The following is a 57671-nucleotide window of genomic DNA, read 5'->3' on the forward strand; positions in this document are numbered from 1 at the left end:
GAGCCCTTCATTGCCGGGTATCCTTGTGCCGTCGCTCACGACTGGAAAGCAGTCCCACGCGTCGAACGGCCGATTGCAATCGACCACCAGGCGGCTGTAGCGCTGCAGAACAAGCGGTGCGTCGAGCAGGGCCGACAGCAGCCGAGATACCTCTTCGGCGCCGACGTCCAAAGCGATATGGCGCTCCATGTCGGCTGGCGGCACGCCCAGATCGCGGAGCTTCTCCGGAATGGCCCGGCCGGCGTGCTCGCAGGATAAAACAATGGCCGACCGGCCTTCGCCATTGACGACCTCGACAGGCAGAGGATCACGGGGCGACAACAATGCCGTCAGGATTTCATTCGATTGCAACATCTGCCTCGAACCTGCCGATCACAGCTGACCGGAATAGGGCTACTCAAAGTGAAAGAAATATTTTGATCACAGTCAATGCCATTTTTAGATTTGACTAATATTTTTCATGACTAATAATGCAATGCCGGTGAGTCCAAGTGAGAACGCAAAGCCTGATGACAGTGCGTGAGACGATCCGGCGTGAGACGGCGAAACTAACGGCCAGTGAGCGGAAGATCGCCAATGCGGTGCTGGCTGACTACCCGTTCAGCGGCATCCAGACGATTCAGGAGCTCGCCGAGCGGACCGGGGTGAGCGCTCCGTCGATCACCCGCTTCGTCAGCAAGATCGGCTTCGCGGGCTATCAGGAGTTTCAGCGACAGCTGATCGGCGAGCTCCGCGAGGGCCGTCGTTCGCCACTCGATCTGAAGGCCACGGAGAAACCCGCGGATGCAGATTTCCTCGCCGACTATGCCCGGCGCACCTCGATCCTGCTTGCTGAGATGGCTGCCGCCGTTCCGCAGGAGCAGTTCGATCGCATTCTGAAACTGCTGTCGGATCCCGCTCGCAGCATCTTCCTGCTTGGCGGCCGCATCAGCGACGCCATAGCAAGTCTCTTGTCCCTGCACCTGAGGCAGGTCCGGCCGCGGGTCCATCACCTGCCGCCCAATCCGGAGCATTGGCCCGATCAGATCCTAGGCATGCGCAGGCAGGACGTATTCATTCTATTCGACTTCCGCCGTTATCAACCGGATCTGGCCCGGCTCGCCGAGATCGTCATGGCCAAGCGCCGCCCGACAATCGTGCTGATCACCGACCAGTGGATGTCGCCTATCGCGCGCCACAGTGATCATGTTGTCGCGCTGCCGATCGAGAACAACACGGCGTGGGACACCGCCGTCTGCGCCGTGGCGTTCGTGGAGGCGTTGATCGTCAGGGTTTCGCAGGCCGACTGGCCGGCGACGAGAAAGCGGATTGAGGCCTGGGATGAATTGCGTCTCTCGCCGCCGATACTAAAGAACGGGGAACAGGATGACGCGTGAGGAAATGATCATCGCCTGCTGCACGGATTTGGCGGGCAAGGTCCGAGGCAAAGCCTTTCCGGCAGTCCAGTTCGACAAGCGCGGACAGCGCGGCGTCGGCTGGACGCCGACGAACGTACAGATCACCTGTTTCGACTCGATCGCCGAGAGCCCGTTCGGCTCGCTCGGAGATCTGGTGCTCATTCCGGACGAGACGGCTCGGATCCGTGTCGAGATCGGAGACGATGCCGTCGAGCACTTTGCTCTGGGCGACATTCGCCATACCGACGGCAGGCCTTGGGAGTTCTGCACGCGCTCGATCCTGAAGGCAGCCCTGGACCGGCTGGAGAGGGTGACCGGTCTCACTCTGTTCGGTGCCTTTGAGCACGAGTTTCAATTCCGCAATGCTTCGAGCGCCTTCAACCCTGCCTTCTCTACCGCTGGCTTCCGCGCCGAACGGCGGTTCGCTGAAACGTTGGTAGCGGCCATGCGCATTGCGGGTCTCGAGCCAGACACCTTCATGAAGGAGTACGGCACGAGCCAATACGAGGTCACCATGGGGCCAACACGCGGCGTGGCGATCGCTGATCACTCAACGATCCTGCGTGAACTGCTGTGCGCCATCGTCGCACAATCTGGTCGGGACGTGACCTTCACCCCGATCCGTGATCCGGCGGGAGTCGGCAATGGTGTGCACATTCATCTCAGCTTTCTCGAGAGGGACACGCCTGCGACGTGGGATCCTGCCGGCAGGCACGAGCTGACCAGGGTGGCGGGTCAGTTCATTGCAGGCATCCTGAAATACCTGGATTCAATCGTCGCCATCACTGCGCCCAGCGTGGTCTCCTATCTGAGGCTGACGCCGCATCGATGGAGTGCCGCCTTCAACAATCTCGGGTTCCGGGACCGTGAGGCATCCGTCCGGATCTGCCCGGTATCCGAGCTGAGCGACATCACCAAGGCAGCCCAATTCAACTTCGAGTTCCGAGCCGCAGATGCCACCGCCAGTCCCCATCTACAGCTTGCGGCGATCGTCCATGCCGGCGTGCAAGGGATCGAGGAAGGGCTGCCGACACCGGATGCGACTACCGAGGACCTTTCGCAGCTCGATCCGGATGAGCTGACAGCGCGTGGTTACGTCCGCCTGCCCCAGTCACTGCCGGAAGCGCTGGAACGCTTCGCCGCCAACAACACGGTGACGGGTTGGTTCCCCGAGGGCTTCGCCGACGTGTACCTCAAGCATAAACAGGGCGAGATTGCATTTCTGGATGGAAAAACCGAGAAGGAGATATGCGCCCTCTACGAGCAGACCTATTGACCCTTCCCGCGATGCAGCCCCGTGTCGCCTTTGTCCTCTTCCAAGCTGTTCCAGAAGGAGAGTCTGAGTTCTAGGGGCAGTCACGGAGCGTTTAGGGGCAATCCTCATTGACAGGCGGGTATTCGTCTTGAGATGGCGGTCTCCTCTGACCTGACTGGGTGGAACTGGATCAGGTTGATCGAGAGAATTGACGAGGAACCAAGGAGCCCACAATGCCGGAAAGCGATGAGGTGTAGGGGGTGCGATGAGACAATTACATCCCTCGCCTTTGCCTCGATCCCAATCACCCTCCGGCCAACTTGACGGCGCCTCAGCAAGGCGATGTCACGTTCACTGAAGCCGTATGAATTGGGCAGATTTCGCCGCGTGAGCCTCTCAGGCGGCACGGTTGGCCATCCTCTTCCATTTCACCCGGGCGGAGCGGCGGGAGTTGGGCGGCACGAAGAGATTGCTGACGGCCTAGAACACCCTGATGATCCGGTGAGGCCTCGCGGCGACCGGAAGCCCTGCATCGCCCGCTCTCGCCCTCGCGACGGAACATGCGAATTCTCGACCCTGTTGTCCAAGGCCCGGTGCGGCCAGCGAGCGACCTTTCGCATGACTTCCCGCTTGGCGGCCCCACGGCGGACCGTCACATTGGAGATGTGAACGCCCAGCTCCAACAGCCCTTCCTCGACCAGCGGCAAGCTCCGAGAATAGCGAAAATAGAACCGCACCGCATCGGCGATAATCTGAGGCGGGTAGAGGTGTCGGTTGAAGCTGATGACTTGGGCACGCCAGTGGATCATACGGCTTGTCCTCTAACGTAAGTTAAGGTGACACTGCCAAGGCGCGTGCAAAGAAGCAGAAACCCGACCATAAAAACGGCCATCGTTGTCGACTGCGAGTTTCTCTGCGTCCAGGGTTCACAAAGCAGGTTCTGGTGCGCGGCTCACGATCCCGACCCGGTGATCGCACAAATTGGTGCGGTCAAGCTCGGACTGGAGGGCGACTTCCCGCTCACGGATACGTTCAAAGCCTACGTTCAGTCGGTTGACCGATTTGGCAACAGCTATCCAATCGACCCTTCTTCACCAGACTGACCGGCATCACTGAGGATAACATCCTGACCGAGGGGTTGCCATTGCCGGAGGCCCTTTCGAGGGTAGACCGCTTCTCGGATGGGGCGCGGTTCTGGTCTTGGGGAAAGGACGAACTTAACATTGTGGCCATCAGTTGCTATGTCGCAGGCATTCCAGCGTCAATTCCAGCCTATCGGTTTGGCAACGCCGTCACGCTCATGATCGCGGCCGGGATGCCGATCGAGGATATCGGCAAGCCTCCAAGCAACAAGCTGGCGAGTTACTATGGCGTCGAGCACCTTCCCTTGCAGGGGCATGACGCGCTCGACGATGCCCTCTCCGTGGCGTACGCGCTGCAACATCTATCGAGGACCGAGAAGTTGCGGCCAGATGCCTTGGACCGCGCCTAATATGCATGACACCCAATATTCGTGCTCCTATCAGGCAAGAAAATTTTATAGAAAAGCCAAATTTCTCAAGCTTTCGCGGATTCTAGAGGGTCGGCCGGCGGCCCCTTCTGCCGAATGCCGCGAATACCGAACGTTCGTGAATGGCAGGGGATTTCCTTGCCTGCCCCAAACACGGCCTTCATCGGACAGAGCACGCACGACCAGAACTGTTTTCTGACTGGAGAGTTCGCGCTGGGATGTCAGTACCGCTTTGTGGTTCGCTCAGCATGAGCCGACGAACCAGGTCCCGTTCAGGACGGATGAGGGTTTCCTCTCGTGCCGGATCGGTCTGTGGTGAGCCGTCTCCCGGCGCGTACCGCAGAGCCCTCGAGTGCCGACGTTAGGAATCGTGGAATTTCCCATGGGCGGTTAATCTTCATTGCCGCATGTCGAAGGGTACAGACGGCGAGACAGCGTGTGCGCCAGCGCACGTTGATGTCGCTTCGGCAGAGCCTTTGGCCTTCTTTTGCGTACCGATCGATATAAAAAGTTCAGGTCGCCTCTTTTAAATTGTACCAACCGGTATTATACCGAGTGGTACGAATCTGGTGCTCTTCAGGTGCTGGATCAATCTCTGAGTGAGCGACTTCACCATGAAAGCTGTTTCCAGAACCCGGCTCCTGACCTCCCTCGGCACCGCGAGCGTGATCCTGAGCGGCGTCGCACTTTGGGCTCTGCTCGGCAGCACGGCCACCCGAAGCAGTGACACGGGGCCGATGCCATCCGCCACGCCCGCGACTGTCGCCGCAATCGACAGGCGCGACGTTTCGCTGTGGGAGGAGTTCTCGGGCCGTCTTGAGGCGATCGAGCGGGTCGACCTGCGTCCCCGGATTCCCGGTGCCATCGAGTCGATTCATTTTCGCGAGGGATCGCTGGTCAGGAAAGGCGACCTGCTCTTCACGATCGATCCTGCGCCGTACCTTGCAGAGGTCGAGAAAGCGGAGGCTCAGGTCCGCGCGGCCGAGGCCAATCTTGCCTTTGCGCGCAGTGAGCTGGAGCGCGGCTTGAGAATGACCGCCAACCAGACCATCGCCCAACGCGACCTCGACACACGATTGAACAACGTCCGTGAGGCTGAGGCCAACGTGAGTGCCGCCAATGCTGTCGCCAAGGCCGCGCGCCTCAACCTGTCCTACACCGAGGTGCGCGCGCCGATATCGGGACGGGTGGGGAAGATCGAGGTGACCGCAGGCAACCTCGTCGATGGCGGATCCGGCGCACCGGTTCTGACGACAATCGTCTCGACCAACCCGATCTACGTCAGCTTCGATGCGGATGAGCGCGCCGTGCAGCGGGCTCTTGAGACGCTACCGACCGGAGGCGACCGGCGCGATCATCTTGCCCGTATCCCTGTCGAGATGCGCTCAGGACCGGACGCCGAGGTTGTGCGCGGCAAGCTGCAGCTCATCGATCATACAGTCAACAGCGCCAGTGGCACGGTTCGGGTACGGGCGGTGCTCGACAATGGCGACGACCGCCTGATGCCAGGCCAGTTCGCTCGCGTCCGGCTGGGCCGGGCCAAGACGACGCCGGCGGTGGTCGTGCCTGAACGGGCCATCGGGGTCGACCAGGACAAGAAGTACGTTCTCGTTGTCGATCCGACCCACAAGGCGATTTACCGCGAGATCAAGCTCGGGGCTGCCGTGGATGGGGGACGCATCGTTACCAGCGGCCTTAACCCGGGGGAACGGATCGTCGTCGATGGCCTTCAGAAAGTCCGTCCGGGTGCCCTGATCGCACCCCAACCCGAAGCGCCAGAGAAATCCGCCGCACTTCATACACGGGGTTCTTCCGCTTCCACTGCGAATTGATCGCGTGCCACGGGCTTGAGGGCCAACGCCATGAATATCTCCCGCTTCTTCATCGACCGTCCGATCTTTGCCGGGGTCTTGTCCGTGCTCATCTTCGTGGTCGGCTTGCTTGCTCTACAGGTCTTGCCAGTCTCGGAATATCCCGAGGTGGTGCCGCCCCAGGTCGTCGTCCGCGCGCAGTATCCGGGTGCTAATCCGAGAGTTATCTCGGAGACCGTGGCAGCCCCGATCGAGGAAGCCGTCAATGGAGTCGAGGACATGCTCTATATGAGCAGCCAGGCGACCACAGACGGCGTGCTGACGCTTACCGTAACCTTCGCCCTCGGCACCGATCCCGACAAGGCGCAACAGCTTGTGCAGAACCGTGTCTCGCAGGCTGAGCCCCGGCTGCCAGAGGAAGTGAGACGCCTGGGCGTCACCACTGTCAAGAGCTCGCCCGACCTGATGATGGTGGTTCACCTGCTCTCGCCAGACAGCCGTTACGACGTCACCTACCTGCGCAACTATGCAGCGCTCAACGTCAAGGACCGGCTTGCTCGGATTCAGGGCGTAGGTCAGGTCCAGTTGTTCGGATCGGGCGATTACTCGATGCGCATTTGGCTGGACCCTCAGAAGATTGCTGAGCACGGTCTCTCTGCGAGCGACGTCGTCAACGAGATCCGCGCCCAGAATGTGCAGGCGGCCGCGGGCGTCGTCGGCGCCTCGCCCGGACTGCCGGGGGTCGATCATCAGCTGTCGATCAACGCCCAAGGGCGCCTCCAGGATGAGGAACAGTTCGGCGAGATCATCGTCAAGACGGGTCACAATGGAGAGATCACCCGCCTGCGCGACATCGCCCGCATCGAGCTGGGTGCGGCCGACTACGCCCTGAGGTCTCTCCTGAACAACAAGCCGGCGGTCGCTATTCCGGTCCTCCAGGCGCCAGGGTCGAACGCCATCGAGATCGCCGACAAGGTTCGCGCCGAGATGGCGGACATCAAGGCCAACATGCCGGAAGGCATCGACTTTCAGATCGTCTACGACACGACCCAGTTCGTGCGGGCCTCGATTGATGCGGTGGTTCATACACTCCTCGAGGCCGTGCTCCTGGTGGTGCTCGTGGTGATCCTGTTCCTGCAGACCTGGCGAGCATCCATCATTCCTCTGGCTGCCGTCCCAGTCTCGATCGTCGGCACGTTCGCGGTCCTGCAGGTCCTGGGCTTCTCCATCAATGCCCTGAGCTTATTCGGGCTTGTCCTGGCCATCGGTATCGTAGTCGACGATGCCATCGTGGTGGTCGAGAACGTGGAGCGGAACATCGAGAAAGGGCTGAGCCCTCGGCAGGCGACTTACCGGGCGATGCAGGAAGTCTCCGGGCCGATCGTCGCCATCGCATTGGTCTTGGTGGCAGTCTTCATCCCGCTGGCGTTCATCAGCGGTCTTACAGGGCAGTTCTACAAGCAGTTCGCCGTCACCATCGCCATCTCGACGGTAATCTCGGCGATCAATTCGCTGACCCTTTCGCCTGCTTTAGCGGCCCTTCTCCTTCGCGATCACCATGCACCGAAGGATCGACTCACCCGGATGATGGACATGCTGTTCGGTTGGCTGTTCCGCCGCTTCAATGTGGTCTTCCATCGGGGGGCCGATGTCTATGGCACTGGCGTGAGGCGGACGATCGCGACAAAGACCGTGATGCTGTTCGTGTACGTCGTTCTGCTTGGGGCGACAGGCATCCTGTTCAAGACTGTGCCCGGCGGCTTCGTTCCGGGGCAGGACAAGCAGTATCTGGTCGGCTTTGCCCAGCTGCCGGATGCCGCGACCCTCGACCGGACGGAGAGTGTTATCCGGCAGATGACCGACATCGCTCTGAAACAATCAGGTGTCGAGCACGCCGTCGCTTTTCCCGGCCTGTCGATCAATGGCTTCACCAACAGCTCGAACGCCGGCATCGTGTTCCTGACTCTTGCGCCGTTCGAGGACCGTCGGGATCCGAGCCTGAGTGCCGGTGCGATCGCAGGTCAGTTGAATCAGAAGTTCGCCGCCATCACAGAGGCAGTGACCGCCATCTTTCCTCCTCCCCCGGTGCAGGGGCTGGGTACGATCGGCGGCTTCAAGCTGCAGATCGAGGACCAGGCCGGTCTCGGCTATGAGGCGCTCGACCGGGCCACGAAGGACTTCCTGGCCAGAGCCGCGACGGCGCCCGAGCTTGCGGGACTGTTCTCAAGCTATTCCATCAACGTCCCTCAGCTCTATGCGGATATCGACCGGGCCAAGGCGCGCCAGCTCGGAGTTGCGATCTCTGATGTGTTCAGCACTCTCCAGATCTATCTCGGCTCGGTTTACGTGAACGACTTCAACAAGTTCGGGCGGACTTACTCTGTGCGGGTCCAGGCGGATGCACCGTACCGGGGCCGCGCGGAGGATATCGGCTTCCTGAAGGTGCGCTCGAATTCGGGTGAGATGGTTCCTCTAACGGCCCTGTTGAACATCCGATCAAGTGTCGGGCCGGAGCGCGCGATGCGGTACAACGGATTCCTCTCAGCTGACATTAACGGACAGGCGTCTCCAGGATACTCTTCAGGTCAGGCACAGACAGCAATCGAGCAGATCGTGGCCGAGACCCTGCCGAAAGGTTTCAGGGCCGAGTGGACCGAGCTGACCTATCAGGAGATCTTGGCCGGCAATTCAGGGATTCTGGTATTTCCGATTGCCATTCTGCTTGTCTTCCTGGTCCTTGCGGCGCAGTACGAGAGTCTGGCGCTTCCCGTGGCTATCATCCTAACCGTGCCGCTGGCACTCTTTGCGGCCTTGGCCGGCGTGTGGCTGACGACGGGCGACAACAACGTGTTCACGCGCATCGGGCTCATCGTCCTGGTCGGATTGTCGGCCAAGAATGCGATTCTGATCGTGGAGTTTGCCCGCGAGCTCGAATACGAGGGGCGCACTCCCATCGAAGCGGCGATCGAGGCCAGCCGCCTCCGCCTGCGGCCGATCCTTATGACCTCGCTCGCCTTCATCATGGGCGTCGTACCGTTGGTGGTTTCGACCGGAGCTGGGGCCGAGATGCGGGCTGCTATGGGTGTGGCCGTGTTCTCGGGCATGATCGGCGTGACGGCATTCGGCCTGTTCTTCACACCGGTCTTCTACGTCCTCGTCCGCCGACTGGCGGGGAACCGCCGTCTCCAGCATCAGCCTCAGCCGGAGAATTCGGGTTCGGACACAAATGTGCTCCCGGTGAAGGAACTGGTGAACTGAACGAGCGCGAGGACGCCGCCTCTGGCAGCGCCCTCGCCTCCTCCTGTTAGACGAGTTGGACATGTTCCATGGATCGGTCTTGGCGAAGCCTTCGATTTGTCGTTGTTTCCGCATTGTTTCTCGCCGCAGGCATCTTTTCGGAAGAAGTGTGGGCAGAGGAGGATTACCGGATCACGAACGAGGTTGTTTTGAGCGACGTGCGTGTCCCGCCAGCGAAGGCGGGAGGTTGGACGCGGATTACGTTCTTGCTGGAGAACCGAAGTGCGGAGCGGGTTTCGTTCGGAGGAATAGCGGTAGCCCATGCCGGGCAGTCACGGATTGTCGCCTCTCTCGGCAACGGGAGCACGACCATCTTGGGCTCGATCTCCGTCGCTCCGGGTGAAGTCCTGTCGGTGGATGGAGAGGTGCTCTGGATCGAGGTGGACGGGCTGACCGAAGATCTTCGGCCGGGTGAAGAAGTCGAGGCGAATGTAAGCTTTGGAACCGCCGCCATTCCGATCAGCCTGACGGTCGAAGAGAGAAACAGAGTGTCGAACTGAGGAACGGGGAGATCCAGGCCTCAGCGCAACACACTCGGCCAACTCCGCATGGCGACGTCGACCACACGGTGGAGTTCCTCCCGCGAGGCACCCGATGCAGCCCTGACCGCCATTCCGAGGCCGATCGACACGACGTACCGGGCCCAATCGGCGGGATCCTCATTGCCGGGGAAATCGCCGTCGGAGCGTGCATGCTCCAAGCGGTCGCGCAGATTGTTCTCGTTGACCATCCGGCGGGCGATGAGCTCCTCGCGGATGGGCTCGCTCGCCTCGCTGCAGGCCAAAGCTCCGTTCACACCGAGACAACCGGGAGGGTTCATAGGATCGGTCAGAACGTCGACGTAGCCGCGCAGGAGCCGCTCGACCGCTTCCCGCGCCGTCGGGGCTTGAAGGGCCTCGTGCGCGAAGCACAGGTGCCGGCGCTCATAGAGGTCAAGGGTCCGGCGGAAGAGATCCTCCTTGTTTCCGAAGGCAGCATAGAGGCTAGGGCGCGTGATGCCCATGGCTTCCGTCAGGTCGGAGATGGAGGTACCCTCGTAACCTTGACGTCGAAAGACCTGAAGTGCGATGCGCAATGCCTCGTCAGGATCGAATTCGCGGTGGCGGCCCATGGTTCTCCTATCCTGCGGCCGAAACGGCGAATAGATGACAGACGTTGCGGCCACGTAGCATACCAATCAGTACGATAAGTGTTTCTGCGGAGATTTCAAGACTTTATCAGGATTGGATTGGACGGCTCTTCAACGTGTGTGGCAACTTTCCGGTCAGCGGCTCGCTGCGCAGCCGAACGCCAGATTCGGGACTGCGAGCGTGCCCCGCGAAGCTGCTTTCTTAAAGGAGGACAAGCAACCTTCCTCCGCCCGGAGACCGAGCGTCTGACGACGCGTGAGCGTGAAATCGAGCAGCTTCTGGCTGAGGGCAAGAGCAACAAGCAGACTGCTCACCTCCTCGATCTCAGCGTCAAGACCGTGGGGACGCCTTGGACTGCTGCGATGCGGAAGCGGGAGCTCAAATCGCTGCCCGATTTGGTTCGCTACGCTGTCAGGATGCAGATCATGCGGCCCTAAGGGTTCGTGCCGAAAAGATTCGAGTGGCCGGAGTTGACGTCATTCCGTCGGGATGCTCAGCCTGAGGATCAGAAGCCGTCGGGTAAAGCCGCCGTCAGGCTGGCAGCCATGTGGCGATGAGGGCGATACCGTGCGGCACGGGAGGCGAACGGGCTGAGCCGATCTGTGCTCCGGCGGATTGCCCGTGATCTCTGACCGGGAGGCGGTTGCGGTGCCGTCGGGAGGCGGAACCTCACGGTGTATCCGGGATTGTCACGGACTGCCCTCATCCCGATGACCAAGGAGGACGACGATGGCGGAGCTCGTTGCTGTCGGCTTTGACAACACGCAGGAGGCGGACCGCGTGCTGACAGAACTGGCGCGGCTCCGGCGGGAGTACCTGATCGACCTGGAGGATGCGGTGGCGGCCATCCGCCAGCCGGACGGCAAGGTCAATCTGAAGCAAAGCATTAATCTGATCGGGGTCGAGGCAGCCTCCGGCGGCCTGTCCGGAGCCCTGTGGGACTCGCTCGTCGGCCTGCTGTTCCTCAACCCGCTCGCCGGCATGGCAGTGGGCGGCCTCGTCGGGGCAGGAAGCGGGCCATTGTCGGGCTCGCTGGTCGATCCGGCATCGATGACACCTTCATCCGTCAGATCACCGAGACGCTGCAACCGAACACCTCGGCTTTGTTCGTGCTGGTGCGCAAGGCGCAGCCGGAGAAAGTGCTGGGTGAGCTGTCGCGGTTTCACGGGCGGGTCCTGCGCTCTTCCCTCCCGCCGGAGCAGGAGGCCCGCCTCCAGGCCGCTCTTTCAGGAGCGGCCGCCCCAGACTCGGCTGTTGTCCGAGCCTTTCAGGGAGCAACCGCATGTTTGATTGGATCACGGGGTTTGTGGTGCGGAGCGGCTATAGCGGCATCTTCCTGCTCATGCTGGCCGAGAACGTCGTCCCGCCGATTCCGTCCGAGCTCATCATGCCGCTGGCAGGCTTCACGGCCGCGCGAGGCCAGCTCGGCCTCGCTATCGTGATCCTCGCCGGCACGGCCGGCTCCCTGACGGGCGCCGTCTTCTGGTACTACATTGGGAAATGGTTGGGCCTGAAGCGCCTGAAGCATCTGGCGGCGCGGCATGGCCGGTGGGTGACGCTGTCCCCGGCGGATGTCGAGCGTGCCGACGAATGGTTCACCCGCCATGGTGCGGGCGCCGTATTCTTCGGTCGCCTCATTCCGACCGTACGGACGCTGATCTCGGTCCCTGCCGGGATCGCCGGCATGCCGCTTCCGAGCTTCCTCGCCTGGTCTGCCCTCGGCACCGGGCTCTGGACCGCGCTACTCGCTGGCGCCGGATATCTGCTTCAGAGTCAGTACGAGCTCGTGTCCGATTACCTGAACCCGATCTCGACTGCCGTGGTGGTGCTGATCATCGGTTGGTATCTCTATCGTGTCGCAACCTTCCGGACGGGAGGCCGTCCGTCCACCCGGTGAACGGATGCCACCCGGCCCTGCAATCGGCAGCCGCTCGCCGCCCGAATGCATCACGAAGACCGGCTTCTCTCTCGTTCCTGCTCCGGATATGCGACTGAGCCGTCCGCGAGCCTCCTGATCTCAAAAATGGCGGCAACCACGAAAGCTGCGATGACGAGGATTGCCAGAAGGGTCATGAAGACGCCCTCCTGGACGCCAGGGTTCATCCCGACGACCAGGATCAGCACGAGTGCCGGAAATCCAAGCGTGATCGCCGCCAGGATGTAAATCGGGTCGGCCAACACCTCAAAGGCGTAGGTCGGCTGCACACGACGCGTTTCGGCCTCCCGGGTCTGGGCTTTCATACGGAGTGAGGCACTCCTGAGGCGATGGGGAACGGTTTGGACATATGCGACCCACTCTTCAATGGTCCCTCGGTTCATTCAGATGATCCTCATTGGAAATCGGCAAGATATTTTCCCGCCGATCCAAGTTGGTTAAGCATTGCGGTGGAATGGTGGCGACCGCCCTTTCCGTCGAGCGCGAATGAGGATCGGCCCACATAGGGGTGGCGCAACGGCCCTCCCGGGTCTTCCGCCGATGATGCGACGTCTCAGGATCGACTGATGAACCGAGAGTATCCTGCATGCATGGTATCCCGCAGGCTCAGGTGAAGCGGCGCCGGGTTTGATCAGACAACCTGCTCGGCACCGCCTTCGAGCTTGACGGGAATCATGAGGTAGCGCACGCCGTTGGCCTCGGCGGGCGGGAACTTGCCGGCGCAGATGTCGGTCCGGATCGAGGGCCGAAGCAGCCGCGGCGCCGCAAGCGTGGCGTCGCTCGCCTAGCCCATGGCCACGAACTCCTCCTCCGTAACCCCGTCCTTCAGATGCACGTTGGTCCGCTCATCGGCCACCGTGGCCTCTCAGGCGTAGGTGTCGCGTCCCGGCGCCTTGTAGTCATGGCACATGAACAGCGTGTCGCCCGCGAACACCGCGTTCTCAACCTTGCCGGAGATGTCCGCCGGCGTATGGGCGGGCGTGTGCATCACCTCCACGTCGAATTCGCCGATCTTGAAGCGCTCTCCGTCCTTGAACAGGTGGCCGGTGTCGCGGCCGCGGGCGTCGAGATCGGTGACGTTGAAGATCGGGCGGAAGATGCGCGGCACCTTGGTGATGTGCTCGCCGACGCCGATCTTCGCTTCCCTCTTGGACTTGGCGTAGGGCGCACCCGAGAGATGGGCGGCATGGGCAGGGTCTCCAGCGCCCATTGCGCAGTGCAGCCCGCCGCCTCGGCGGCTGCGAGCATGTCCTCGACCGAGCGGGTGTCGACCGTGACCGAGTTGTGGTCGCAGTCGAAAACGGGATCGATGATCGCCGCTGTCCTGGTTGCCGGATCGGAGAAAAGGTAGCTGACAGGCTAGGTGGGCCCGTCGAAGAACGCCCGGATGCCCGGTTCGCCTGACATGGTGGGGTGTCTCCGTGCAATTTGCCGGGTCGTTGCGGTTGACGTTATATTAGATATATCTAAATAAGCATAAGGGAAAATACAGGAACTCGGCAGTGGCCACCCCGACCTTCAACCCTGAGATCTTCGCGCGGAAGGCCGCCGAGGTGGCGGACATCCTTCAGGCCCTCGCCAACGAGCGGCGCCTGATGATCCTGTGCAAGCTCGTGGAGTGGGGCGAGTCCAACGTGACCTCGTTGGCCGACGCCGTGGCGCTGTCGCAGTCGGCCCTGTCGCAGCATCTCGCCCGGATGCGCGAGGAGGGCATCGTCGCCACCCGGCGCGAGAGCCAGACGATCTGGTACCGGATCACCGATCCGCGGATCGAGGACCTCTTTGCCACCTTGCACGGCCTCTTCTGCCGCAGCGCTTGAGACCCTGTCTCACCTGGAGAGAACCATGACGCTTCCCACTCTCACCCCCGCCGAGGCCAAGCGCCTGCTCGATCAGGGCGCCATTCTCCTCGACATCCGCGAGGCCGACGAACACGCCCGCGACAAGATCCCTGGCGCCCGCCTGATGCCCCTGTCCAGGCTGGACGAGGCCCATCTTGCCCTGCACGAGGGCAAGCCGGTGATCTTCCACCGCAAGAGCGGCGCCCGCACGCAGGGCAGTGCGGACCGCCTGTCTGCCAAAGTCGGCGGCGCCCGCGAGGCCTTCATCGTCCAGGGCGGCATCGCTGCCTGGAGGAAGGCAGGCCTGCCGGTCGCCGTCGACCGCCGCCAGCCGCTCGAACTTCAGCGCCAGGTGCAGACCGGAGCCGGAAGCACGGCCCTGTTCGGCACGCTGCTGGGCCTCTTGGTTTCGCCCTGGTTCTTTGCCGTCCCTGCCTTTGCCGGCGCGGGCCTGATGGTGGCCGGGATCACCGGCTTCTGCGGCATGGCGCGGATTCTGAGGAAGGCTCCCTGGAACCGGTCCGTCCATGGCCAGCTCAAGCATGCCTGAGGCCCGACCTCGCCGGACGCATTGAACGAACCGAACCGCCGCTAGACCAGGAGATTCCGATGGACCTGTCCCTCACCCGGAGCATCCTCGGATTGACCTCGGGCTCCCTTGTCGGCTTCTCGCTCGGCCTCGTGGGCGGGGGCGGCTCTATCTTGGCCGTGCCGCTGCTGGTCTATCTCGTCGGTGTGACCAATCCGCACGTGGCCATCGGCACGAGCGCGATCGCGGTGGCGGCCAACGTCGCTGCCAACCTCGCCAACCACGCTCACGTGAGGAACGTGAAGTGGCGCTGCGCACTTAGCTTCTCCATGGCGGGTGTGATCGGAGCCTTCGGCGGCTCGTCCCTTGGCAGGATGGTCGAGGACAGAAGCTGCTCGCGCTCGTCGCCGTGCTGATGCTGGTTGTCGGCGCCCTGATGCTGCGCAAGCTCTCGGGCGGCGGCGAGCCGGCCGTGAAGCTCAGCCGGGGAGCTTCCCCAGGCTGGCCGGCATCGGCTTGGCGACAGGCGCCCTCTCCGGCCTCTTTGGCACCGGTGGCGGGTTCCTGATCGTGCCGGGGCTGATCCTGGCAGCCGGCATGCCGATCCTCCACGCCGTGGGCTCATCGCTCGTGGCCGTGACGGCCTTCGGCTTCACCACCGCTTCGAACTATGCCTTCTCGGGCCTCGTCGATTGGACACTGACCGCCCTGTTCATCGGCGGTGGCGTGCTGGGCGGGCTTCTCGGCGCCCGCTCGGCCAAACATCTCTCTACTAGGAAGGGCGCGCTCAACACGATGTTCGCAAGCCTGATCCTCGTGGTCGCGGTCTACATGCTGGTCAAGAGCCTCAACCTGATCTGAGGTCCGAATACAGGGGAGGGTCCATGACAAAATCCTTTCGGGTCGTCTGTCCCCGCTGCGATGCGGTCAACCGGCTTCCGAAGGACCGGAACGTCGAACAGGCGGTGTCCGGCAGCTGCAAGGCCAAGCTGTTTGTGGGGCATCCTCTCGAGCTCGATAGCGCCCGCTTCCGGCGTCACGCCGAGCGCAGCGACATTCCGGGCGTCGCCGACTTCTGGGCCCCTGGTGCGGCTCCTGCCCGGCGATGGCGCCGATCTTCGAGCAGGCGGCAAGGAACTGGAGCCGAAGGCACGCTTTGTGAAGGTCAACGTGGACAACGAGCCGGAACTGGCCGGGCGGCTCGGCGTTCAGGGCATTCCAGCCCTCTTCGTGCTCAAGCACGGATCGGCCATGGCCCGGCAGGCGGGGCTTGCCAATCTCGCTACCCTGGAGAAATGGGTCCAGCAATTCAACCCATTAGCTCAACGTGCGAAAAGTGGACCCGGTTTGTCGCACCAAACGATGCGCTGTTCAAAGAGTGGAGCATCGGATTGGATTCCAGAAGTGGACCTACTCCGGGTCCGATGCACCAGAAGAGGAGACCTCGCATGAAAGCCGTCAGGCTGACGCCCAACCTTTCGGTCGCCCCGCAGCTGACCGAGCAGGATCTCGAGGAGCTCGCCGCGGCGGGCTTCAGGACCATCATCAACAATCGCCCTGATGGCGAGGCCCCGGACCAGCCCCTCAGCGAGGAGCTCGCGGCCGCGGCGAAACGCCTGGGGCTAGACTACCGGCACATCCCGGTCGTGCCGGGCCAGCTGTCCAACGATCAGGTCGAGGCGTTCCGAGCAGCCGTCACGGAGGGCCGGAAGCCCTCCCTCGCCTTCTGCCGAACCGGCACGCGTTCGACCACCCTGTGGGCGCTCGCCGCCAGCGACCGGCTCTCGGCCAACGAGATCCTGCAGACCGCTTCGGCCGCCGGCTACAACCTGGACGCCCTGCGGCCGCAACTGGAAGCCGCCTCTCAGAAGCGATCCTCCAACAGCTGATCAACCGGCGTGGCTTTCAGGGATGCGGGGAGATCCCCCGCATCCCGGCCGATGGCATCATACGTTCCGTCCGGCTCCGAGCAGGCGCATGGCGTTGGCCGTGACCAGCACGGTCGCTCCGGTATCGGCCAGGATGGCAGGCCAGAGCCCGGTGATGCCGATGATGGTGGTGACCAGGAACACCGCCTTGAGGCCGAGCGCCACCGTGATGTTCTGGCGGATGTTGCCGATCGTGTCGCGGGACAGGCGCACCATGCGGGCGATATCGAGCACGCGTCCGTGCAGCACCGCCCCGTCCGCCGTTTCCAGCGCCACGTCGGTGCCGCCGCCCATGGCGATGCCGACGTCGGCGGCGGCCAGTGCCGGGGCATCGTTGATGCCGTCGCCCACCTTAGCCACCACCTGCCCCTGCGCCTTGAGCTCGTTCACGATCCTCAGCTTGTCCTGCGGCAACAGGTCGGCGCGGGATTCGACGTCGAGGGTGCGGGCGATGGCGCCCGCGGTTCTGGCATTGTCGCCGGTGAGCATCACCGGGGCGATGCCGCGGGCCTTGAGCGCCTTGAGACCTTCGTAGGCATCATCCCGGGGCTCGTCCCGCACTGCGATCAGCCCGGCCGGCGTGTCGTTCACGAGAAGGACCGATACGGTCTTGCCCTCCTCCTGCAGGGCGCCGATCCGCGCCTCGGCCTCTGGCGGGAGCGACGCGACGGCGGCCGCAGCCTTGGGCGAGCCCAGGAACAGGCCGCGTCGCTTGAAGCGCCCCTTCACGCCCTTGCCGCCAAGCGCCATCACACCCACCGCAGGCGCCACCTCGGCACCGCTCGCCTGCGCCCGGGCCACGATGGCCTTGGCGATGGGATGAGAGGACGTAGCATCGAGGGCCGCCGCGTCCTCGAGGACGTCGCGTTCGCTGGCCTCCCCGAGGGCGACCACGTCGGTCACCTTGGGCCGCCCCTCCGTCAGGGTACCGGTCTTGTCGAGCGCAACGGTCGTGACCTTGCCGAGGGTTTCCAGCACCGCTCCGCCCTTGATCAGCAGCCCGCGCCGTGCGCCCGCAGCGAGGCCCGCCGCGATGGCCGCCGGGGTCGAAATCACCAGGGCACAGGGGCAGCCGATCAGCAAGACCGCCAATCCCTTATAGACCCACTCGCCCCAGGGCTCACCCGCCAGCAACGGCGGCAGGATCGCGACAAGGGCGCCGACGACCAGCACGGCCGGTGTATAGTAGCGCGAGAAGCGATCAATGAAGCGCTCAGTCGGCGCCTTGGCTTCTTGAGCCTCCTCGACCAGGCGAACCACGCGGGCGATGGTGTTGTCCTCGGCCTCGGCGGCCACCCGCACCCGCAGGGTGCCGTCGGTGTTGATGGTGCCGGCAAACACCGTCTCGCCCTCGCCCTTGCGCTTCGGGGTGCTCTCGCCCGTCACCGGAGCCTCATCGAGAGCGCTCTCGCCGGAAAGGATCTCACCGTCCGCTGGAACGCGGTCGCCAGGCCGGATCGCGATGACGTCGCCAACCACGAGGCTGCCGGCTGCGACCTCCTCCAGGGTGCCGTTGCGCTCGACGAAGGCGGTCTTGGGCACGAGGTTCGACAGGGACCGGATGCTGGCGCGGGCCCGTCCCGCGGCAACGCCCTCAAGCAACTCGCCGACGAGGAACAGCAGAACCACGATGGCCGCCTCCTCGGTTTCGCCGATGATCACCGCACCGAGCGCGGCGATGGTCATCAGGGTCTCGATGGTGAACGGCGCTCCGGCCACAGCCGCCGATGTGGCCCGGCGGGCAATCGGCACGAGGCCGATGGTCATGGCGGCGGTGTAGAGCCAGGCGTCGTAGCCCGGCAGGGGAGTGGCGAGCCCCCAAGCAAGGGCGAGGCCAAGTCCGCAGAGAATTGTCAGCCGCCCCTTGGCCGAGCGCCACCAGGGGCCGTCGGCAGCGTGATCATGATGATGAGTGCCCTCGGTGAGGGGCGTGATGCCGTAGCCGAGATTGCGCACCACCGTCTCCACCAGTTCGCCCGTGCCGGCTTCGGCGACCCGCAGCCGCAGGGTCTCGGTGGTGGTGCTGATAGCGATGTCCGAGACGCCCGGCACCCGGTTGAGCGCGGTCTCGATCTTGCGGGCACAGCTTCCGCAATCCATGCCTTCGACGCGGTAGCGCAGGCGGTCGGTCATTGACGCAACTCCGATTCGATCCTATTTGCGCGGAGACTACGACCTCTAGCGGCTAGAGGTTCAAGAGGAATCCTCATGAATTTGGCGATTGGTGACCTTTCCCGGCGGACCGGGGTGAAAATCCCGACGATCCGCTACTACGAGCAGATCGGTCTGCTCCCGTCGCCCGCCCGGACCGAGGGTCAGCAGCGCCGCTATGGCCCTGACGAGCTGCACCGGCTCAACTTCATCCGCCATGCCCGCGAGCTCGGGTTTGAGGTCGATGCCATCCGGCAACTCCTCGGCCTCGCCAGTGACCCCGGCCGCTCCTGCGGGGAGGTGCACGACATCACGAAGACTCATCTCGCCGAGGTGAACCACAAGATCGCCCGCCTGAGCGCCTTGCGCGACGAGCTGGAGGCGATGGTCGCCTGCGACAACAGGCGGATCTCGGAATGCCGCATCATCGAGGTCCTGGCGGATCACGGTGAGTGTCAGCATCGGCAACACTAGAGCATCGGCATCATCCATTCCACTTTTGAGGTGAATCCGATGTTCTCTTCCCGGACGAACGCCTCGTCCCGGGGGAGGCCCTCCGGCTCCGCGGGATGCGCTGAGTTTTTCGGCCAGACTGCGTTTCCGCGCAGAAGGCGTAAGGTGAGACAGTCACCGAGCTTCCCCTGCGTTCCTGAATGGCTGGCTGATTGAGGTTCGCAGCCCATGGGCCCGGAGATCGGGCTCGCCGAACGCAGACCTTCATGAACTGCGGCAGGATCGTGCGCGATGACCGGGGAGCGATCTGCAGAGCACAAAAACTCCCCAGTCGCTCGTTTGCTTTCCTGTCACACGGGTCATTGAACGCGGCGAGGTCCGCGCTGTTGCAGCTCGACCGCTCTTGATCCGGATCGAGGAGGAGCCGGGGGCAGGCGAGCATGTGAGACCCGTCAAGCACACGTGTCCGAACTCGGACGCGTGTGAAAAACGGAGTCAAACGACCATGTCTCGCCTACCCCTCGTCGCATTGTCAGGAACGATGCTCGCCAGTGCCGCATCCCGATGCCGGTTTGGGCCCGGGCGGCGCTCCGATTGTAGGCGGCGTTGTCGACATCCCGACCTTGGTCACGCCCGAACTGGACATCTCGTATTTCTTTACGCCCAACCTGGCAGCCGAACTCATCCTCGGCTTGACGCCTCATCGAGTGAAGGGGGCTGGCACCTTCGAAGGGGTTCGGATCTACGATGCATGGCTGCTCCCGCCGACCCTGATGCTGCGGTATCATTCCACCGGTTTCGGCGGCTCAAGGCCTCTATGGGTGCCGGCATCATACACGCCCTTCCTAAACGAGAGGGCGAAGGGTGACTTCGAGAGTTTCAATATCGAGAACAACATTGCCTTCGCGCGTCAGGCTGGTGTCGACTTCATGATCGACGAGCATTGGGGCATCAACCGAGACGCCAAGAAGATCGTTCTCGAGACCGACGTGAGCGTCAACGATGGCTTGGTGAAGGGCAAGGTCAAGGTGATCCCTGGCTCATCGGCGCCGGCGCGACTTACAGGTTCTGAGACCGCTGACGTTCGGCTTCGATCTCCGGACAAAAGCCGGCCTCACGATGATGCCGCAAACCTCCATGGACCCCGAGCCGACATGCAGGGCGGGCCAGCCAAGGTCCGCCCTCTCCTGGCTGCACATTTGCACGCCAAGATCATGCATCTGGCAGCGTCAGCGGCACACCCAGAAGAGCGCGGCGCTTGAGCCACGGGCTCGCGCGATAGCGCGGATCGCCATAGAAGACGTGGCACGCATCGAGAATACCGAGAATACGTCGGGGACCGACGTCGTCTCCGAAGCGCAGCGAGCCACGCGGATAGCCCAGTCCGATCTCGACGGCGCTGTTGATGTCCTCAGGGGCCGCAATGCGCTGCTGCGCAATGTCTGCTCCGACATTCACGATGCATGCGATGATGCGCTGGGCGATGAAGCCGGGACTGTCGCGAATGACCGTCACGGGATGATTGCCGGTTGCGAGCAGAGCATGAGCGGCATCCTTCATGTCCGGGCGGGTAATGGGCGTGCCCATGAGCGTCCGCCTGCGGTCCAGACCAAGCAGGCAGTCGACTGCCACCGAACGGGCCGGATCGAGATTCTCGGTCAAGGCGGCGGTCGTCGTGTCCTCCCCGAACGGCGTCAGCATGATGATGGCCTCATCGGACGGCCGCTCGCCGGTTTCCATGCGTGCTCCCGTCGCCTCCACGACACTGCGCAAGGCGTCGGCCGCGTCCGGATGCCGGTTGCTGATCCAGACCCTGACGCTCGTTAGATCCGCTTGCGGAACCGCCGCTTCCGACGGCTTCCGTGCGCGCCCGTCGACATAGGTGTAGAAGCCTCGTCCCGTCTTGCGGCCGAACAGCCTTGCGGCGTGGCGCTGAGCCACGATCGGAACGGGCCTGTAGCGTGGCTCCTCGTAGTACTGGTGATAGATCGCCTCCATCACCGCATGGGAGACGTCGAGGCCCGTGAGATCCAGGAGCTCGAAGGGACCGAGGCGAAATCCTGCCGCCTCCACCATGACCCGGTCCACGTCGGCGAAATCCGCGATCCCCTCCGAGACGATGCGCAGAGCCTCCGTTGCGAAGGCCCGGCCGGCATGATTGACGAGAAAGCCCGGTGTGTCGGAGACACGAACCGGCCGGTGACCCAGGCGTTGCGCAACGGCCGTGAGCGCATCGAGGACACCCTCGTCCGTCATGACGCCGCCAATGACCTCAACCAGCTTCATCAGCGGGACCGGATTGAAGAAGTGGAAGCCCGCCACGCGCTCCGGCCGGCGGGCCCTGGCGGCGATCGCGGTGACCGAGAGCGAGGATGTGTTCGTCGCCAGAATGCAGTCGTCAACGACTACGCTCTCGAGCGCGGCGATCAGCATCTGCTTGACGTCCAGGCGCTCGGCGACGGCTTCGATCACGATGTGGCAGGACGCGAAGGCATCGTAGCCTCTGTCCGGCCCGGCATCCGTCGCGCGAAGGCAGCCGATGGCAGCTTCCGCGCTCTCCGGAGTAAGGCTCCCTTTCGCAGCCTTGCGGCGGATCATGTCGGTGCAAAAGCCGACGGCTTCGGCGACCGCCTCCGGCCGGGCATCGGCCAGGAGAACCGTGATCCCTGCCTCGGCCGCCACTTGGGCGATGCCGCGGCCCATGACACCGGCCCCGATAACTCCAAGGGTCAGATCCGTCCGAGTGGCCTCGAATGTCATTATCAGCGTCCCACGAAATCAGGCGGCCGCTTCTCGATGAAGGCCTGCATGCCTTCCTTCTGATCCGCGGTGGCGAACATGAGCTGGAAGGCGTTCCGCTCCATGACGAGGGCCGCCTCCAGGGGAAGATCGCCCCCCTGCAGAACCAGCTCCTTGATCTTGCGGGCCGCGAGCGGCGGCAGAAGGGCGACCGCGTGGGCAAGGGCCAGGGCGCGGTCGAGGACCTCTCCGTCGGGCACGACCTCGGTGACCAGCCCCATGGCCTCGGCGTCCTGAGCTGAAATCATCTCCCCCGTCAGCAGGATCTTCATCGCCTTGAACTTGCCCACGGCCCTGAGGAGACGCTGGGTTCCTCCCGCTCCCGGAATGATCCCGACCTTGATCTCGGGCTGGGCGAATTTGGCGCCTGCGCCCGCGATGATCATGTCGGCATGCATGGCAAGCTCACATCCGCCCCCCAAGGCGAATCCATTCACCGCAGCGATGAGCGGCTTGGGGAAATCCTTGATGGGGGCCCAGTTCCGCTCGCTCGCTCGAAGCATCATGTCGACGGGCTGGGCGTCCGCCATGGCCCTGATGTCGGCGCCCGCGGCAAAGACCTTTTCCGTTCCTGTCAGGACGACACAGCGGATCTCCTCGTTGCCGGCCAGGTCCGCGAAGATCCGGGCGAGCTGCTCGCGGACGGCGCCGTTCAGCGCGTTTCGGGCCTCCGGACGATTGATGCGCACCAGAGCGACGTGTTCTCCCCCGCTCTCCAGCAAGACCTCCATGATCCCTCCCGTCATTGTCCCGAAGGCACGACAGCCGTCGCCTCGATCTCGACGAGCGCCTTCCGTTCCACCAGCCGCACGACCTGAACCAAAGCCATCGCCGGGTAATGCGTTCCGAAGACGGCCTTGTACGCACGACCAAGCTCGCGCAGGTTGCTCAGGTAATCGTCGATGTCGACGACGTACCAGGTGAGCCGGATGACATGCTGGGGCTTTGCTCCGCCTTCCGCCAGGATGGCGCAGATGTTCTCCAGCACCTGCCGCGCCTGTGCGACGAGGCCTTCGGGAAACTCGCCGGCCTCGTTCCAGCCCACGATTCCGCCTGTTACGAGAATGCGCCCCTCCGCCATCATGCCGTTCGAATAGCCTTTGGGAATGGGCCAATTCTTCGGCTGCAGAATCTGGACGCCCTCATCGAGGATCGATGAGGCTTGAGAGCCTCTGGAGACCGTCATTGTTGTTTCTCCTGGTCATGCGTTTCAAGGCCGCGCGTCCTGCAAGAGTTCGGTCACGGCCTGCGGGATCTGCCCGCTTCATCTCCCATCGCCCAACTCGTCCCGGGACCGGGAATTGTTGAGCATCTTCAGAAGCTCGCGCGCGATCACGACCTTCTGCACTTCCGTCGCCCCCTCGTAGATGCGCAGCGCGCGGTTCTCACGGTAGAGTTCCTCGACCTTCACGCCCTTGGTCACCCCGAGCCCGCCGAAGATCTGGACCGCCTTGTCGATGACGCTTTGGGCGGCCTCGGTGGCGTGCATCTTGGCCATCGCGGCCTCCCGCGTCACCCGGGCTGCGCCCTGATCCTTCGTCCAGGCTGCGCGGTAGACGAGAAGCGCCGCGGTGTCGACGTTCGTCGCCATCTCGGCCAGGGCAGCCTGCGTCATCTGGAGCTCCGCCAGCGGTGCCCCGAACAGGTGGCGGGACGAGGCATGGCGCAGCGCTTCGTCCATGGCGCGGCGGGCGAATCCGAGGGAGGCTGCTCCGACGGTCGAGCGGAAGACGTCCAGGGTCGCCATGGCGACCTTGAAGCCTTCTCCCGGGCTGCCGATCCGCTTCGACAACGGGATCCTGCAGCCCTCGAAACGCAGTGTCGCGAGCGGATGCGGCGCGATGACCTCGATACGCTCTTCAATGGTGAGACCGGGCGTGTCGGCGTCGACCACATAGGCGGACAATCCCCTCGCGCCCGGAGCCTCGCCGGACCTCGCGAAGACGATATAGTAGTCGGCGATCCCGCCGTTGGAGATCCACGTCTTCCGTCCGTCGATCCGCGCGTGACCGAGGCCATCCGGAACCGCGGTGGTGCTCATGGCCGCAACGTCGGATCCGGCCTCGGGCTCGGACAGGGCAAAGGCCGCGATGGCCTCGCCGCGAGCCACCTTGGGCAGGTAATGCCGCTTCACGTCATCGGAACCGAAAAGGCTGATCGGGCCGGAGCCGAGCCCCTGCATCGCAAAGGCGAAATCCGCGAGCCCGTCCCGATAGGCCAGCGTCTCGCGGGACAGGCAGAGCGTCCGGACATCGAGAGCCGGATAGAGCCCCCCATAGGCTTCCGGAATGGCGGCTCTCAGCCAACCGTCGTCGCCGAGCTTACGCACGATGCGGCGGCACGATCCATCCGTGTCGTCATGATCGACAAGGCCGTCAACCTCGGTCCCGACCCAGGCCCTCAGCGCCTCCGCATATCGAACGTGGCGATCCTCGAAGAAGGGCCATTTCAGAAACGTGGCGTCGATCATGTCAGTTCCCCTGGAAGACCGGCTTTTCCTTCGCCGCAAAGGCCCTGTAGGCGCGGGCGAAGTCCTCGGTCGTCATGCACAGGGCCTGAGCGACGGCTTCCGCCTCGATAGCCTCCTCGACGGACATCGCCCACTCCATGGCGAGCATGCGTTTAGTCATTGTGTTGGCATAGGTCGGCCCCGTGCCGATCTCCCGCGCCAGGGCCTGCGCCTCGGGAAGAAGTTCGGCCTCGTCGACGATGCGGCTGAAGAACCCCCAGCGCTCCCCCTCCTCTGCCTTCATGAAACGGCCCGTGTAAAGCAGCTCGGAGGCTCTGCCCTGACCGATGATGCGTGGCAGGATCGCACAGGCGCCCATATCGCAGCCGGCGAGCCCCACCTTGTTGAACAGGAACGCCACCTTGGCGCTCGGCGCGGCGAGCCTCAGATCGGACGCCATGGCTACGATGGCTCCGGCGCCGGCGCAGATACCTTCGACGGCCGCGATCACGGGCTGCGGAGCGGCCCGCATGGCCTTCACGAGCTCGCCGGTCATGCGCGTGAAGGCCGTCAGGCCCTTCGTGTTCATCTCGACCAGGGGGCCGATGATTTCGAACACGTCGCCGCCGGAGGAGAAGTTGCCGCCGGCCCCCGTTACGACGACGGCCTTGACGCTTTCCTCAGCCTTGCAGGCGTGGAAGAAGTCCGTCAGCTCGCGATAGCTCTCGAACGTGAGCGGATTCTTCTTGTCCGGACGGTTGAACGTGACCGTCGCGACCGGACCTTCCACGGAGAGCAGGAAGTGGCGGGGCGTATACCCGGCAAGGGGCAGGCTGACTGGATTGGCGAATTGCGTCACGGAGCCACTCCCATGATGGCGTTTCTGGCGGAGAGTTTCGTTTTGGCGAGCAGGCGCATCAGATCCTTCTGTTCCCTCTGCGTGAGCCCGCCGAAGATCTCGGCGATCCAGGCTTCGTGCTCCGTGGCCATCGCGCGGAACTCCCCCCGGCCTGCTGGCGTCAGTTTGATGATCTGAGCCCGTCGATCCGTCGTGGAGACGCGACGCTCGAGATGCCCCGAGGCGACGAGCCGGTCGACCAGACTGGTGAGGTTGCCGTTCGACACCATCATCCGCTTAGAGAGGTCCGAGAGCGTCATCCCCTCTGGCACCTTGTCGAGTTGAGCCATCAGATCGAAGCGGGGAAGCGTCACATCGAACCGGTCGCGCAGACGACGGCGTACCTCACCTTCTATCAGCGTGGAGCACGTCAACAGCCGCAGCCAGAGCCGCAGCTCGTCACGGTGATCGTCCGGCATCTCGATAGCCTTCGTCTCGGCATCGAGCGGGATCGTCTGGTTGCTCATGTCAAACTTCTCCACCTGCCACCGCGATGGCTTGCCCAGTGACGGAGCGAGCCCCCTCCCCGCACAGCCACAGGACGGCGTCGGCAACCTCCGCCGGGCTGATCAGCCTTTGCTGAGGATTGTGCTTTACGAGTTCGTTCAGGGCCTGTTCGCGCGTTCTGCCCGTCTTCGCCACGATGTTGTCGAGACTCACGGCGACAAGGTCGGTATCGGTGTAGCCCGGGCACACGGCGTTGACGGTCACGCCAGTCGTTGCCGTCTCCAGGGCAAGCGCCCGCACGAAGCCGACGACCGCGTGTTTGGCCGCGCAATAGGCGCTCACATACGGGTATCCCTTCAGTCCCGCCGTCGAGGCCACCGCGACGATGCGCCCGAACCGCCGCTCGATCATGGAGCCCAGCACCTCATGCGCGACATTGGTCACGCCGAGCAGATTGATGTCCAGCATCCGCCTGAACACCTCCGGAGAGGACTTCAGGAACGGAGCCGAAACCGCTGAGCCAGCATTGGCGATCATGAGATCCACGGGGCCGTGCCATGAGATCGCGGCCTGAACGGCGGATCGAACGGCCTCCGGATCGGTGACGTCGGCGGCAAAAGCGGCATGGGCATCGCCCTCCGAGACGACGCGATCCAGGGTCGCCTGGTTCCGGCCGATGACCGTGACCTCCGCCCCTGCCTCGACAAGAGCCTTGGCGATGGCCCGCCCTATGCCGCGCCCGCCGCCCGTGACGATCGCGTGGCGGCCCTGAAGAGGGTTCATATCCATGTCATTCCGCGGCGAGGGGTTTCCCGCCGGCCTCCATCTTCAGTTCGGCTCGGGTCTTGGGCTTGGCCTTGATCTTCAGCTCTTCCAGATCCTGCCGATCACGAACGCTGTTGCGGAAGATCTGATCCTTTCCGGCGAAGTACTGCGGCGGACAGAAGATATCCTTCTCGCCATACCATGCGGCGGCCTTCATGGTGAAGAACGGGTCCACGAGGTGGGGACGCGCCAGCGCGACCAGATCCGCCCGTCCCGCCGCCAGGATGGTGTTGACCTGGTCGGCCGTGGTGATGTTGCCGACGCACATGGTGGCGACCTGCGCCTCGTTACGGACCTGATCGGAGAAGGGAGTCTGGAACATGCGTCCGTAGATCGGCCGGGCCTCCCGGACCGTTTGTCCCGCCGAGACATCGACGAGGTCGACGCCATGCTCGGCGAAGGCGCGTGCGATCTCGACCGCATCCTCTCCCGTGATGCCGCCCTCGGCCCAGTCGGTGGCGGAGATGCGCACCGACATCGGCTTGCGCGCCGGCCAAGCCTCCCGCATGGCGTCGAAGACCTCCAGCGGATAGCGCAGACGGTTCTCCAGGGAGCCGCCATACTCGTCCGTGCGCCGGTTGGTGAGCGGAGAGATGAAGCTCGCCAGCAGATAACCGTGGGCGCAATGGAGCTCGAGCATGTCGAACCCCGCCCGGTCGCCCCGCTCTGCCGCGGCGACGAACTGCGCCTTGATGGCGTCCATCTCGGCACGGCTTACCTCCCGCGGCACCTGACTGTCCGGGAAGTACGGAATCGGCGAGGCGGAGCAGATATCCCAGGCTCCTTCTTCCAGAGGACGATCGATACCCTCCCACATGAGCTTTGTGGCGCCCTTGCGGCCCGCGTGCCCGAGCTGCAGGCAGAACTTGGCCGCAGAATTGGCATGGACGAAGTCGACGATACGCTTCCAGGCCGCCTCCTGCTCGTCGTTCCACAGCCCCGTGCAGCCGAGGGTAATGCGAGACTCCGGCGAAACGCACGTCATTTCGGTAAAGATCAGCCCCGCCCCTCCGATGCTGCGTGAGCCGTAGTGCACGAGGTGCCAGTCGCCGGGAAGGCCATCTTCGGCCGAATACATGTCCATCGGAGACACGACCACCCGATTCTCCAGGGTCATGTCCCGGAGCCGGAACGGCTGGAACATCGGCACGCCCGGATCTTCGACGGAGACGTCGAAACCCTTGTCCCTCACCTGCTGCGCGAAGGTGCGATCCACGGCGGCAACGAAATCCGGCGCACGCAGACGCAGGTTGTCGTAGGTGATCGCCTTGGCGCGGGTCATTACTCCGAAGGCGAACTGCACCGGATCGAAATTCCAGAAGCGCGCGACATGCTCGAACCAGACGAGGGACACGTCGGCCGCATGCTGCGTCTTCTCCACCTCCTCACGCCGTCCGGTCTCGTAGAGAGACAGCGCACCCTCGACGTCGGGAGCGCGGCGGAAGGCTTCGAAAAGGGCGATGGCATCCTCCATGGCGAGCTTGGTGCCCGAGCCGATGGAGAAATGGGCCGATCCCTTGGCGTCGCCCAGCAGCACCTTGTTCCCCATAACCCAGCGCTTGTTGCGGATCATCGGGAAGTTGCGCCAGACGGAGCGGTTCGTGAGAACCTTGTGCCCATCCAGGAACCAGCCGAAGATCTGCTCCATCAACGCCGCCGACTCTTCCTCCGTTTTCCGGCCGAGCCCGGCGCGGTCGAAGGTTTCGGGATCCGTCTCGAAGACCCAGGTGGAACGGTTCGCCTCGTACTGGTACGCATGCGCGATGAAAGGCCCCCATTCCGTCTCCTGGAAGATGAAGGTGAAGGCGTCGAGCGGTCTGGTCGATCCCATCCAGGCGAACTTGTTGGGCCTCAGATCCACCTCAGGCTGGAAATGGTCCGCATACCGGTCTCGGAAGCGGCTGTTGATGCCATCCGCCACCACGACGAGATCCGCATCGGCGAACAGGCTCTCGTCATCGACATCCACCTGATAGAGCAACCTGACGCCGAGCTCGTTCGCGCGGTCTTGCAGAATCAGCAGCAGGGTACGGCGCGAGCAGCCGCAGAATCCGTTGCCGCCGATGCGGTGCTCGGTTCCTTTGAAGTGGATCGCGATGTCGTCCCAATAGGCGAACTCGCGCGTGATCCTCTGGTAGCTCGGCAGATCGTATTTCTCGAAACCGTCGAGGGTTGCATCGGAAAACACGACACCGAAGCCGAAGGTGTCGTCGGCGCGATTGCGCTCATAGACCGTGATATCCGCCCCCGGCTGGAGCTTCTTCATCAGAATGGCGCAATAGAGACCCGCAGGCCCGCCGCCGATGACCGCCGTTTTCATGTGAAGGTGCCTCCAAGGCAAAGCACAATTGTTTTATGCTTAAAATAACTGCAAATCAATCTCTGGGTTGGCCCAACCGCGACCGGGATTGTCGTCATTGCGCCTGCGCTGTTCCGCGTCCGCGATGCCCAAGTCCTGCTCATGATCCGGTTGCCGAGCCAGCCTCCATCACGCAAGGGCGCCGTCGACATTCGTGTGGAGCGCCCTCTCTGCCCGACGCTGGGCTCTTAGGAGATCATGGTCTCCTGTGGGCGCTGTGCAGCCATCTGGCGCAACTGGAACCGCTGCAGCTTGCCGGTCTGGGTACGCGGCAGAGCGTCGACGAACTCGATGAGGCGTGGATACTTGTAGGGGGCGATCTCCGCCTTCACATGATCCTGCAGCGCCTTGGTCAGATCGGCGCTGGGCCTGACACCGGAGCGCAGGACCACATAGGCCTTCACGACGGTTCCCCGCCCGTCGTCGGGAGCGCCCACCACTCCGCATTCGGCGACTGCCGGATGCGTGAGGAGCGCCGCCTCGACCTCGGGGCCCGCGATATTGTATCCCGCCGAGATGATCATATCGTCGGAGCGCGCCTGGTACCAGAAGTACCCGTCCTCATCCAGGAGATAGGTGTCGCCGGTGACGTTCCAGCCGTCCTGCACGTACTTGCCCTGCCGTTCGTCGGCGAGATAGCGGCACCCGGTCGGGCCGCGGACGGCAAGGCGTCCGATGCTGCCGGGAGGAAGAGTGCAGCCTTCATTGTCGATGACCTTCGCCTCGTATCCGGGAACGGGCTTGCCGGTCGACCCCGGGCGGATCTCTTCCTCAGTCGCGGCGATGAAGATGTGAAGCATCTCCGTCGCACCGATCCCGTCCATCAGCTTGATTCCGGTTGCCTTTCTCCATGCCTCGAACGTGTCCTTCGGCAGCGGCTCTCCCGCGGAGACGCATTTGCGCAGCGAGGAGAGATCGTGATCTCCCAACTTGGCCAGCATCGCGCGATACGCGGTCGGCGCCGTGAAGCAGATCGTCGCCCTGTGCTGCGCGAGGGCCGGGAGAAGGTCGTCAGGCCCCGCCTTTTCCAGCAGAACGGTCGAGGCGCCCACCCGCAAGGGGAACAGGACGAGCCCGCCGAGTCCGAAGGTGAAGGCCAAGGGCGGCGAGCCGATAAAGCGATCAGCCGGCTCGGGCTTCAGTACGTTGCGGGAATAGGCATCGCAGATCGCCAGCATGTCGCGGTGAAAATGCATGGTGCCCTTCGGCTCGCCAGTCGTGCCGGAGGTGAAGGCGATGAGGCACACGTCGTCCGCCGCCGTATCGACCGGGTCGAACTCGGGCGAGGCCTCTACGATCAATGCTTCGAGACCGTCGGCGCTGTCCGAGCCCCAATACGCCACGTGCCGCACGTCCGGCGCCATGGTCCGCGCGCGCTCCATCTCCTCCGCGAGGCGATGGTCGCACAGCGCAATGGCGATCTTGGCCTTGTTCAACGGATAGGCGATCTCCTTGGCGCGCAGCAGGGGCATGGTGGCGACAACCACGCCACCCGCCTTCAGCACCGCCAGATAGGCCGCGACCATCATCGGGTTGTTGGCTGAGCGGAGCAGAACGCGATTGCCCGGCACGAGGCCGAAGCGATGCACGAGCACATTGCAGATCCGGTTCACTCGCTCCTGGAGCCCGCGGTAGGTGAGCGTCTCGGAGGGGCTGATGATACAGGGCTCGTCGCCCCTGCCCTCGTCCACCCACCGGTCGAGAAAGGCCACGGCGCAATTGAGCCGTTCCGGATACTGAAGCTCCGGACGGGCGAACTGGAAGGCCGGCCATTGATCCCGAGGCGGAAGGTTGTCCCGTGTGAAGGTATCGACATGTGCCGTGTACGCCATCGCTGCGTTTCCTCTGGTTCCGCCCGATCGACGATGCGCCGCGAGGAGCGATGGGGCTAGGATCGGCCTGTTTCAGGACAATACATAGCTTCACGATCGCCGGAGCCTCGGCCAGGGTCATCGATCAGGCCCCTCCTGCCACCTGCTTGTCCGCAGAAAAGTTCTGCGTGGCTTGGCTCGGAATTATTTAAAGCCTAAAATATTCCTTGGCAATCCCGGAGATCGAATCTAACATTCCTCCATTGTCGAAAACGGAGTATTCGACAGGAGCGTTTTGCGGCAGTATAGCGCCGACCTTCCGTCGAGGCGTCTCACGTCCCGCCGGGAACAATGATGCAGCACGGCGAACGTGCGCAGGGAACAGCGACTCGGGAGACCATGATGAACGTGACGATCAAGACCCTTGGCCTGGCGACGGCCGTGATGCTGGCCGCTTCTCCGGTTATGGCGCAGGAGAAGCTCAAAATCGGCCTGCTCCTGACCCTCTCCGGCCCCTCGGCCATCCTCGGCCAGCATGCGCGAGACGGTTTCCAGCTCGCGGTGAAGGATCTCGGCGGCAAGCTGGGCGGGCGCGACGTCGAGGTGATCGTCGTCGACGACGAGCTGAAGCCCGATGTGGCAGTCACGAAGGTCAAGGGTCTTCTGGAACGCGACAAGGTGGATTTCGTCGTCGGCCCGATCTTCTCGAACGTGGCGGTCGCCGCCCACAAGCCGATCGTCGACTCCAAGACGTTCTACATCAGCGTGAATGCCGGCCCGTCCAATCTCGCCGGCAAGAGCTGCAATCCTTACTTCTTCGCCACCTCCTACCAGAACGATCAGAACCACGAGGTTCTCGGCAAGGTGGCCCAGGACCGCGGCTACAAGAAAGTCTATCTGCTCGCTCCTAACTATCAGGCCGGCAAGGATGCACTCGCCGGCTTCAAGCGCCACTACAAGGGCGAGATCGTCGAGGAATCCTACGTTCCTCTCAACACCCTGGATTTCCAATCCGAGCTCGCGAAGATCGCCTCCATGCAACCCGACGCGATCTTCACCTTCATGCCGGGCGGCATGGGCGTAAACTTGGTCAAGCAGTACCGCGCTGCGGGCCTCGCCGACCGCATTCCGTTCCTGTCCGCCTTCACGGTCGACGAGACGAACCTGCCTGCGCAGCAGGACGCTGCCATCGGCATGCTCAGCGGCTCGAACTGGGCTCCCAACCTGGACACTCCGCAGAACAAGAAGTTCGTCGCGGCCTATGAGGCGGCCTACAACACCGTCCCAGCCTCCTACGCCATGCACGCCTACGATGCCGCCCTCCTCATCGACAGCGCCCTCAAGGCGACGGGCGGCAAGACCGAGGACAAGGATGCTCTGCGCGCTGCCATCCAGAAGGCGGAATTTACGTCCCTGCGCGGAGACTTCAAGTTCGGGGCGAACGGCTTCCCGATCCAGGACTTCTATCTGGTGAAGGCCGCCAAGCGTCCAGACGGCAAGCTCGAGACGGAAGTGGTGGAGAAGGTGTTCGACGACTACGCCGACGCCTATGCCAAGGAATGCACGCCCACGAACTAAGGCGCGAACGCATGGCCTGTCTGCTCCGGGCTCGACCTCAGGCAGACAGGCCTTTCCTTTTCGCGACATGACCGTTCTTATCTTCCGTGAGCGTCCGGGCGGGCGCTCGATCGATTGAGGCCTGATGCCAGCGATGCGCGTATGACTGCAACATTCTTTGCCATTCAGGCTCTGAACGGCCTTCAGTTCGGGCTCATCCTCTTTCTGATCGCCGCCGGACTGACCCTCGTGTTCGGCGTCATGGACTTCATCAACCTGGCTCACGGCGTGCAGTACATGGTCGGAGCCTATCTGGTCGCAGCCTTCAGTGCGTGGACGGGCAGTTTCGGCTGGGGGCTCATTCTGGCGCTCCCGACCGCGCTTGCTTTCGGCCTTCTGCTCGAAATCCTCATCTTCCGGCACCTCTATGACCGGGACCATCTCGATCAGGTTCTTGCAACCTTTGGCGTCATCCTGTTCCTAAACCAGGGCGTAAAGTTCGTCTGGGGCGCGGCTCCGCTGAGCGTGCCCGTCCCGGAGATCCTGTCGGGATCGGTGGTGATCATGGATGGTCTGCTCTATCCGGTCTACCGCATCGCCATCATCGCGGCGGGCCTGCTCGTCGCGGCGCTCCTCTACGTCGTCGTCAGCCATACGCGCGTCGGAATGCTGGTGCGCGCGGGCGCCTCGAATGCACCGATGGTGTCGGCTCTCGGCGTCAATATCCGACGGCTCTTCATGATCGTTTTCGGCTTCGGGGCGATGCTCGCGGGGTTTGCCGGAGCCATGGTTGCGCCGATCCTCTCCGTGCAGCCCGGTATGGGCGACAACATCCTGATCCTCGCCTTCGTGGTGATCGTGATCGGCGGCATCGGCTCGATTCGCGGGGCCTTTCTGGCGGCACTCCTGATCGGTCTCGTCGATACGCTCGGGCGTTCGTTCGCACCCAATCTCCTCCGCCTCGTTCTCGATCCTTCGGCTGCGAGCCAGACCGGGCGGGCGCTCGCGCCGATGCTGATCTATATCTTCATGGCCGCCGTGCTGTTCTTCCGTCCCTCCGGCCTGTTCCCGGCGAAGCGATAAAGGCCCAGCGATGACAGAACTGACACACGCAAGGTCTGCCGCCATGCCAACCGCCGCGCGGCTCGACCTCGTTCCCGTCGCGATCTTCGCCGTGTTCGCAGCTGCGCCCTTCCTGGCCTCGGCTTCGGGAGCTGAGGGCTATGTGCTGTCGCTCCTCACACGCGTGATGATCTTTGGCATCGCGGCTATGGCGCTCGATCTCATTCTCGGCTACGGCGCTCTCGTGAGCTTCGGCCACGCGGCCTTCTTCGGCATTGGGGCCTATGCGGTTGGGATCCTGGCGAGCCATGGCGTCGAGGACGCTCTCGTCCAGGTTCCCGTCGCTCTTGCGGCCTCGGCATTCTTCGCCGCGGTGACGGGTGCGATCTCGCTGAGGACGAAGGGCGTCTACTTCATCATGATCACCCTCGCCTTCGCGCAAATGCTCTACTTCCTCGCCTCGTCGCTGGCCGCCTATGGCGGCGACGACGGGCTGACGCTTCCCGCCCGGAGCCTCGTGGCCGGATCGGACTTTCTGGAAAACGACTATGCGCTCTACGGCGCGACCCTCGCCTGCCTTCTCGGCGCTTACATCCTGTTGAGGGCGGTCGTGGCCTCCCGCTTCGGCCGTGTCCTGCGCGGGACGAAGGAGAACATCACCCGCATGGAGGCCATCGGCTTCCAGCCCTTCTCCTTTCAGCTCACGGCCTATGTGATCAGCGGCATGATCGCGGGGCTGGCCGGATGCCTCCTGGCCAATCAGGCGGAATTCGTCAGCCCTGCCTTCATGACATGGCAGCGCTCCGGCGAACTGATCTTCATGGTCGTGCTCGGCGGGCTCGGCTCGCTCCACGGTGCGATCATCGGCGCGGCGGCCTTTCTCCTCATGGAGGAATTCCTGCCGGAAATCCTTCATGCGGCAGGCTTCTTTCTCAACGACGATCTGCGCTGGCGCCTCACGGAAAATTGGCAGATGGTCTTCGGCCCCATTCTCATCCTGATCGTGCTGTTCGCCCGCGGCGGCATCGTGGGTCTCCTGCGGCGAGGTCACCATGACTGAACCTCTCCTCGAACTGCGCGGCCTCCGGAAGGCCTATGGGGCCATCGTCGTCACCGACGACGTGAACCTCTCCGTCCTCCCCGGTGAGCTGCATGCCATCATCGGCCCGAACGGCGCGGGTAAGACGACGCTCATCCACCAGATCTCAGGAACCCTGAGCTCCGATTCCGGACGGGTCCTGTTCGATGGTGAGGACATCACCCACCTGCCCATGCACGGGCGCGTCCTGCGGGGGCTGGCCCGATCGTTCCAGATCACGAGCATTCTCCCCGCCTTCTCCGCTCTCGAGAATGTGGCGCTCGCCGTTCAGGCGCGCTCGGGATCGAGCTTCCGCTTCTTCGGTGACGCGGCACAGGAGAAAGCGCTGAACGAAGCGGCCATGGAATACCTGAGCATGGTCGGGCTCGCTCCCCGCGCCCGGGTCGCTGCGGGCCTCCTGTCCCATGGCGAGAAGCGGCAGCTCGAGCTTGCCGTCGGGCTCGCGACGCAACCGAAGCTGCTCCTGCTCGACGAGCCGCTGGCAGGCACCGGCCACGAGGAATCCCTGCGTGTAGTCGAAACCCTGCAGCGGCTCAAGGGTCGCATCACCATTGTGCTGATCGAGCACGACATGGATGCGGTCTTCTCCCTCGCCGACCGCGTCAGCGTTCTCGTCTACGGGCGCGTGATCGCCACCGACTCGCCGGAGAGCATCAGGGCCAACGAGGAGGTTCGCGCCGCCTATCTGGGCGAAGAGGAGGTCGTCTAGTGCTGTCCGTCCGACATCTGCAGGCCTCTTACGGAGCGGCCCAGGTCCTGTTCGACGTCTCCCTTGATGTGGGCGCAGGCGAGGTGGTGACGCTGCTCGGGCGCAACGGCATGGGCAAGACCACGACCATCAAGTCCATCATGGGTCTGCTGCGTCCGCGGGGCGGCGACATCCGCTTCGATGGAGCCATCGTGACGGGGCTCCCGCCATATAGGGTCGCGCAGACCGGCATCGGCCTCGTGCCGGAGGGGCGGCAGATCTTTCCGACCCTGACCGTCGAAGAGAACCTGGTTGCGACCGCCGCCACGCGGAAAGGCGCGCGGCGCTGGAATTTGAAGGAAGTGTACGAGCTTTTCCCGCGCCTAAAGGAGCGCCGGAACAACCTCGGCACTCAGCTGTCCGGCGGTGAGCAGCAGATGCTCGCCATCGGCCGGGCCCTCATGACGAACCCGAAGCTCCTCATTCTCGACGAGGCAACCGAAGGGCTCGCGCCACTGATCCGCGCGGAGATCTGGTCCTGCCTCAAGCGTCTTCGCGATGAGCGCCAGTCGATCCTGGTGATCGACAAGAACGTGGACGTGCTTGCCGGCTTCGCCGACCGGCACGTAATCATCGAGAAGGGCTGCTCGGTCTGGACGGGCACGAGCGCGGAACTCGCGGCTGACCCGGGCATCAAGGAACGGTATCTTCACGTCTGAGACCGCATTCGGTGCGAGGCCGCCGCTTCGCCGAAGAAGCGCTCAATACCTGAAGGGAGGGCCCATGCTCTATCGTGGAATGGACAAGATCGCGCTGGACGCAGCCTACGACAATCCGCGCGCGGTCGGGCTGTCCAGGCTGCAGGAGATGATGGCCGGCTGGATTGCCCGCAGCCGGGATATCGCGTCCTCCAGCCGCTTCACGGAAATCCGCTATGGCGAGGCAGAACGGAACCGCATCGACGTTTTCGAGGCGTCCCGCGATTCAGGCTTTCAGGGCCGGGCGACCCTCGCCTTCATCCATGGCGGCTACTGGAGGAGCCAGGACAAGGAAACCTATCGCTTTCTCGCGAAGGGGGCTCTCGAACACGGATTGAACTTCGCGAACATCGAATACACCCTGGCGCCGCAGCAGACCCTCGGCGGGATCGTCCAGGAGATCAGGGAGGCGATCGCCTGCCTGAACGGGCACGTCGCCCGGATCGTTCCCGACCACGAAATCCTTCACATCTCCGGCCACTCGGCCGGGGGGCATCTTGTGGCGATGAATATCAACGAGGAGGGCGTCGCGAGCGCCACCTCCATCAGCGGGATCTTCGATCTGGAGCCGATCCGCCTGACCTATCTCAACGAGGCGCTTAGGCTGACGCCCGAGGACGTGGCCCGATACAGCCCGCAGCATCACATCCCGGCCTCCTCCCGTCCCCTCGTCATCGCCTACGGAGCGGAGGAGCTTCCGGAACTCTGCCGGCAATCCGAGGATTTCCACGCGGCCTGGAAGGCCGGAAAGCTCGCCTCCCGGCTGGTGTGCCTTCCTCGGCACGATCATTTCAGCATTCTCGAGGAGCTGGCTGATCCGGAGGGCCTGATCCTGAAGGAAATCGTCCAGGCATGTCGCGTTGACCTGAGGAGATGACGCTCCGGCCCTGCCGCCCGGGGCCTTACGCAAGAACCGTTCGGCAGCGGGGGAACCAACAGGCATCCGCTGAATTCGCCTCCCGTTGCCTCTCCGGCCGATTCCTTCCAGCAACGGAGCGACGTTCATGCCTGAGACCACATGGTGGAAGCGCGGGATCGTTTATCAGATCTATCCTCGCTCGTTCCAGGACAGCAATGGCGACGGCATCGGTGACCTGAACGGCATCCGCCGGCGGCTCGATTATCTCGCGTGGCTCGGCGTGGACGCGATTTGGATCTCGCCGGTCTACACCTCGCCGATGGCCGATTTCGGTTATGACGTGGCCGATTACTGCGGCATCGACCCGATCTTCGGCACGCTGGATGACTTCGATCGGCTCATCGAGGAGACGCACGCCAGGGGACTCAGGCTCATCCTCGATTTCGTGCCCAACCACACCTCCGATCAGCACCCCTGGTTTCAGGAGAGTCGCTCCTCGCGCACGAACCCGAAGCGAGAATGGTACATCTGGCGCGATCCAGGTCCGGATGGGGGACCGCCTAACAACTGGATCAGCAATTTCGGAGGACCCGCCTGGGAGTGGGACGAGGCAACGGGGCAGTACTACTACCATGCCTTTCTGAAGGAGCAGCCGGATCTCAACTGGCGCAATCCGGAGGTGCGCAAGGCCATGTACAACGTCCTGCGGTTCTGGCTCGACCGCGGCGTCGACGGCTTCCGGGTCGATGTGATCTGGCACCTGATCAAGGACGCCGAGTTCCGGGACAATCCGCCCAACCCCGCCTACCAGCCGAGCCAGGCTGAGATCAACCGTTTCCTCCAGGTCCATTCAGCCGATCAACCGGAGGTGCACGGGGTGGTGAGCGAGATGCGCGGCGTGCTGGAGGAATACCCGGATAGGGTGCTCATCGGGGAGATCTACCTGCCGTTGGAGCGCCTCGTCGCCTATTATGGCCAGGATCTCAAGGGCGCGCATCTGCCCTTCAACTTCCAACTCGTCCATACGGTCTGGAACGCACGGGAGATCGCAGCTCTCGTCGAGGAGTATGAAACCGTCCTCCCCGAAGGCGGCTGGCCCAACTGGGTGCTCGGGAACCACGACCAGCCGCGCATCGGCGCCAGGGTCGGCCCTCAGCAGGCGCGGGTGGCCGCCATGCTGCTTCTGACCCTCAGAGGCACGCCCACGATGTATTACGGCGACGAGATCGGGATCGGCAAAGTCGAGATCCCGCCGGACAGGGCTCAGGATCCCTGGGAGAGGAACGAACCGGGGCTTGGATTGGGACGCGACCCGGAACGGACCCCGATGCACTGGGACGGCTCGCATCAAGGCGGCTTTACGAGCGGCACGCCCTGGCTCCCGCTCGATCCCGGTTTCCCGTCCCGCCATGTGGAAGGATTGCGGAACGATCCGTCGTCCATCCTGATGCTCTACCGGCGCCTGATCGAATTGCGGCGGCGGCATCTCGCCCTGAGCGTCGGGCGCTACATGCCGGTGGCCGCAGAAGGGAATGTCCTGGCCTATGAGCGGCGGCACGGGACGGAGCGTTTTCTGGTGGCGTTGAACCTGGGACATGAGCCACACACTCTTTCGCTGCAGGACGGGACGGCGGGACGGGTCTTGCTGTCGACCTCTCCGGACCGGGGCGATGAGCCGGTCGGAGCACGGATCGACCTGAGACCCGACGAGGGTCTCATTGTCGCGCTTGAGACATGACGGCCCGCTCCCGAGACGGAACCCACCGGAGCGACGGGGATTGCCCCTGCGAGACATTTCATGGAGCGTTGCCCGTATGCCTATTCCTCTGCCGAACCAGCCGTATCCGGAGCCGACCCCGGCCGATCCCAATCCCGCTCCCGTCAGTCCGCCCACGCCGCCGGAGACGCCTCAGCCCGAGCCTGTCGGCGTGCCTCCGACGTCCCCGGGAGACATCCCGCCTCCCAGCGAGCCCGTGGGAGTGCCTCCGGCCACGCCACAGGAGATCCCCGTCACGCCGACGACTCCGCAACCCACCGCGTGATCCGTCTATCGCCGCTCGCCCTCGGCACGGAACCAGCGATATCCATAAGCACCAAGGGAAATCTGGCGGGACGCGTCGCGCATGGCCCGGTCATCATCATCGCTCAGGAGTGGGCGTAGACGGCTTACGCCTTCGAGCGACACTTGCACCGCGACCGGGTGATCCGCGAGGTTGTGGAGCGTCAGGATGGTTTCACCACGCCAGTCGTATCGTAGGGCTAGAACGCTCGTCTCGGCGGCGTCGAGGACCCCGCACCTGCCCCACCCCACCTCAGGGCAGGCGCGACGTGCGCGGACGAGTCGCTGCACCGTGCTCATCAGTGATCCATCGCGGTCGTGCTGTGCTGCAACATTGACGCGCCGGTAATCGTATGTCCCATGAGAGACGACCGGCCGCACGAGACGCTCGGTCGGTCCGGTGGAGAACCCGGCATTGGGCTCGTCGGCCCATTGCATCGGCGTCCTGACCGAGTTGCGCTCCTTCAGCGAAAGATCCTCTCCCATGCCGATCTCGTCGCCGTACCAGAGCACCGGGGTCCCTGGGAGAGAGAACATCAGGCTGAAGGCCAGTTTGATCCGCCGCTCATCGCCATCGAGCATGGGAGCCAGGCGTCGGCGGATTCCGCGTTTATATGCCTGCATGTCAGGCGCAGGACCAAAAGCTGCAAAAACTTCATCTCGCTCCGGATCCGACAACCGGCCGAGATCGAGCTCGTCATGATTGCGCAGGAAACTTGCCCATTGGCTTTTCGGAGGAAGGGGGGGCGTTTGCGCCATCACGTGGCGGATCGGCTCGGCATCCTTGCGTGAGAGCGCCAGAAACAGGTTCTGGTTCAGCATGAAGTTGAAGATCATGTGGAGCCGGTCACCCGACGCCCCGAAATACTCGTCCACCTGATCCATGGTGATATTGGCCTCCGCAAGCAGCATGGCTTCGGCGCGGCGCCAGGAGATGAATGTACGCAGCTCATTGAGATACTCGTGAGGATCCTTCTTCGGCTTGGATTTTGCCGGAACGCCGCGATATTCGATCAGAAAGGGAACGGCATCGAGCCGGAAACCAGAGACACCGAGCTGCAGCCAGAATCCCATCACCTTCTCGAGTTCCTCGCGCACCTCCGGATTCGCGATGTTGAGGTCGGCCTGGTGCTTGTAGAATCGATGCATGTACCAGGCCTGTGCGATCTCGTCGTAAGTCCAGGTCGTGTCCTGCACGCCGGGGAAGACGACACCCTCATGGATGTTTTCAGGCTTCTCTTTCGACCAGACGTACCAATCGCGATAGCGCGAGTTCGGGTCCCGTCGCGCTTCCTGGAACCAGGGATGATCGATGGAGGTGTGATTTGCGACCAGATCGATGATGACCCGCAGCCCCCTGTCGTGGGCCGCGTGCGTGAAGGCGACGAAATCGCCGAGCGTGCCCAGCCGCGGATCGACGGCGTAGAAATCCGTGACGTCATAGCCGTTGTCGCAATTCGGCGTCGGATAAAACGGCAGCAGCCAGATGCACGTCGCCCCGAGAGCCTCGACATGATCGAGCCGGTCCGCGAGACCGCCGAAGTCGCCGATGCCGTCGCCGTTCGAATCCATGAAGGTTTCGACATCGACGCAATAGATCACGGCGTTCTTGTACCAGAGATCGAGCATTCTGAACCTGCCTAGCCGATCATGCGGGCGGCGCGCTCCCTCTCCGGCAGGCGCCGCGCCGGTACCGCTGTCCTCTGCGCCCCGAGACGCCATGCCGCCGCCAGCGCTCCGGCCGCACAGCCGAACGCAACCGCCGCGAGGATGCCGCGGGCCGTTGCGCCCGAAACTGCAGGCACATGGCGACGCGAGCGGGCGCCGAAGCGTCCCCGAATGCCCGGGTCGCCGGGCGGCGCGTCGAACAGGTTGCCTTCACGGGTCCCTGCAGGCCCGTTCGTCATCTGCCCTTCCCAGGCCCGTCGCGCCATCATGCGGTCGAGGAGCCCCGGCGCCACCATGTTGCCCAGAATTGCCTGGATCGTAGGGCCGCCGATCCACATCTCGCGCGGGGCATCCAACGCTGCCCTCATGATCGCCTCGGCCACCGGTTCAGGCTCGTGGATCGGCGGGACCGGCTGCAACCTGCGGGGCAAATGGCTGCGGGCCCAATCGAATTGCGGGGTATCGACAGCGGGAAGCTGCACCATCGTGAGACGAATGCGACTGCCCTCGTGCCGCAATTCGCTTCGCAGGGAATCCGTGAAGCCGCGCACGGCGAACTTCGCTGCGCAATAGGCTGATTGCAGCGGAATGGAGCGGTAACTGAGCGCGGAGCCGATCTGGACGATGGTGCCCCTGTCCCTCTCCCGCATATGACGGAGGGCCGCCAGGGTGCCATGGACCTGGCCCAGATAGGTGACTTCCGTGACCCGGCGGATCTCGTCAGGACTCAGGTCTGTCACGGGACCGAAGACGGACGCCATGGCATTGTTGATCCAGATGTCGATGCGCCCCCACGTAGAGACCACCTGCACGGCCGCGGCTTCGAGCGCATTCGCCTCGGCGACGTCGGCAGCAATGACGAGCGCCTGTCCGCCCGCCTGCTCGACATCCCGCGCCGCACTCGCGAGCCGTTCGCGTCCACGGGCGATCAGCGCAACGCGCCAGCCTTCTCGCCCGAACGCGACGGCCACGGCGCGGCCGATTCCGGCCGACGCCCCTGTGACGACGACGACCGGGCCGCTCGGGGTGGACCTGCCCGCCGCCTCGCGCCCCCCTGAGCCGGCCCGACGCCGACCATCAAGATTCTCAAGCAACATTAATCCCTTGATCTCGAGAGAATGCCTTTCAATAGAAAGAAGAGACCGCAGGTCGGGTTCCATCGCCGCACCTGCCGGCGAAGAGCCGGGGGATCGACATCGCCATGAAAAACTTGGCGGGGTGGAGCGGGGCGAACGGAGCTCCCTTCAAGCCGCTCCGGAGGGCCACGACAGTAAACAACGGCTCAGGCTTCCCGCAGCGAACGATGCGCTAGGCGCAGGCTGGGAGAATGAACGCGGGTATGCCGTGCCAAAGGATGACGACGATCGAGAGGCCGTTGACGAGGACGGCTGCGTGACTGATGAAATCGTCCACGATCGCAACCGGTTGGCGCTTCGCTTGCCGGTAGCTCCTGAACGACCAGACGAGGGCAACGGCTGTGGCGGCGAGCGTGACGAAGGTCGCCGAAAGGATCGTCATCGGAACGACTTCCATGCCGAGAAGGGTCGCATCCGCCCAACCACGGCCGCACAAGGTCGATGTCACGCCGTAGATGGCTGTGAACTGAACCGCCCATGCGATGAGTCCGGCCAGCATCAGGAGCACCTGCCCTGTCCGCGATCCGCCCATCAGAGGCCCCCTGTCAGCCGCGGAAAGCCGTGCACCATGAGAAGGCCGACCAAGCCCTGGCCGATCGTATAGTACCAGAACAGCATGGTGTTATCGAAAGTGGTCCGGCGCACGCTGTCGAGCCGCCCCGCGAGCCAGCGGGCAATGGTGTAAGCCCCCATAGTGAGGGACGTCAGGACGAAGAAGACCTGCAGGGACGTGATGGCATAGACCGCCGCTCCATAGGCATGGGCGGAAGGGCTCAGGCCGGATTCCCACTGCGTCCAGAGGTCAAGGGCGGATGCGCCGCAGACGAGCGGTAACGCGACGCCGACCAAAACTGGGACGGAGCGCGGGCTCCGCCGATCGGAGCCGCGCAACTGCCGGCTGGCGACGGCGATGAGGGCTCCGCAGGCGCAGTAGAGGAGTGCTGCAAGAGACGGCCAGATCCAATCGGGGATCCGAACGCCTTGCGGCGGCCAGGCGCCCGGGTTCACGAGCCAAAGGAAGAGATAGGAGAAGAGCAGACAGGTGAACACCATGCCGGAGACCACCATGAGGACGATCATCGCCCACCAGGAGTGGTTCACCGGACCGGTGGCGTAGACCGGCAGCACGATGCCGCCGCCGATATCCGCAGGCGGACGGACGGGGCCGGGATCGGTCTCCCAGAGCCACCAGATCACGCACCCTACCGCCAGCACGCCGCAGATCACGGACGGAAAGACGAGCTTTACCGTCAGGAGCAGGAAGAAGGCGGCGGTGAAGAACGCGGCGAGCACCGGCTGCCAGCCCGGTCCTGGGACCTGCAGGATATATTGGGGCCGCGCGTCGAACGGGCTCGTCACCAGCGCCTCGCGCCCGCCCGTCACGGTCCCGGGCAGATAATAGCGGCCCTCTTCCACGTCCTTCGACAGGTTGGGCTGATCCCAGAGGGGATCCCGGCTGGTGATGGAGGGAATGCTGCGCGTGTTGTAGTTTCCGTTCGGCAGCCATTCGAGGGTGCTGGCGTTCCAGACGTTTCCGGCATTGTCTTCCGACGTGAAGCGGAAGTTGCGCGCCAGATCGAAGAGGAAGACCGCGACGCCGGCCGCAATCATGAAAGCGCCGACAGTCGAGACGAGATTGAGAGCATCCCACCCCATCCCGACCGGATAGGTATAGACCCGCCTCGGCATCCCGATGAGGCCCGTGACATGCATCGGCAGGAACGTCACGTTCACGCCGAGGAACATGAGGCCGAACACCCAGCGTCCGAGCCGCTCGGACAGCGCGCGTTTGCTCGCGGCGGGTACCCAGTAATAGAAGGCCGCGAAGAGCGGGAAGACCATCCCGCCGATGAGAACATAATGCAGATGCGCCACGACGAAGTAACTGTCATGGGCCTGCCAGTCGAACGGAGCCACGGCGACCATGACGCCGGTCAGACCGCCGAGAGTGAAGATGAACAAGAAGCCGATGACGAAGAGCGAGGGCGTCGTCAGCTTCATGCGCCCCGACGCGATGGTCGCGATCCAGGCGAATACCTGGATGCCGCTCGGCACCGCGACCGCCGTGCTTGCCGCCGAGAAGAAGCTCAACGACATCTTCGGCAGGCCCGTCGCGAACATGTGGTGCACCCAGAGCCCGAACGAGAGAAAGCCCGTGGCGATGAGAGCCAGAACGACCAAGCGGTAGCCCACCAGCGGCGTCTGGGCCATGGTCGGCACGATCATGGACACCATGCCGGTTGCGGGAAGAAAGATGATATAGACCTCCGGATGACCGAAGAACCAGAACAGGTGCTGCCACAGGAGAGGATCACCGCCCCTTTCCGCGATGAAGAACGGCCAGTCGAAGGCGCGCTCCATCTCGAGAAGAAGAGTGCCGAGGATGATCGCCGGAAAGCCGATGACGATCATGACGGCGAAGACCAGCATGGCCCAGGAGTAAACCGGCAGCTTGTCGAGGGTCATGCCGACGGCCCGCGTCTTCATCACGCCCACGATGATCTCGATCGCGCCTGCGATCGCCGAGATCTCGATGAAGCCGATCCCGAGCAGCCACCAATCCGCATTGTCGGCCGGCGAGTACTTGGTGCTCGTCAGCGGCGGGTACATGAACCAGCCGCCATCGGGCGACAGGCCGAAGAAGATCGTGCCGAAGAACACGAGACCGCCGACGAAATACGCCCAGAACGCATAAGCCGAGAGGCGCGGGAACGGCAGGTCGCGCGCCGCCTGCATGTTCGGCAGCAGATAGACGCTGGCGGCCTCCACAGCCGGAACGGCAAAGAGGAACATCATCACCGTGCCGTGCATGGTGAAGAGCTGATTATAGAGGCCATGGCTCACGAGGTCGTTTTCCGGGCTCGCCAGCTGAGCCCGCATGATCAGCGCCAGGATTCCGGCCAGGATGAAGAACAGGAATGCAGTGCCGACATACCACAGGCCGACATAGGTATTGTTCACGGCCGTGATGAAGGCGAGGCCCCGCGGCGGCTTCCAGGCACGTTTCAGCGTTTCGAACTCGCCCTCCGGCCGCGGCAACGGGTTGGGAAGCTCCCTCTCGCCCGGGTCGAAGCTCCTCGGGAGCTCGGGTGCGTTCATTTCAAGCTCTCCAGGTAACCGGCCAGCGCACGAAGATCCTCACCCGTCAGCGACCCATAGGAGGGCATCCGCGCGTCCGGCTTGATATGCTGGACGTTGGCGATCCAGCCGGCCAGAGTGCCGATGTTGTTCGGAAACTGGCCCGCCCCGATGGTGCGGCGGCTGCCCACATGCGTCAGATCAGGACCGAACTGCCCGTTGGCCTCGGTTCCCCGCACCGCATGGCAGGATCCGCATCCGCCCGTGCGAAACAGCTCGCGTCCGCGCGCGAGCAGGGGAAGATCGGGCTCCCGAGCCGGCTTCACCTGTTCCAGGCGCCATGCCTCGAAGGCCTCCGGCTCCAGGGCAATCACGTCGAAAGCCATGCGGGCATGCTGGTCTCCACAGAATTCCGCGCAGACGCCACGGTAGATGCCGGGCCGCTCGGCCGTGAAGTTGAGGCGGTTAATGCGCCCTGGAATCATGTCGATCTTGCCACCGAAATTCGGGATCCAGAAGCTATGGATCACGTCGGCGGACGTGACCGATACGAAGACGGGCCGGCCGACCGGCACGACAAGTTCGTTCGCCGTCAAGAATTCACCCCTCTCCTGCTCGGCCGGATACCTCACGCGCCACCAGTATTGCTCGCCGACCACCTCGATGGGCAGCGCTCCCGGCGTCGGCACATCGGTGTCCCGCATGACGGTCAGGCCGTAGGGCAGAAGCACGGACAAGACGACGATCGGAAAGGCCAACCCTCCGACGACGATGGTTCTGCGTCCGCCGAGCCATGCTCTTCGTTCCGGTGCGGCGAAGATCGCATAGAGCAGGAGCCCGGTGACGAGGAGGAAGATGAGGGTCCCGCCCACGGTCATGATCACCGTGAGCCAGTAGATCCGCTGGGCATCGCCGCCCGCGGGATCGAGGGCCGATTGCACGCCGCTGCAGCCCGCGACAGCCAGAGCGCACGACAATCCTGTTCCGCACTTCGCGGAGTTACGCAGCCGCCCATGAGGGCCATGCCATGTCGCTTCGAGGTCCATCCGCCCTACATGGTTCTCGTGTCCATTGAACGGAAAAGCTCGGCTGTGAGACTTGGTTCCCTTGCAAAGTTCCTCGGGAAGGCCGCGACGGCAGCATTGGGCGTCTGTGCCGCCCTGTCCCTGCAGACCGGGCATGCCCGCGCCCATGGGACCGCGCCTCATGGACCGGCGGATCTCTGGCATTCCTGGCAGGCGGATCCTTTCGTCTCCATTCCTCTCGCCGTCTCGAGCCTGCTGTTCGCCTGCGGGGTCGTCCGCTTGCGGCGAAGCCTCGGACGGCTGCCGCCCGGTTTCGGCACGAGTCAGGCTTCCTGCTTCTTCGCAGGCACGCTCTCGCTGGTGATCGCCCTTCTCTCCCCTCTGGAAGCTCTCTCCAAGCCTCTTCTGTCGGCCCACATGGTCCAGCATATCCTGCTGATCGCCGTCGCTCCCCCGCTTCTCGTCCTCGGCAAACCCGAGGTCGCATGGCTCTGGGCGCTTCCGGCATCGTGGCGGCGTGGGATGGCACGCCATCGGGGAATGCGGGCAGGACTGTCCCTCCTGTCGCCCTGCGCAAGACCGATCCCGGCGGCCCTGATCCATATGGCGACCCTGTGGATCTGGCACAGCCCGGCATTGTTCGACGCCGCCCTCGCCTCCGACCGGCTCCACTGGCTGGAGCACGTTCTGTTTTTCGGCACCGCACTCCTGTTCTGGCGTGCCGTGATCAAGGCTCATTCGGGGCGCGAGGCCGCAGCCGCCGCGCTCATCGCGTGCTTCGTCACTCTATTGCAGAGCGGCCTGCTCAGCGCTCTCCTGAGTTTCGCGCGCCAGGCTCTGTATCAGACGCCCGGCACCGCCGCTTGGGGTTTGACCGCCTTGGAGGATCAGCAACTGGCGGGCGCCATCATGTCCCTTCCCATGTGCGCGATCTATCTCGGTTCGGGGCTGGTCATGGCGTTGCGACTTCTGAAGCCGCCGGATCGGGAACGGAGGCGGCCCATGCCGGTTGCCTCATCGGAGTTCCTGAAGCAGAGTCCATGACCCGGTGCAGCCTGTCCCGATTGCTGTTGATCCCCGCTTTCGCGGGACTGGCGGCTTGCAGCGACCCGCAGGAGCAGTCTTCGGCGGTGCGGATCCTGGGCGGCGACCCCGAAACGGGGCAAGCCCTGATCCAGAGCTACGGCTGCGGCACGTGCCACACGATCGAGGGCGTCCGGGGTGCGCGAGGCAAGGTCGGGCCGCAGCTCGCGGGTTACGCGCAGCAGCACCTCCTTGCAGGGTTTCTGCCGAACACACCCCGCAACCTGATTGCATGGCTGATGGATCCCGTGGCCCTGAAGCCCCAGACCGGAATGCCGTCGCAGGGCGTGACGGAAATCGAGGCCCGACACATGGCCGCCTACCTTTATTCCCGGGGGCGCGATGAATTGCAGGTGTATCCGGACGATCCCGCGCTGCCGCTTCGCGGGCCGAATGGGCACACGGTCGAGATCCCCGACTCCACGGCGCTCCCACTCTCGGAAACAGACCCGCGCACCCGCCGCATCGTCCCGGACCCCGACGCGAGTCCTCGACCCGGCAGCTAACAGCATACTTCGGCAAAGCAGATCCGGTTTGCCGCCGAACAATGCGGCAAGCCAAAGAGGTGAGGTGATTTCACGTCAATGGAAACACCTTTAGGGCGCGCTCGACGCCTCTTCGGCATAGCTCGGACGCATTCTCATCACCATGATGAAAACCGCGATCCAGAGGCAGAGCGTGCCGAGGACAAGACCTGTTTCCAACAAGGACAGGCCGTCCCTTGGCTGGAGAACCCAGAGCGTGTGCGTACCATGATAGAGGAGCACCAACGCACTTCCGCCCAGCATGGCGGCGCGGCTGACGCCCGAGGGGATCAGCACCACGATCGCACCTGCCATCAGCAGATAGGACGTCGTGAGAAGCCCCAGATCCCAGGGGTCGGAGCGTCTCGCGTACCAGCCTGCCCCTTGCGGAAGGTTGGCGAGCCAGACGATGATGAACTGCGCGAACCACGTCCAGACCGTCAGAAACGCCAGCGTCAGCAGCGCACGCTCCAGGCTCGACATGCGCATGGAAGATGTCGGCGCCGGCTTGAGAAAGTTCACCAGGATCGCACCGGCCAGCGCCGCGAGAACTTGCGCGAGCCCAAAGGCGAAACCGAACAAGGTGGACCACCAGTGCGGCTCACGCGACAGCACCCAATCGTAGGCCGCAAAGCTCATGACGGGCGTCATCAGGGCCAGACCGAGTGCACTGACGCGGCGGACATGCTGCGTGCGGATCAGCCAGAAGGCCATCCCGGCACAGACCAGCAGATAGAGAGTGCTTCTGATCAGAAAGAAGCCGGTGCTGAGATACACGGCCCGCATCGGCGGCAGGTGGTCTCTTTCGGCGACCCAGGGAAAGAGCTGATCGAGGCCGAAAGCCAATGGCATCCCGAGAAAGACGAGCAAGGGCATCGTCAGGGCGGCGGCCTCGACTTCCGCACGGATCGGAGCCAGCCAGTGCTCGCTCATGAGGTGACCGATCATCAACACCATCAGGCTGCCCATCGATAGTCCGGCGAGCCCGACAAAGCCGACGTAAAGGGCTTCCATGACGCTCATGGAGACACCGCTTCCTGGCGCGGCGGCACGCCACCTTCCGCCTGCAGCCGCTTGACATGATGGGCGATGGCCCAGCGATCCTCCGGCGGAACCCGGTCCGCATAGGGGAACATCCGTCCTCGTCCATGGGTAATCACGCCGACGATCTGCTCGGGAGACAACGTCCGCAGGCGCTCCTCATGATAGGACGGCGGCGGCGGGAAACCGCGCGAGACCACCGTTCCGTCCCCCCGCCCGCTCAGGCCATGGCAGGGCGAGCAGAATGCCCGGAAGCGCTCCTCGCCCCTGGCGAGCAGATCGGGCGTGACCTCCGGCCCCGGCGGGGCGAGCGCCGCCTGTTGCGCAGCCGTCCCCCTGGCGATCGTGCCCGGAGGAACGGGCACGTAGGGCCGCTGGACGGCGCGGGTCGAGGAGACGGCATCCCGTTGTTCGGTGCCGGTATCGCAGGCCGCCAGCAGAACAAGGCCGATGCAGGCAACCGCTAGCCGCACGCCAGCACCTCCCGCACGGCCTCCGGCGACAGCGTTTCCAGGAAACTGCGGACCGCTGTGGTCTCGAAGAGAGGGTCGCCGCTCAGGATGCACAGGAAGAACCGGTCCTCGGAGGCCCGCTCGAATCCGGGAACCGCGAAGACCGGGTGATGCAGGCGCGGCAGCCGCAGGATCAGAAGAAGCCCGAGCAATGTCGCAACGCCCGCCCAGAGGATGGCGACGATCAGCGTGGACGGGATGAAGGCGGGCCAGCTGTGGAGCGGGCGTCCTCCGACATTCAGCGGATAATCGACGACGTTCATCCAATACTGAGACCCATATTGCGCCCCTGCGCCCAGCACGGCCGCGACGAGCGCGATCCAGGGAATGGCAGACGTCCGGTAGTCGAGTTCCTTAGCGAGGTCCGCGAGCGGAAAAGGGCTGAACGCATCGAGCTTCGTGAAGCCTGCGCGCTTGGCTGCCTTGACGCCGTCCATCAAGGCTTCCGGCGTCCTGAACTCGGCCATGATGCCATGGAGGCGCTGCGTCATGAGGACTTCTCCTGATGCTCGTCGTGACGGGTTTCGAACATGGAGACCACCGGCAGGAAGCGTACGAAGAGCAGCAAAAGGACTGCGAACAATCCGATGGTGCCCAGGAACAGGCCGGTCTCGACCAGCGTCGGGCTGTAGTTTCTCCAGATCGAGGGCAGGTAATCCATCTGGAGGCCGCCGACGACGATCGAGAACCGGTCGAACCAGATGCCCACTCCGATGGAGAGGCCCACGAAAACCCCGGCGACCGTGCTCTGACGGGCGGCCCTGAACCAGAACAGCTGCGGGATGACGATGCTGTAGACGATGGCCGCCCAGTAGAGACCGGCATAATCTCCGGTCATGCGGTTGAGAGTGGCCTCCTGCGCCATACGATCTGCCAGAAGGGCAAAGACGAATTCGTCGATATAGAGATATCCCGACACGAGGGAGCTCGCGAGAACGAGCTTGCCGAGGAGATCGATGTCTCCCTCGTCGATATATCGCCCGATCCGCAAGCCCCAACGCAGCAGCACGGCAACGAGGAGAACGATGGACAATCCTTGTGCAAGGCCGGTTGCAACGAAGTGAAGCGGCTGACGGGTCTCGTGCCAATCGGGCACCAATGTGACGGCGAACTCGAACGCCACAGTACTCTGCATGATGAGGATCAACGGCAGCACCAGGATGGCGACGAGCCGGTAGGCGCGTTGGTGGTAGGCCCAGTGACGCACGGAACCGCGCCAGCCGAGAGCGAGGACTCCATAGACGGTCTGCGTCGTCCTGCGCCGGGCCCGGTCGCGCAGGGTCGCGAGATCGGGGATCAGGCCCACATACCAGAGCAGACTCGTCACGATGACATGGGTGCTGATGGCCCAGAAATCCCATGTCAGAGTGCTGCGGAACTGAGGCCAAACCTGGAAAGTGGCAGGGTACGGGAACGTCCAGTAGAACAGCCAGGGACGCCCGAGATGGAAAATCGGGAAGATGCCCGCACAGATGACGGCAAAGAAGGCGACGCCCTCGGAGAAGCGGTTGACCGCGGTTCGCAGATCATGCCGGCGCAAGACGAGAATGGCGGCGAAGAGGCTCGCCCCATTGGCGATGCCGATCCACCAGGCATAATTGATCAGGTCGAAGCCCCAGACGAACGGGATATTCACGCCCCAGACGCCGACTCCCAGGAGCGACACCGAAACCAGCGTATACCCGAGCAGCAGAACGAGCGCGCCCGATGCCAGAAGAGCGGCCCACCAGATCGCGCCGAAGCGGCGGGAGAGTGGGACCTCCGCCACCGGGCTTGTGATGGCCTGCGCGTCGCTGCTCATCGACTATCCCTTCTCCATGGGCGCCTCGATCCGGGCGAGATAGGTCGTCCGCGGCTGCGTGTTCAGGTCGCCGAGCAGCGCGTAGTTGCGCGCGCTCTTCTTGAGCCTGCTCACGGCGCTGCCGGGATCGTTGACGTCGCCGAACACGATGGCCTGCGTTGGGCATGCCTGCTGGCATGCCGTCGCGACCTCGCCGTCGCGCAGGCGTCTGCCCTCGACGCGGGCATCGGCGCGGGCCGCGCCGATCCGCTGAACGCAAAACGTGCATTTCTCCATGACGCCGCGGTCGCGGACCGTCACCTGCGGGTTCATGGCGTCGGGCGACGGCGTGTAGTCCGTGCCCTGGTAATCCAGGAAGTTGAAGCGCCGCACCTTGTAGGGGCAGTTGTTCGAACAGGTTCTCGTGCCGATGCAGCGGTTATAGACCATGTCGTTGAGTCCTTCGGAGGAGTGCACCGTCGCGTTCACGGGGCACACCACCTCGCAAGGAGCCTTCTCGCAATGCATGCAGGGCACCGGCTGAAAGTAGATGTCAGGGCTGGCAGGATCCCCGCCGTAATAGCGATCCACACGCAGCCAATGCATCTCACGCCCCTTCGCCACCTCCTCCGGTCCGACGACGGCGATGTTGTTCTCCGCCTGGCAGGCGATCACGCAGGCATTGCAGCCGATGCAGGCGTCGAGATCGATCACCATTCCCCAGGCATGCTCTTCATACGGCCATTCTGGATAGAGAGAGGGCTGCTCCTCCGTCTCCCGCGCCGGCGCCTCGCCGGGTGCCAGGACGCGCACGATGTCGCGGCTCCGGAGCGAATGATGCTGCTGCGTGGATATGAGCGGAAGCCGCTCGCCGGTGGCCCTGATGCCGCCCGTGGCGATCCATGGCCGTTGCGAGGGGCGAAGCGCGTAGGCATCGAACCCGATGCCGTTGCCGATCCGGCCGGCCCGCTCGCGCCCGTAGCCGAGAGGCAGCGTCACGGCTCCGGGTGCATGTCCAGGCAGGATCCAGACAGGAGCGCGCAGAACGCGACCTTCAACCGTCAGATCGACGGCATCGCCCGAGGACAATCCGAAGATGTCCGCCGTCTCGGGGGCGATCAGTGCCGCATTGCCCCAGACCAGTTTCGTCAGGGGCTTCGGCAGTTCCTGCAGCCAGCCATTATTCGCATAGGAGCCGTCCCATACGGACGGGTCGGGAACGAACACCACGTCGATTCCGGCTGACGCGACCGGCGGCGTAGGCTTCGGCACCCACTCAGGTCGAACTGCCACGTCGATGGCAGGCGAGGTCGTGCCTTCAACGATTCCGTTCTCGAGCGAACGCGCCCAGCGTTCCTCGAAACCGTCTCCCCAGGCCTCACGCCACGTCGCCTGGACAAGCCCGCGACCGTCGACGTTCTGCCCCGCCATGAGGCCGAGAAACTCCTCCGCGCTCAAGGCCGGCTTCAGTGGCATCGTCACAGGCTGCCTCAACCCCACCGTGCCATCGAAGGCCCGCAGATCACCCCAGCTTTCCAGCGGGTGGGCTTCGGGAATATGCCAATGACAGGCGACGGCGGTCTCGTCCCGATGCTGGCCCAGATGCAGCGACAGCGGAACCCGTCGAACGAGATCGGCCATGTCGATATCCGCAGGAGCCGTATGGACAGCATTGCTCCCGAGGATCACCAGGCGGGACACCTGGTCCGCAGCGATGGCTCGCACCAGATCGTCGAGCGTCCGGGCATCGCTCATCACGGGGCGGACCGGCTCCAGGATGCGGATCGTCGTCCCGACGGCGCCCATATGAGCGTTGATCGCGTGCACGAGCGCATGCACCCCGGACGGCAGTTCACGTCCCGCAACGACCAGGCTACGGGAGCCGGCGCGGCGCAACTCGCCCGCCAGCCGGGAAACCGACGGGTGCACATCCGGTGGCGGCGGCACGGCATTTGCCCCGAGCGACGCCGCGAGCGCCTGAGCGAAGGCCTCGAACTCGCGCGGCCGGAGGACGATCCTCTCATCGGCGCGCGTCCCAGCGAGGCTCGGCCTGGCTTCGACGGCGAAGAGCCGCGGAAGTTCCCTGCCCTGCATCCGCCGCCGTTCCTGATAATCGGCGGCATAACGCAGATGGCCCGGCTCCTCGGCGAAGATGTCGCCCCCGAGGGCAACGATGGTGTCTGCCTGGGTCAGATCGTAGGCGAGATCGACGTCGCGCCCGAACACGGTCAAGGCAGCGGATTGCCTGTTGTCATCATCGATCGGTGAGAACACATGCCATTGCGCGAGAGGAAAGAGCTGCCGCGCCTGCGCGACGAGCCTGTGAAGGGTCGGCGACGACGTCGGCGGCATCAGGACATGCAGCCCTCGCCCCTCGGCGACGACGAGTTCGTTGCGCACGGGACGAATGAAGTTCGTGAGCTCCTCCCAGCTTCTCGGGGAGCCGTTCTGGAGGGGAGCGCCGGACCGGTCCGGATCGTAGAGGGCCAGGATTTCGGCCTGGGCGAACACGTCCGTCGCCCCGAGGCTTGCCGGGTGGAGCGGATTTCCCTCGATCTTGACGGGACGCCCCTCCTGCGTCTTCACGAGAACGCCTCTTCCGTAGCCGTTCAGCGAAAGGGACGTGGCGACCGTCAGCGGCACTCCCGGCGTATAGCCAGGCATGTTATGGCTCTGCGACAAGAGAGGAGACTTCTTACCCGCATCGCCTCCATTGCAGCCGGCAAGACCTCCCAGAGCCAGGGAGGCGCTCATCAGCTTAAGCAGGGTCCGACGGTCGACAGGCGAAGCCTGGACGACATCAGGGAATTCGGCCTCCACATAGCGGCGTATGTCCGGCGCATCGGCCAACTCCTCGAGGCTGCGCCAGAGCCTCGGCCCCTCCTCGGCCGCGAGGCGGGCTCTCAAGGCATCAAGGTCGAATGGCGTTCCTTCACCCATCGCTTCTACCGGTGGCATGTATTGCAGCTGGTGAGGCGCCGGGAGGCCTCCCGGTAGAACGCGCGAACGTCGTCCGGCAGATCCTTGCCATGCGCCTCATAGCCCATGGCGAACACCGCCTCTCGCGGCCGAAGGTTCGGCACCGGATCACGATGACAGTCCAGGCACCACCCCATGGAGAGGGTCTGGGTTTGCACCGTCTTTGGCATCTGGTCGATGCGGCCATGGCAGGTCTCGCAGGCCACCCCCTTCGTGACGTGGGCGGCATGGTGGAAATAGGTGTAGTCCGGCAGCCGGTGAACAGACGTCCATTGGATCGGCTGCCCGAGCGTGAAGCTCGTACGCACGGGATCGAGGACGCTCGCCCCGACCCACACCTGGGAGTGGCAGGTCATGCAGGTCTGAGCGGACGGCATGCCGGCATCGGCCGCGCGCTCGACGGTGGAATGGCAATAGCGGCAATCGATCCGCAAGGCTCCGCTGTGGAGATCGTGCCGGAACGGAACAGGCTGCGGCGCGGGCTTGCCCACATTCCAGGTGCTGTCGGAGCGAGCCCAGACATAGGCTGTCACGCCCGCGGAAATGACCCCTAGACCCATGAGCACGATAACCACTCGGAACAGAGTGGTTGCTGCCGGCGTGAAGAGTTGCGCCATCGCCTGTGCCGCGCGTCCCCTGTTGCGTCAGGCCTCAGGCCTGATCGAAGCTTCGCTGTTGACACAATCGGTTCGCCGCAGCTTCGTTCCCTCGGGACGATGCAAGACCGGCACGATCGGGAGAGGGCGAACACCTCGAAGCCGCCTCTCGGGCAGCGCGGCCTGCAGGGAGATCCCGCGCATCCATACGGTATCGCCGCGGACCCTTTCCGGATGCCACAAAGGAAAGGACTGCTGCAGCAGCGATCCTCCTTTAGTTTCTCAACCATGCACGGTGGGCTGGAGATATGAGCATGCGTCGAGCTCACTCAGCCATCCTGTTCCAGCTTTTGAATTCTTAAGCGGCTTTCACACCCTGGAGGAAGGTGGCGACCTCGTGGCTGAGATCGTTGGAGTGGCGGGCGAGTTCCTGGGCGGCTCCCAGCACCTGGCTGGCCGCAGCTCCCGTCTCGCCGGCCCCATGCTGCACGTCCACAATCCTGCCCGTGACCTGCTCGGTGCCGCGGGCGGCTTCCTGGACGTTGCGGGCGATCTCGGCGGTGGCCGCGCCCTGCTCCTCCATGGCGGCGGCGATCGAGGTGGAGATCTGGCTCATCTCGGTGATCGTGCGCGCGATCTCCTGGATCGCGTGCACCGTCTCCTGCGTGGCCTGCTGCACCGAGGCGATCTGGGCCGAGATCTCCTCGGTCGCCTTGGCCGTCTGGCTGGCCAGCTCCTTGACCTCGGTGGCCACCACGGCAAAGCCCTTGCCGGCCTCGCCGCATGACAGAACAGCGATCAAACCGGTCGCGAGTGCCAGGGCGAACATGGTTGAAGAATAGGAGTAATGCAAATCCTCGACCGGGATCCCGACGTAGAAAATGCCGTTGACGCGACCGGCCTCATCGAAGCTCGGCTGATAGACGGCATAGAACTGTTTACGAAGAGCGTAGTGGGGCCAAAGTAGGTTTCGCGCCGGCGCACATAGATCTGGGCCGGACTGTCTGCTGTCGGAGCCGCATCAACGGCGCATTCGTCGGCCAAAGGGAACTTATCGTCTTGATTTTGCTTAGGGCTTGCCGCCGATACAGCCGGAAAGTCTTGAATCACTTGCCGAGATCGGCAGGGTTGAAGGATGCCCAAACGTAATTGCCGATTACCCCCTATGTTGCAGCGCAAGAAGAACTCTCATTCATTCGGGCGGAAGATTATTCGATCAAAGCTCCGTGCGCTCCGGATTCTGCCATCGGTGGACCACATTGATGAAAAGGAGGTCGACCGCTAAGCAGTTGCCGCACGGAACCGGATTACTCTATTAAGCCACGCTCGTCCCGCTTTGGGCGGGCAGCGGGGACGCCCCCACATACGGCATAATCCTCTGCATGCTTGCCTCTTGAGTTCACGTCGCCTCGCCTATACAGCATGAATACCAGGCCGGGCCCCTCTGGCAGTTCCGATGAACTGCGATGTCGGACTGGATATCCAATCGGGTGGCTCGGCTCATGATGTTCTGCCGACCGTAATCCTCTCAGTCATCCCTACAGCCGTCTGGCAGCGGACGCGGGATGCTGCGTGGTTTGCGGAGCGGTCAATTCAGAAGTCATGACGGCTGCCCCTGTTCATGCAAACGGGAGCCACATGAGCGAATTTTTCACCACAGAAGCCCTTACCGCCCTCCTCCAGGTGATCATGATCGACCTGGTGCTGGCCGGCGACAATGCCATTGTCATTGGCTTGGCCGCCGCCGGCCTGCCCAAGGAGCAACGGGCGAAAGCCATCCTGATCGGCATCATCGCGGCCACGGTCCTGCGCATCGGGTTTGCCGCCGCAACCACCCAGCTCCTTCAGATCGTAGGCCTGCTTCTGGCGGGCGGCATCCTGCTGCTCTGGGTATGCTGGAAGATGTGGCGCGAGCTGCGCACCAGCCATGCCGAGGAGATCCAGGGTGAGGAAGCCCTGGAGGGGCGCGACCTGGACCACGACGGCAGGATCGCGGGCACGGCCCCGCGAAAGACCTTTGCCCAGGCCGCCTGGCAGATCGTCATTGCGGACGTGTCCATGTCCCTCGACAACGTGCTGGCGGTGGCAGGGGCCGCCCGCGAGCACCCCAATGTGCTGATCTTCGGCCTGATCCTGTCCATTGCCCTGATGGGCGTGGCAGCGACCTTCATTGCCCGTCTGCTCCAGAAGCACCGCTGGATCGCCTATGTGGGCCTGGCCATCATCCTCTATGTCGCCGTCGAGATGATCTACCGCGGCGCTCTGGAGGTCTGGCCACTGGTCAACGGCGGTTAGTCCCGATGCCTTAGCTTGTGCGATGGTCCGTCTTTAAACTCAGAGGCGGACCATCACCGAACTGGGGCGGGTCCAGGCTGTCGCGCTCGGGCAACCCACCCTCGAACGCTGAGATGGGATTGCCGATGACCAGAACGGCAGGGCCAGCCGACGCGGTGGCCGGCATGACTTTCGGACCGATGTCGGAAGGGGAGAGGGTCCGGTGATCGGTCAGGCCTCCTCAAACGAAACCGGCGCGAGCCCGGAGAGTGAGCACGATGGCATGCCCGGCCGGGTAAGCGCGGCCCGGCGGAGTTGTGCCCTCATGGAATTCCTTAAAAAGAAGCGCCGCGTTCCGGAAACGCGGCGCTGCAACGGCATTGGTCCTTGGAATTAGGACTTCACCAACCCCACAGAAGTCAGCACATCCCGTGTGCGAGCCTGCTCCGACTTGACGAACTCGTCGAGCGCCGGTCCCGTCAGGAAGATGTCCTCCCAGCCGCGCATGGCCAGGATCTTCTTCCAGGTCTCTGACTTTGCGAGATCCTCGAACATCTTCGTGAGCTGCGCACGGTCATCGGCCGAGATGCCGGGAGGCGCAACGATCATGCGCCAGTTGGACAGCTCGAGATCGATCCCGCTCTCCTTCAGGGTCGGCGCGTCGACGTTCGGCAGACGGCTCGGAGAGGAAACAGCGAGCAGGCGCAGCTTGCCGGCCTGGATCTGGCTCATGAATTCGCCGAGCGAATTGATACCTGCCGTCACCTTGCCGCCGAGAAGCGCCCCGAGGGACTCGCCACCGCCGGAGAAGGCGATGTAGTTGGTCTTCGACGGGTCGGCACCGACGTTCTTGGTGATCAGGGCTGCGAGGATGTGGTCCGGTCCGCCGGCGGACCCGCCGGCCCAGGTCACCTTGGCCGGATCGGCCTTGATCATCTCGCCGAGTTCCTGCATCGACTTGATCGGCGAGGCCGCGGGGACCGCTATCGCCTGCCATTCGCCGGTCAGCCGCGCGATCGGCGTGACCTGGTCGAGCGTGACGGGAGATTTGTTGGTGATGATCGCAC

At 63.8% G+C, this 57671-nt stretch carries 49 protein-coding genes and 5 pseudogenes (2 of these 54 cut by a window edge); 27 read left to right on the forward strand and 27 right to left on the reverse strand.

Annotated features, from left to right (window positions below; genetic code table 11):
- A protein-coding gene (locus tag GR328_RS03980; protein WP_160883227.1) for an N-formylglutamate amidohydrolase crosses the window boundary here: on the reverse strand, positions 1-354 show its 5' portion. Its footprint begins 432 nt before the window's first position; only the first 354 of its 786 coding nucleotides appear in the window; its start codon is at positions 352-354; its stop codon lies off the left edge, out of view.
- Between the two features lie 155 nt (positions 355-509).
- On the opposite strand from GR328_RS03980, the gene GR328_RS03985 reads away from it, so the two are divergent.
- From GR328_RS03985 to GR328_RS04010, 6 genes and pseudogenes are all read left to right on the forward strand, one after another.
- Positions 510-1376 carry a MurR/RpiR family transcriptional regulator gene (locus GR328_RS03985; protein WP_160883228.1) on the forward strand — a complete coding sequence of 289 codons (867 nt, stop codon included), beginning with the start codon at positions 510-512 and terminating at the stop codon, positions 1374-1376.
- Positions 1366-2673: a type I glutamate--ammonia ligase gene (locus GR328_RS03990; RefSeq protein WP_160883229.1), complete on the forward strand. Its 1308-nt coding sequence runs from the start codon at positions 1366-1368 to the stop codon at positions 2671-2673. The genes GR328_RS03985 and GR328_RS03990 overlap by 11 nt, the downstream gene beginning before the upstream one ends.
- Before the next feature lie 857 nt (positions 2674-3530).
- Positions 3531-4144, forward strand: a pseudogene (locus GR328_RS03995) (3'-5' exonuclease).
- 617 nt (positions 4145-4761) lie between these two features.
- Entirely contained in the window at positions 4762-5994 is a 1233-nt protein-coding gene (locus GR328_RS04000) for an efflux RND transporter periplasmic adaptor subunit (protein ID WP_343039276.1), read from the forward strand.
- A 30-nt stretch (positions 5995-6024) separates the two neighbouring features.
- Positions 6025-9231 carry an efflux RND transporter permease subunit gene (locus GR328_RS04005; protein ID WP_160883230.1) on the forward strand — a complete coding sequence of 1069 codons (3207 nt, stop codon included), beginning with the start codon at positions 6025-6027 and terminating at the stop codon, positions 9229-9231.
- A 68-nt stretch (positions 9232-9299) separates the two neighbouring features.
- Positions 9300-9770 carry a hypothetical protein gene (locus GR328_RS04010; RefSeq protein WP_160883231.1) on the forward strand — a complete coding sequence of 157 codons (471 nt, stop codon included), beginning with the start codon at positions 9300-9302 and terminating at the stop codon, positions 9768-9770.
- Positions 9771-9790: 20 nt separating this feature from the next.
- Here GR328_RS04010 and GR328_RS04015 read toward each other — a convergent pair whose 3' ends face one another.
- On the reverse strand, positions 9791-10381 hold the full coding sequence (locus tag GR328_RS04015; RefSeq protein ID WP_160883232.1) for a TetR/AcrR family transcriptional regulator: 591 nt from the start codon (positions 10379-10381) through the stop codon (positions 9791-9793).
- A 138-nt stretch (positions 10382-10519) separates the two neighbouring features.
- Here GR328_RS04015 and GR328_RS28500 point away from each other — a divergent pair, with 138 nt between their 5' ends.
- The 3 genes and pseudogenes from GR328_RS28500 (at position 10520) to GR328_RS04030 (ending at position 12297) form a co-directional block, all read left to right on the forward strand.
- Positions 10520-10837 carry a response regulator transcription factor gene (locus tag GR328_RS28500; RefSeq protein WP_425487011.1) on the forward strand — a complete coding sequence of 106 codons (318 nt, stop codon included), beginning with the start codon at positions 10520-10522 and terminating at the stop codon, positions 10835-10837.
- Between the two features lie 292 nt (positions 10838-11129).
- A pseudogene (locus GR328_RS04025) lies at positions 11130-11632 on the forward strand (DUF1269 domain-containing protein); the annotation flags it as partial.
- A 50-nt stretch (positions 11633-11682) separates the two neighbouring features.
- Positions 11683-12297: a DedA family protein gene (locus tag GR328_RS04030; RefSeq protein WP_160883234.1), complete on the forward strand. Its 615-nt coding sequence runs from the start codon at positions 11683-11685 to the stop codon at positions 12295-12297.
- A gap of 50 nt (positions 12298-12347) precedes the next feature.
- Here GR328_RS04030 and GR328_RS04035 read toward each other — a convergent pair whose 3' ends face one another.
- Both GR328_RS04035 and GR328_RS04040 read right to left on the reverse strand, forming a co-directional pair.
- The gene (locus tag GR328_RS04035) at positions 12348-12641 is read right to left on the reverse strand and encodes a hypothetical protein (RefSeq protein ID WP_160883235.1); all 294 of its coding nucleotides are present in this window, start codon (positions 12639-12641) and stop codon (positions 12348-12350) included.
- A gap of 326 nt (positions 12642-12967) precedes the next feature.
- Positions 12968-13743, reverse strand: a pseudogene (locus GR328_RS04040) (MBL fold metallo-hydrolase).
- Positions 13744-13838: 95 nt separating this feature from the next.
- On the opposite strand from GR328_RS04040, the gene GR328_RS04045 reads away from it, so the two are divergent.
- The 5 genes and pseudogenes from GR328_RS04045 (at position 13839) to GR328_RS04065 (ending at position 16595) form a co-directional block, all read left to right on the forward strand.
- A complete protein-coding gene (locus GR328_RS04045) occupies positions 13839-14156 on the forward strand; it encodes a metalloregulator ArsR/SmtB family transcription factor (RefSeq protein WP_160883236.1) in 318 nt (105 codons plus the stop codon).
- 25 nt (positions 14157-14181) lie between these two features.
- The gene (locus GR328_RS04050) at positions 14182-14727 is read left to right on the forward strand and encodes a rhodanese family protein (RefSeq protein WP_160883237.1); all 546 of its coding nucleotides are present in this window, start codon (positions 14182-14184) and stop codon (positions 14725-14727) included.
- A gap of 59 nt (positions 14728-14786) precedes the next feature.
- Positions 14787-15567: pseudogene (locus GR328_RS04055) on the forward strand (sulfite exporter TauE/SafE family protein).
- A 225-nt stretch (positions 15568-15792) separates the two neighbouring features.
- A complete protein-coding gene (locus tag GR328_RS27135) occupies positions 15793-16158 on the forward strand; it encodes a thioredoxin family protein (RefSeq protein ID WP_343039278.1) in 366 nt (121 codons plus the stop codon).
- Positions 16155-16595: a protein tyrosine phosphatase family protein gene (locus GR328_RS04065; RefSeq protein WP_160883238.1), complete on the forward strand. Its 441-nt coding sequence runs from the start codon at positions 16155-16157 to the stop codon at positions 16593-16595. The genes GR328_RS27135 and GR328_RS04065 overlap by 4 nt, the downstream gene beginning before the upstream one ends.
- A gap of 57 nt (positions 16596-16652) precedes the next feature.
- On the opposite strand, the gene GR328_RS04070 is transcribed toward GR328_RS04065, so the two are convergent.
- Positions 16653-18767, reverse strand: a complete 2115-nt coding sequence (locus GR328_RS04070; RefSeq protein WP_160883239.1) for a heavy metal translocating P-type ATPase — start codon at positions 18765-18767, stop codon at positions 16653-16655.
- A gap of 75 nt (positions 18768-18842) precedes the next feature.
- Between GR328_RS04070 and GR328_RS04075 the strand changes: the two genes are divergently transcribed.
- Both GR328_RS04075 and GR328_RS04080 read left to right on the forward strand, forming a co-directional pair.
- A complete protein-coding gene (locus GR328_RS04075) occupies positions 18843-19259 on the forward strand; it encodes a MerR family transcriptional regulator (protein ID WP_160883240.1) in 417 nt (138 codons plus the stop codon).
- Positions 19260-19789: 530 nt separating this feature from the next.
- Positions 19790-20500, forward strand: coding sequence for an OmpW family protein (locus tag GR328_RS04080; RefSeq protein ID WP_160883241.1), 711 nt, complete (start codon positions 19790-19792; stop codon positions 20498-20500).
- Here GR328_RS04080 and GR328_RS04085 read toward each other — a convergent pair.
- The 9 genes from GR328_RS04085 to GR328_RS04125 all read right to left on the reverse strand — a co-directional run bounded on the left by GR328_RS04085 (position 20451) and on the right by GR328_RS04125 (position 30847).
- Entirely contained in the window at positions 20451-21998 is a 1548-nt protein-coding gene (locus GR328_RS04085) for a 3-hydroxyacyl-CoA dehydrogenase (protein WP_160883242.1), read from the reverse strand. The genes GR328_RS04080 and GR328_RS04085 overlap by 50 nt on opposite strands.
- A 2-nt stretch (positions 21999-22000) precedes the next feature.
- Complete coding sequence (locus GR328_RS04090) at positions 22001-22768, reverse strand: enoyl-CoA hydratase-related protein (RefSeq protein ID WP_160883243.1); 768 nt, start codon at positions 22766-22768, stop codon at positions 22001-22003.
- 11 nt (positions 22769-22779) lie between these two features.
- Positions 22780-23223, reverse strand: coding sequence for a RidA family protein (locus GR328_RS04095; protein ID WP_160883244.1), 444 nt, complete (start codon positions 23221-23223; stop codon positions 22780-22782).
- A gap of 78 nt (positions 23224-23301) precedes the next feature.
- Entirely contained in the window at positions 23302-24507 is a 1206-nt protein-coding gene (locus GR328_RS04100; RefSeq protein ID WP_160883245.1) for an acyl-CoA dehydrogenase family protein, read from the reverse strand.
- A gap of 1 nt (position 24508) precedes the next feature.
- On the reverse strand, positions 24509-25345 hold the full coding sequence (locus GR328_RS04105; protein ID WP_160883246.1) for an enoyl-CoA hydratase family protein: 837 nt from the start codon (positions 25343-25345) through the stop codon (positions 24509-24511).
- Positions 25342-25851 carry a MarR family winged helix-turn-helix transcriptional regulator gene (locus GR328_RS04110; RefSeq protein WP_205789723.1) on the reverse strand — a complete coding sequence of 170 codons (510 nt, stop codon included), beginning with the start codon at positions 25849-25851 and terminating at the stop codon, positions 25342-25344. The genes GR328_RS04105 and GR328_RS04110 overlap by 4 nt, the downstream gene beginning before the upstream one ends.
- A 1-nt stretch (position 25852) precedes the next feature.
- Positions 25853-26614 (reverse strand): SDR family NAD(P)-dependent oxidoreductase, encoded by a 762-nt coding sequence (locus GR328_RS04115; protein ID WP_205789743.1) that lies wholly within the window; start codon positions 26612-26614, stop codon positions 25853-25855.
- A 7-nt stretch (positions 26615-26621) separates the two neighbouring features.
- On the reverse strand, positions 26622-28976 hold the full coding sequence (locus GR328_RS04120; protein WP_160883248.1) for a bifunctional salicylyl-CoA 5-hydroxylase/oxidoreductase: 2355 nt from the start codon (positions 28974-28976) through the stop codon (positions 26622-26624).
- Between the two features lie 227 nt (positions 28977-29203).
- The gene (locus GR328_RS04125) at positions 29204-30847 is read right to left on the reverse strand and encodes a benzoate-CoA ligase family protein (RefSeq protein ID WP_160883249.1); all 1644 of its coding nucleotides are present in this window, start codon (positions 30845-30847) and stop codon (positions 29204-29206) included.
- Positions 30848-31228: 381 nt separating this feature from the next.
- Here GR328_RS04125 and GR328_RS04130 point away from each other — a divergent pair, with 381 nt between their 5' ends.
- The 8 genes from GR328_RS04130 to GR328_RS04165 all read left to right on the forward strand — a co-directional run bounded on the left by GR328_RS04130 (position 31229) and on the right by GR328_RS04165 (position 38891).
- Positions 31229-32404 carry an ABC transporter substrate-binding protein gene (locus GR328_RS04130; protein ID WP_160883250.1) on the forward strand — a complete coding sequence of 392 codons (1176 nt, stop codon included), beginning with the start codon at positions 31229-31231 and terminating at the stop codon, positions 32402-32404.
- Between the two features lie 141 nt (positions 32405-32545).
- Entirely contained in the window at positions 32546-33466 is a 921-nt protein-coding gene (locus tag GR328_RS04135) for a branched-chain amino acid ABC transporter permease (protein ID WP_160883251.1), read from the forward strand.
- Positions 33467-33509: 43 nt separating this feature from the next.
- The gene (locus GR328_RS04140; protein WP_246215668.1) at positions 33510-34505 is read left to right on the forward strand and encodes a branched-chain amino acid ABC transporter permease; all 996 of its coding nucleotides are present in this window, start codon (positions 33510-33512) and stop codon (positions 34503-34505) included.
- A complete protein-coding gene (locus tag GR328_RS04145; protein ID WP_160883253.1) occupies positions 34498-35253 on the forward strand; it encodes an ABC transporter ATP-binding protein in 756 nt (251 codons plus the stop codon). Before GR328_RS04140 ends, GR328_RS04145 begins: the two co-directional genes overlap by 8 nt.
- Positions 35253-35951, forward strand: coding sequence for an ATP-binding cassette domain-containing protein (locus GR328_RS04150; RefSeq protein WP_160883254.1), 699 nt, complete (start codon positions 35253-35255; stop codon positions 35949-35951). The genes GR328_RS04145 and GR328_RS04150 overlap by 1 nt, the downstream gene beginning before the upstream one ends.
- Positions 35952-36015: 64 nt before the next feature.
- The gene (locus GR328_RS04155; protein ID WP_160883255.1) at positions 36016-36867 is read left to right on the forward strand and encodes an alpha/beta hydrolase; all 852 of its coding nucleotides are present in this window, start codon (positions 36016-36018) and stop codon (positions 36865-36867) included.
- A gap of 127 nt (positions 36868-36994) precedes the next feature.
- A complete protein-coding gene (locus tag GR328_RS04160) occupies positions 36995-38587 on the forward strand; it encodes an alpha-amylase family glycosyl hydrolase (protein ID WP_160883256.1) in 1593 nt (530 codons plus the stop codon).
- Between the two features lie 76 nt (positions 38588-38663).
- Entirely contained in the window at positions 38664-38891 is a 228-nt protein-coding gene (locus GR328_RS04165; protein ID WP_160883257.1) for a hypothetical protein, read from the forward strand.
- 5 nt (positions 38892-38896) lie between these two features.
- Here the strand turns inward: GR328_RS04165 and GR328_RS04170 are convergent, their stop codons facing one another.
- The 5 genes from GR328_RS04170 to coxB all read right to left on the reverse strand — a co-directional run bounded on the left by GR328_RS04170 (position 38897) and on the right by coxB (position 45767).
- Positions 38897-40537, reverse strand: coding sequence for an alpha-amylase family protein (locus GR328_RS04170; RefSeq protein ID WP_160883258.1), 1641 nt, complete (start codon positions 40535-40537; stop codon positions 38897-38899).
- 11 nt (positions 40538-40548) lie between these two features.
- The gene (locus GR328_RS04175) at positions 40549-41670 is read right to left on the reverse strand and encodes an SDR family oxidoreductase (protein ID WP_246215669.1); all 1122 of its coding nucleotides are present in this window, start codon (positions 41668-41670) and stop codon (positions 40549-40551) included.
- Between the two features lie 214 nt (positions 41671-41884).
- Positions 41885-42244 carry a hypothetical protein gene (locus tag GR328_RS04180; RefSeq protein WP_160883260.1) on the reverse strand — a complete coding sequence of 120 codons (360 nt, stop codon included), beginning with the start codon at positions 42242-42244 and terminating at the stop codon, positions 41885-41887.
- Entirely contained in the window at positions 42244-44811 is a 2568-nt protein-coding gene (locus GR328_RS04185) for a cytochrome c oxidase subunit I (protein ID WP_160883261.1), read from the reverse strand. The genes GR328_RS04180 and GR328_RS04185 overlap by 1 nt, the downstream gene beginning before the upstream one ends.
- On the reverse strand, positions 44808-45767 hold the full coding sequence (gene coxB, locus GR328_RS04190) for a cytochrome c oxidase subunit II (RefSeq protein ID WP_246215670.1): 960 nt from the start codon (positions 45765-45767) through the stop codon (positions 44808-44810). The genes GR328_RS04185 and coxB overlap by 4 nt, the downstream gene beginning before the upstream one ends.
- A 45-nt stretch (positions 45768-45812) precedes the next feature.
- Between coxB and GR328_RS04195 the strand changes: the two genes are divergently transcribed.
- Together GR328_RS04195 and GR328_RS04200 are read left to right on the forward strand one after the other, a co-directional pair.
- The gene (locus GR328_RS04195; RefSeq protein ID WP_246215671.1) at positions 45813-46859 is read left to right on the forward strand and encodes a cytochrome c oxidase assembly protein; all 1047 of its coding nucleotides are present in this window, start codon (positions 45813-45815) and stop codon (positions 46857-46859) included.
- Complete coding sequence (locus GR328_RS04200) at positions 46856-47404, forward strand: c-type cytochrome (protein ID WP_160883264.1); 549 nt, start codon at positions 46856-46858, stop codon at positions 47402-47404. Before GR328_RS04195 ends, GR328_RS04200 begins: the two co-directional genes overlap by 4 nt.
- A gap of 90 nt (positions 47405-47494) precedes the next feature.
- Here GR328_RS04200 and GR328_RS04205 read toward each other — a convergent pair whose 3' ends face one another.
- The 7 genes and pseudogenes from GR328_RS04205 to GR328_RS04235 form a co-directional block, all read right to left on the reverse strand.
- A complete protein-coding gene (locus GR328_RS04205; protein ID WP_160883265.1) occupies positions 47495-48445 on the reverse strand; it encodes a hypothetical protein in 951 nt (316 codons plus the stop codon).
- Complete coding sequence (locus tag GR328_RS04210; RefSeq protein ID WP_160883266.1) at positions 48442-48936, reverse strand: c-type cytochrome; 495 nt, start codon at positions 48934-48936, stop codon at positions 48442-48444. The genes GR328_RS04205 and GR328_RS04210 overlap by 4 nt, the downstream gene beginning before the upstream one ends.
- Complete coding sequence (locus GR328_RS04215; protein WP_160883267.1) at positions 48927-49466, reverse strand: DUF3341 domain-containing protein; 540 nt, start codon at positions 49464-49466, stop codon at positions 48927-48929. The genes GR328_RS04210 and GR328_RS04215 overlap by 10 nt, the downstream gene beginning before the upstream one ends.
- Positions 49463-50776, reverse strand: coding sequence for an NrfD/PsrC family molybdoenzyme membrane anchor subunit (nrfD, locus tag GR328_RS04220; RefSeq protein WP_160883268.1), 1314 nt, complete (start codon positions 50774-50776; stop codon positions 49463-49465). Before nrfD ends, GR328_RS04215 begins: the two co-directional genes overlap by 4 nt.
- A 3-nt stretch (positions 50777-50779) precedes the next feature.
- The gene (locus GR328_RS04225; RefSeq protein WP_160883269.1) at positions 50780-53695 is read right to left on the reverse strand and encodes a TAT-variant-translocated molybdopterin oxidoreductase; all 2916 of its coding nucleotides are present in this window, start codon (positions 53693-53695) and stop codon (positions 50780-50782) included.
- A 5-nt stretch (positions 53696-53700) separates the two neighbouring features.
- Positions 53701-54351, reverse strand: a complete 651-nt coding sequence (locus GR328_RS04230) for a cytochrome c3 family protein (protein WP_160883270.1) — start codon at positions 54349-54351, stop codon at positions 53701-53703.
- Between the two features lie 337 nt (positions 54352-54688).
- Positions 54689-55114: pseudogene (locus GR328_RS04235) on the reverse strand (methyl-accepting chemotaxis protein); the annotation flags it as partial.
- Positions 55115-55968: 854 nt separating this feature from the next.
- Here GR328_RS04235 and GR328_RS04240 point away from each other — a divergent pair.
- A complete protein-coding gene (locus GR328_RS04240) occupies positions 55969-56625 on the forward strand; it encodes a TerC family protein (RefSeq protein WP_160883271.1) in 657 nt (218 codons plus the stop codon).
- Positions 56626-56997: 372 nt separating this feature from the next.
- Here the strand turns inward: GR328_RS04240 and GR328_RS04245 are convergent, their stop codons facing one another.
- Positions 56998-57671, reverse strand: the 3' portion of a protein-coding gene (locus tag GR328_RS04245) for a Bug family tripartite tricarboxylate transporter substrate binding protein (protein WP_160883272.1). The gene runs 295 nt beyond the window's last position; only the last 674 of its 969 coding nucleotides appear in the window; the start codon falls outside the window, past its right edge; its stop codon occupies positions 56998-57000.

Origin of the sequence: Microvirga makkahensis, assembly GCF_009830105.1 — a bacterium.
GTDB lineage: Bacteria > Pseudomonadota > Alphaproteobacteria > Rhizobiales > Beijerinckiaceae > Microvirga > Microvirga makkahensis.

Coding starts and splice junctions, on each gene's coding strand:
- GR328_RS04035 (WP_160883235.1), bottom strand. CDS start 12,641: ATGAAAGCCCAGACCCGGGAGGCCGAAACGCGTCGTGTGCAGCCGACC.
- GR328_RS04240 (WP_160883271.1), top strand. CDS start 55,969: ATGAGCGAATTTTTCACCACAGAAGCCCTTACCGCCCTCCTCCAGGTG.
- GR328_RS04195 (WP_246215671.1), top strand. CDS start 45,813: ATGCCATGTCGCTTCGAGGTCCATCCGCCCTACATGGTTCTCGTGTCC.
- GR328_RS04200 (WP_160883264.1), top strand. CDS start 46,856: ATGACCCGGTGCAGCCTGTCCCGATTGCTGTTGATCCCCGCTTTCGCG.
- GR328_RS04075 (WP_160883240.1), top strand. CDS start 18,843: ATGAATTTGGCGATTGGTGACCTTTCCCGGCGGACCGGGGTGAAAATC.
- nrfD (WP_160883268.1), bottom strand. CDS start 50,776: ATGAGCAGCGACGCGCAGGCCATCACAAGCCCGGTGGCGGAGGTCCCA.
- GR328_RS04070 (WP_160883239.1), bottom strand. CDS start 18,767: ATGACCGACCGCCTGCGCTACCGCGTCGAAGGCATGGATTGCGGAAGC.
- GR328_RS04180 (WP_160883260.1), bottom strand. CDS start 42,244: ATGGGCGGATCGCGGACAGGGCAGGTGCTCCTGATGCTGGCCGGACTC.
- GR328_RS04215 (WP_160883267.1), bottom strand. CDS start 49,466: ATGACGCAGCGCCTCCATGGCATCATGGCCGAGTTCAGGACGCCGGAA.
- GR328_RS04120 (WP_160883248.1), bottom strand. CDS start 28,976: ATGAAAACGGCGGTCATCGGCGGCGGGCCTGCGGGTCTCTATTGCGCC.
- GR328_RS04010 (WP_160883231.1), top strand. CDS start 9,300: ATGGATCGGTCTTGGCGAAGCCTTCGATTTGTCGTTGTTTCCGCATTG.
- GR328_RS04130 (WP_160883250.1), top strand. CDS start 31,229: ATGAACGTGACGATCAAGACCCTTGGCCTGGCGACGGCCGTGATGCTG.
- GR328_RS04230 (WP_160883270.1), bottom strand. CDS start 54,351: ATGGCGCAACTCTTCACGCCGGCAGCAACCACTCTGTTCCGAGTGGTT.
- GR328_RS04065 (WP_160883238.1), top strand. CDS start 16,155: ATGAAAGCCGTCAGGCTGACGCCCAACCTTTCGGTCGCCCCGCAGCTG.
- GR328_RS04185 (WP_160883261.1), bottom strand. CDS start 44,811: ATGAACGCACCCGAGCTCCCGAGGAGCTTCGACCCGGGCGAGAGGGAG.
- GR328_RS04085 (WP_160883242.1), bottom strand. CDS start 21,998: ATGACATTCGAGGCCACTCGGACGGATCTGACCCTTGGAGTTATCGGG.
- GR328_RS04115 (WP_205789743.1), bottom strand. CDS start 26,614: ATGAACCCTCTTCAGGGCCGCCACGCGATCGTCACGGGCGGCGGGCGC.
- GR328_RS03990 (WP_160883229.1), top strand. CDS start 1,366: ATGACGCGTGAGGAAATGATCATCGCCTGCTGCACGGATTTGGCGGGC.
- GR328_RS04095 (WP_160883244.1), bottom strand. CDS start 23,223: ATGACGGTCTCCAGAGGCTCTCAAGCCTCATCGATCCTCGATGAGGGC.
- GR328_RS04160 (WP_160883256.1), top strand. CDS start 36,995: ATGCCTGAGACCACATGGTGGAAGCGCGGGATCGTTTATCAGATCTAT.
- GR328_RS04005 (WP_160883230.1), top strand. CDS start 6,025: ATGAATATCTCCCGCTTCTTCATCGACCGTCCGATCTTTGCCGGGGTC.
- GR328_RS04225 (WP_160883269.1), bottom strand. CDS start 53,695: ATGGGTGAAGGAACGCCATTCGACCTTGATGCCTTGAGAGCCCGCCTC.
- GR328_RS04090 (WP_160883243.1), bottom strand. CDS start 22,768: ATGGAGGTCTTGCTGGAGAGCGGGGGAGAACACGTCGCTCTGGTGCGC.
- GR328_RS04165 (WP_160883257.1), top strand. CDS start 38,664: ATGCCTATTCCTCTGCCGAACCAGCCGTATCCGGAGCCGACCCCGGCC.
- GR328_RS04125 (WP_160883249.1), bottom strand. CDS start 30,847: ATGGCGTACACGGCACATGTCGATACCTTCACACGGGACAACCTTCCG.
- GR328_RS04205 (WP_160883265.1), bottom strand. CDS start 48,445: ATGAGCGTCATGGAAGCCCTTTACGTCGGCTTTGTCGGGCTCGCCGGA.
- GR328_RS04030 (WP_160883234.1), top strand. CDS start 11,683: ATGTTTGATTGGATCACGGGGTTTGTGGTGCGGAGCGGCTATAGCGGC.
- GR328_RS04135 (WP_160883251.1), top strand. CDS start 32,546: ATGACTGCAACATTCTTTGCCATTCAGGCTCTGAACGGCCTTCAGTTC.
- GR328_RS04110 (WP_205789723.1), bottom strand. CDS start 25,851: ATGAGCAACCAGACGATCCCGCTCGATGCCGAGACGAAGGCTATCGAG.
- GR328_RS04050 (WP_160883237.1), top strand. CDS start 14,182: ATGACGCTTCCCACTCTCACCCCCGCCGAGGCCAAGCGCCTGCTCGAT.
- GR328_RS04100 (WP_160883245.1), bottom strand. CDS start 24,507: ATGATCGACGCCACGTTTCTGAAATGGCCCTTCTTCGAGGATCGCCAC.
- GR328_RS03985 (WP_160883228.1), top strand. CDS start 510: ATGACAGTGCGTGAGACGATCCGGCGTGAGACGGCGAAACTAACGGCC.
- GR328_RS04015 (WP_160883232.1), bottom strand. CDS start 10,381: ATGGGCCGCCACCGCGAATTCGATCCTGACGAGGCATTGCGCATCGCA.
- GR328_RS04170 (WP_160883258.1), bottom strand. CDS start 40,537: ATGCTCGATCTCTGGTACAAGAACGCCGTGATCTATTGCGTCGATGTC.
- GR328_RS04145 (WP_160883253.1), top strand. CDS start 34,498: ATGACTGAACCTCTCCTCGAACTGCGCGGCCTCCGGAAGGCCTATGGG.
- GR328_RS04140 (WP_246215668.1), top strand. CDS start 33,510: ATGCCAACCGCCGCGCGGCTCGACCTCGTTCCCGTCGCGATCTTCGCC.
- GR328_RS04155 (WP_160883255.1), top strand. CDS start 36,016: ATGCTCTATCGTGGAATGGACAAGATCGCGCTGGACGCAGCCTACGAC.